The organism is Halomonas sp. GFAJ-1 (assembly GCF_000236625.2).
In the GTDB taxonomy this organism is placed as follows: Bacteria; Pseudomonadota; Gammaproteobacteria; order Pseudomonadales; family Halomonadaceae; genus Vreelandella.
This window is the reverse complement of the sequence record NZ_AHBC01000030.1, coordinates 1-57671: the sequence shown is the minus strand read 5'-3', so window position 1 is coordinate 57671 and position 57671 is coordinate 1. Positions and strand designations below refer to the sequence as shown.

51 protein-coding genes and 2 tRNA genes (1 of these 53 running past the window's edge) are annotated in these 57671 nt (G+C 54.6%); 31 read left to right on the top strand and 22 right to left on the bottom strand.

What is annotated here, in order from left to right:
• The 3 genes from gltX to MOY_RS08950 all read left to right on the top strand — a co-directional run.
• A protein-coding gene (gene gltX, locus MOY_RS08960; protein WP_009098843.1) for a glutamate--tRNA ligase crosses the window boundary here: on the top strand, positions 1-703 show its 3' portion. The gene continues 776 nt to the left of window position 1, outside the view; the window shows 703 of its 1479 coding nt (coding positions 777-1479); its start codon lies beyond the left edge, outside the window; it ends in the stop codon at positions 701-703.
• Positions 704-819: 116 nt separating this feature from the next.
• Positions 820-895, top strand: a tRNA-Ala gene (locus tag MOY_RS08955).
• Positions 896-931: 36 nt separating this feature from the next.
• Positions 932-1007: transfer RNA gene (locus tag MOY_RS08950), tRNA-Glu, on the top strand.
• Positions 1008-1375: 368 nt separating this feature from the next.
• Here MOY_RS08950 and MOY_RS08945 read toward each other — a convergent pair.
• Positions 1376-2257 carry an NAD(P)-dependent oxidoreductase gene (locus MOY_RS08945; RefSeq protein ID WP_009098842.1) on the bottom strand — a complete coding sequence of 294 codons (882 nt, stop codon included), beginning with the start codon at positions 2255-2257 and terminating at the stop codon, positions 1376-1378.
• A gap of 122 nt (positions 2258-2379) precedes the next feature.
• Positions 2380-3666 carry a citrate synthase gene (gltA, locus tag MOY_RS08940; protein WP_009098840.1) on the bottom strand — a complete coding sequence of 429 codons (1287 nt, stop codon included), beginning with the start codon at positions 3664-3666 and terminating at the stop codon, positions 2380-2382.
• A 489-nt stretch (positions 3667-4155) separates the two neighbouring features.
• Here gltA and sdhC point away from each other — a divergent pair, with 489 nt between their 5' ends.
• The 11 genes from sdhC (at position 4156) to MOY_RS08885 (ending at position 17820) form a co-directional block, all read left to right on the top strand.
• A complete protein-coding gene (gene sdhC, locus MOY_RS08935) occupies positions 4156-4533 on the top strand; it encodes a succinate dehydrogenase, cytochrome b556 subunit (RefSeq protein WP_202813486.1) in 378 nt (125 codons plus the stop codon).
• Positions 4527-4874 carry a succinate dehydrogenase, hydrophobic membrane anchor protein gene (gene sdhD / locus MOY_RS08930; RefSeq protein WP_009098836.1) on the top strand — a complete coding sequence of 116 codons (348 nt, stop codon included), beginning with the start codon at positions 4527-4529 and terminating at the stop codon, positions 4872-4874. Before sdhC ends, sdhD begins: the two co-directional genes overlap by 7 nt.
• A gap of 3 nt (positions 4875-4877) precedes the next feature.
• Complete coding sequence (gene sdhA / locus MOY_RS08925) at positions 4878-6650, top strand: succinate dehydrogenase flavoprotein subunit (RefSeq protein ID WP_009098834.1); 1773 nt, start codon at positions 4878-4880, stop codon at positions 6648-6650.
• A 27-nt stretch (positions 6651-6677) separates the two neighbouring features.
• Entirely contained in the window at positions 6678-7388 is a 711-nt protein-coding gene (locus tag MOY_RS08920; protein ID WP_009098832.1) for a succinate dehydrogenase iron-sulfur subunit, read from the top strand.
• A 340-nt stretch (positions 7389-7728) separates the two neighbouring features.
• Complete coding sequence (locus MOY_RS08915) at positions 7729-10563, top strand: 2-oxoglutarate dehydrogenase E1 component (protein WP_009098830.1); 2835 nt, start codon at positions 7729-7731, stop codon at positions 10561-10563.
• A gap of 38 nt (positions 10564-10601) precedes the next feature.
• Positions 10602-12173 (top strand): 2-oxoglutarate dehydrogenase complex dihydrolipoyllysine-residue succinyltransferase, encoded by a 1572-nt coding sequence (gene odhB / locus MOY_RS08910; protein ID WP_009098828.1) that lies wholly within the window; start codon positions 10602-10604, stop codon positions 12171-12173.
• 111 nt (positions 12174-12284) lie between these two features.
• Positions 12285-13724, top strand: a complete 1440-nt coding sequence (lpdA, locus tag MOY_RS08905; RefSeq protein ID WP_009098826.1) for a dihydrolipoyl dehydrogenase — start codon at positions 12285-12287, stop codon at positions 13722-13724.
• A gap of 150 nt (positions 13725-13874) precedes the next feature.
• Complete coding sequence (gene sucC / locus MOY_RS08900; RefSeq protein ID WP_009098824.1) at positions 13875-15041, top strand: ADP-forming succinate--CoA ligase subunit beta; 1167 nt, start codon at positions 13875-13877, stop codon at positions 15039-15041.
• Positions 15041-15913: a succinate--CoA ligase subunit alpha gene (gene sucD / locus MOY_RS08895; RefSeq protein WP_009098820.1), complete on the top strand. Its 873-nt coding sequence runs from the start codon at positions 15041-15043 to the stop codon at positions 15911-15913. Before sucC ends, sucD begins: the two co-directional genes overlap by 1 nt.
• Before the next feature lie 252 nt (positions 15914-16165).
• The gene (locus MOY_RS08890; RefSeq protein ID WP_009098818.1) at positions 16166-16582 is read left to right on the top strand and encodes a CopG family transcriptional regulator; all 417 of its coding nucleotides are present in this window, start codon (positions 16166-16168) and stop codon (positions 16580-16582) included.
• A 38-nt stretch (positions 16583-16620) separates the two neighbouring features.
• The gene (locus MOY_RS08885) at positions 16621-17820 is read left to right on the top strand and encodes an extracellular catalytic domain type 1 short-chain-length polyhydroxyalkanoate depolymerase (RefSeq protein WP_009098816.1); all 1200 of its coding nucleotides are present in this window, start codon (positions 16621-16623) and stop codon (positions 17818-17820) included.
• A gap of 90 nt (positions 17821-17910) precedes the next feature.
• Here the strand turns inward: MOY_RS08885 and MOY_RS08880 are convergent, their stop codons facing one another.
• Entirely contained in the window at positions 17911-19851 is a 1941-nt protein-coding gene (locus MOY_RS08880) for an exoribonuclease II (RefSeq protein WP_035540487.1), read from the bottom strand.
• A 181-nt stretch (positions 19852-20032) separates the two neighbouring features.
• Here MOY_RS08880 and MOY_RS08875 point away from each other — a divergent pair, with 181 nt between their 5' ends.
• From MOY_RS08875 to MOY_RS08845, 7 genes are all read left to right on the top strand, one after another.
• Entirely contained in the window at positions 20033-20830 is a 798-nt protein-coding gene (locus tag MOY_RS08875) for a Cof-type HAD-IIB family hydrolase (protein WP_009098813.1), read from the top strand.
• 120 nt (positions 20831-20950) lie between these two features.
• Positions 20951-21676, top strand: a complete 726-nt coding sequence (locus MOY_RS08870) for a response regulator (RefSeq protein ID WP_035540485.1) — start codon at positions 20951-20953, stop codon at positions 21674-21676.
• Positions 21677-21741: 65 nt separating this feature from the next.
• A complete protein-coding gene (locus tag MOY_RS08865) occupies positions 21742-23145 on the top strand; it encodes an ATP-binding protein (RefSeq protein WP_235803682.1) in 1404 nt (467 codons plus the stop codon).
• A 154-nt stretch (positions 23146-23299) separates the two neighbouring features.
• Positions 23300-24595: an ABC transporter substrate-binding protein gene (locus tag MOY_RS08860; RefSeq protein WP_009098807.1), complete on the top strand. Its 1296-nt coding sequence runs from the start codon at positions 23300-23302 to the stop codon at positions 24593-24595.
• 83 nt (positions 24596-24678) lie between these two features.
• Positions 24679-25593 carry a carbohydrate ABC transporter permease gene (locus MOY_RS08855; RefSeq protein ID WP_009098805.1) on the top strand — a complete coding sequence of 305 codons (915 nt, stop codon included), beginning with the start codon at positions 24679-24681 and terminating at the stop codon, positions 25591-25593.
• Entirely contained in the window at positions 25586-26464 is an 879-nt protein-coding gene (locus MOY_RS08850; protein WP_009098803.1) for a carbohydrate ABC transporter permease, read from the top strand. Before MOY_RS08855 ends, MOY_RS08850 begins: the two co-directional genes overlap by 8 nt.
• A gap of 161 nt (positions 26465-26625) precedes the next feature.
• Complete coding sequence (locus MOY_RS08845; RefSeq protein ID WP_009098801.1) at positions 26626-27747, top strand: ABC transporter ATP-binding protein; 1122 nt, start codon at positions 26626-26628, stop codon at positions 27745-27747.
• Between the two features lie 69 nt (positions 27748-27816).
• Here the strand turns inward: MOY_RS08845 and MOY_RS08840 are convergent, their stop codons facing one another.
• The 4 genes from MOY_RS08840 to MOY_RS08825 all read right to left on the bottom strand — a co-directional run bounded on the left by MOY_RS08840 (position 27817) and on the right by MOY_RS08825 (position 31448).
• Complete coding sequence (locus MOY_RS08840; RefSeq protein WP_009098798.1) at positions 27817-28860, bottom strand: YcjF family protein; 1044 nt, start codon at positions 28858-28860, stop codon at positions 27817-27819.
• Positions 28857-30245: a YcjX family protein gene (locus MOY_RS08835; RefSeq protein WP_009098796.1), complete on the bottom strand. Its 1389-nt coding sequence runs from the start codon at positions 30243-30245 to the stop codon at positions 28857-28859. Before MOY_RS08835 ends, MOY_RS08840 begins: the two co-directional genes overlap by 4 nt.
• A 54-nt stretch (positions 30246-30299) precedes the next feature.
• Entirely contained in the window at positions 30300-30491 is a 192-nt protein-coding gene (locus MOY_RS08830; protein WP_009098794.1) for a hypothetical protein, read from the bottom strand.
• Between the two features lie 87 nt (positions 30492-30578).
• The gene (locus tag MOY_RS08825) at positions 30579-31448 is read right to left on the bottom strand and encodes a D-hexose-6-phosphate mutarotase (RefSeq protein WP_009098791.1); all 870 of its coding nucleotides are present in this window, start codon (positions 31446-31448) and stop codon (positions 30579-30581) included.
• Between the two features lie 158 nt (positions 31449-31606).
• On the opposite strand from MOY_RS08825, the gene MOY_RS08820 reads away from it, so the two are divergent.
• The 4 genes from MOY_RS08820 to MOY_RS08805 all read left to right on the top strand — a co-directional run bounded on the left by MOY_RS08820 (position 31607) and on the right by MOY_RS08805 (position 36479).
• On the top strand, positions 31607-31849 hold the full coding sequence (locus MOY_RS08820) for a GlsB/YeaQ/YmgE family stress response membrane protein (protein WP_009098790.1): 243 nt from the start codon (positions 31607-31609) through the stop codon (positions 31847-31849).
• Between the two features lie 181 nt (positions 31850-32030).
• Entirely contained in the window at positions 32031-34496 is a 2466-nt protein-coding gene (locus MOY_RS08815) for a DUF1266 domain-containing protein (RefSeq protein WP_009098788.1), read from the top strand.
• Between the two features lie 107 nt (positions 34497-34603).
• Positions 34604-35239 carry a C40 family peptidase gene (locus tag MOY_RS08810; protein WP_009098786.1) on the top strand — a complete coding sequence of 212 codons (636 nt, stop codon included), beginning with the start codon at positions 34604-34606 and terminating at the stop codon, positions 35237-35239.
• A gap of 52 nt (positions 35240-35291) precedes the next feature.
• Positions 35292-36479, top strand: a complete 1188-nt coding sequence (locus MOY_RS08805) for an MFS transporter (protein ID WP_009098784.1) — start codon at positions 35292-35294, stop codon at positions 36477-36479.
• Here MOY_RS08805 and MOY_RS08800 read toward each other — a convergent pair.
• From MOY_RS08800 to MOY_RS08780, 5 genes are read right to left on the bottom strand one after another with little or no spacing between them, the layout of a single operon-like run.
• A complete protein-coding gene (locus MOY_RS08800; protein ID WP_009098781.1) occupies positions 36476-37090 on the bottom strand; it encodes an ABC transporter ATP-binding protein in 615 nt (204 codons plus the stop codon). The genes MOY_RS08805 and MOY_RS08800 overlap by 4 nt on opposite strands.
• Complete coding sequence (locus MOY_RS08795; protein WP_009098779.1) at positions 37083-37910, bottom strand: ATP-binding cassette domain-containing protein; 828 nt, start codon at positions 37908-37910, stop codon at positions 37083-37085. The genes MOY_RS08800 and MOY_RS08795 overlap by 8 nt, the downstream gene beginning before the upstream one ends.
• A 46-nt stretch (positions 37911-37956) precedes the next feature.
• Complete coding sequence (locus MOY_RS08790; RefSeq protein ID WP_009098776.1) at positions 37957-38757, bottom strand: ABC transporter permease; 801 nt, start codon at positions 38755-38757, stop codon at positions 37957-37959.
• The gene (locus tag MOY_RS08785) at positions 38754-39728 is read right to left on the bottom strand and encodes an ABC transporter permease (protein WP_009098775.1); all 975 of its coding nucleotides are present in this window, start codon (positions 39726-39728) and stop codon (positions 38754-38756) included. Before MOY_RS08785 ends, MOY_RS08790 begins: the two co-directional genes overlap by 4 nt.
• Positions 39725-41314 carry an ABC transporter substrate-binding protein gene (locus MOY_RS08780; RefSeq protein WP_009098773.1) on the bottom strand — a complete coding sequence of 530 codons (1590 nt, stop codon included), beginning with the start codon at positions 41312-41314 and terminating at the stop codon, positions 39725-39727. Before MOY_RS08780 ends, MOY_RS08785 begins: the two co-directional genes overlap by 4 nt.
• Positions 41315-41432: 118 nt before the next feature.
• On the opposite strand from MOY_RS08780, the gene nikR reads away from it, so the two are divergent.
• Complete coding sequence (nikR, locus tag MOY_RS08775; RefSeq protein ID WP_009098771.1) at positions 41433-41834, top strand: nickel-responsive transcriptional regulator NikR; 402 nt, start codon at positions 41433-41435, stop codon at positions 41832-41834.
• Between the two features lie 115 nt (positions 41835-41949).
• Here the strand turns inward: nikR and MOY_RS08770 are convergent, their stop codons facing one another.
• Entirely contained in the window at positions 41950-42432 is a 483-nt protein-coding gene (locus MOY_RS08770) for an FKBP-type peptidyl-prolyl cis-trans isomerase (RefSeq protein ID WP_009098769.1), read from the bottom strand.
• 183 nt (positions 42433-42615) lie between these two features.
• On the opposite strand from MOY_RS08770, the gene MOY_RS08765 reads away from it, so the two are divergent.
• Positions 42616-42897, top strand: coding sequence for a hypothetical protein (locus MOY_RS08765; RefSeq protein ID WP_009098767.1), 282 nt, complete (start codon positions 42616-42618; stop codon positions 42895-42897).
• Between the two features lie 89 nt (positions 42898-42986).
• Here MOY_RS08765 and MOY_RS08760 read toward each other — a convergent pair whose 3' ends face one another.
• The 9 genes from MOY_RS08760 to MOY_RS08720 all read right to left on the bottom strand — a co-directional run bounded on the left by MOY_RS08760 (position 42987) and on the right by MOY_RS08720 (position 51814).
• A complete protein-coding gene (locus MOY_RS08760; protein WP_009098765.1) occupies positions 42987-43457 on the bottom strand; it encodes a glycine zipper 2TM domain-containing protein in 471 nt (156 codons plus the stop codon).
• A 328-nt stretch (positions 43458-43785) separates the two neighbouring features.
• The gene (locus MOY_RS08755) at positions 43786-45384 is read right to left on the bottom strand and encodes an isocitrate lyase (RefSeq protein ID WP_009098764.1); all 1599 of its coding nucleotides are present in this window, start codon (positions 45382-45384) and stop codon (positions 43786-43788) included.
• Between the two features lie 410 nt (positions 45385-45794).
• Complete coding sequence (locus MOY_RS08750) at positions 45795-46217, bottom strand: GNAT family N-acetyltransferase (protein WP_009098762.1); 423 nt, start codon at positions 46215-46217, stop codon at positions 45795-45797.
• A 2-nt stretch (positions 46218-46219) separates the two neighbouring features.
• The gene (locus tag MOY_RS08745; RefSeq protein ID WP_009098760.1) at positions 46220-47398 is read right to left on the bottom strand and encodes a cupin domain-containing protein; all 1179 of its coding nucleotides are present in this window, start codon (positions 47396-47398) and stop codon (positions 46220-46222) included.
• A 68-nt stretch (positions 47399-47466) separates the two neighbouring features.
• Entirely contained in the window at positions 47467-48852 is a 1386-nt protein-coding gene (gene purB, locus MOY_RS08740; RefSeq protein ID WP_009098758.1) for an adenylosuccinate lyase, read from the bottom strand.
• Positions 48853-48911: 59 nt separating this feature from the next.
• Positions 48912-49550, bottom strand: coding sequence for a high frequency lysogenization protein HflD (gene hflD, locus MOY_RS08735; RefSeq protein WP_009098756.1), 639 nt, complete (start codon positions 49548-49550; stop codon positions 48912-48914).
• Entirely contained in the window at positions 49547-50689 is a 1143-nt protein-coding gene (gene mnmA, locus MOY_RS08730) for a tRNA 2-thiouridine(34) synthase MnmA (protein WP_009098754.1), read from the bottom strand. The genes hflD and mnmA overlap by 4 nt, the downstream gene beginning before the upstream one ends.
• Before the next feature lie 88 nt (positions 50690-50777).
• Positions 50778-51218: an NUDIX hydrolase gene (locus tag MOY_RS08725; RefSeq protein WP_009098751.1), complete on the bottom strand. Its 441-nt coding sequence runs from the start codon at positions 51216-51218 to the stop codon at positions 50778-50780.
• Positions 51215-51814, bottom strand: a complete 600-nt coding sequence (locus MOY_RS08720) for a pseudouridine synthase (RefSeq protein WP_009098749.1) — start codon at positions 51812-51814, stop codon at positions 51215-51217. The genes MOY_RS08725 and MOY_RS08720 overlap by 4 nt, the downstream gene beginning before the upstream one ends.
• Before the next feature lie 254 nt (positions 51815-52068).
• On the opposite strand from MOY_RS08720, the gene MOY_RS08715 reads away from it, so the two are divergent.
• The 4 genes from MOY_RS08715 to MOY_RS17770 all read left to right on the top strand — a co-directional run.
• Complete coding sequence (locus MOY_RS08715) at positions 52069-54303, top strand: NADP-dependent isocitrate dehydrogenase (RefSeq protein WP_009098747.1); 2235 nt, start codon at positions 52069-52071, stop codon at positions 54301-54303.
• Positions 54304-54584: 281 nt separating this feature from the next.
• Positions 54585-54893 carry an ATP-dependent Clp protease adapter ClpS gene (gene clpS, locus MOY_RS08710; RefSeq protein WP_035540483.1) on the top strand — a complete coding sequence of 103 codons (309 nt, stop codon included), beginning with the start codon at positions 54585-54587 and terminating at the stop codon, positions 54891-54893.
• A 138-nt stretch (positions 54894-55031) separates the two neighbouring features.
• On the top strand, positions 55032-57308 hold the full coding sequence (gene clpA / locus MOY_RS08705) for an ATP-dependent Clp protease ATP-binding subunit ClpA (protein ID WP_009098742.1): 2277 nt from the start codon (positions 55032-55034) through the stop codon (positions 57306-57308).
• Positions 57309-57610: 302 nt separating this feature from the next.
• On the top strand, positions 57611-57671 hold a 61-nt coding region (locus MOY_RS17770), incomplete at its 3' end, for a helix-turn-helix domain-containing protein (RefSeq protein ID WP_443134860.1).

Below are 57671 nucleotides of genomic sequence, written 5' to 3'. Positions count from 1 at the left end.
GATTAACTACTACCGACGCATGGGGTTCCTTCCCCAAGCGGTAACCAACTACCTGGGGCGCATGGGCTGGTCGATGCCGGATGAGCGGGAGAAGTTCAGCCTATCCGATATGATGGCGGAGTTTGATATTCAGCGAGTATCGCTGGGTGGGCCGGTGTTCGATTTGGAAAAGTTGACTTGGTTAAACGGCGTCTACATTCGTGAAGACCTGGACGACGATGCGCTGCTCCAAGCACTGCGCGAATGGGCGTTTAATGATGCCTATGTGAAGCAAATTCTACCCCAGGTACGCCCGCGAGTTGAAACGCTCTCGCAGGTGGTGCCGCTGGCAGGTCACTTCTTCTCAGGATTGCCCGCCTTAACAGAAGATGACTTTGACAGCGTTAAACTCGATAAAGAAACGCTGGTGAAGTTGCTGCAGTTCTTGGTATGGCGTTTTGAAACGGTGCCTGGCTGGGATAAAGAGGCATTGTTAGCTGAAGTGAAAGCGTTAGCAGAGCATTTTGAGCTAAAAATGAAGGCTTTCTTAGCGCCGGTCTTTATTGCCATTACGGGCAGCTCGTCAAGTACCTCTGTGATGGATGCTATGGCGATTTTGGGGTCGGATGTCACCCGTGCACGGCTTCGAAATGCGCTTGAAGTATTAGGTGGCGTATCCAAGAAGCAAGCTAAACGCTTCGAAAAGGAGTATCGCGAGCTGTAAGCCTGTTGGGAAGCGCCAAACTCCGCTGGTTGGGCGAGTTTGGCGCTTTCTGGTGAGCAATAGGGTTGACGAAGATCAGCTTAATCAGTATTATACGCTCCGTCTTAACGACATGTGGGGCCTTAGCTCAGCTGGGAGAGCGCAACACTGGCAGTGTTGAGGTCAGCGGTTCGATCCCGCTAGGCTCCACCAATAACGAGCATCGCGCGTCATTTCAAGGTTAGATACGTCCCATTCGTCTAGTGGTCTAGGACACCGCCCTTTCACGGCGGTAACAGGGGTTCGAACCCCCTATGGGACGCCACCTCCTACATTTCTTGCTCTGTTAATCTGCCAACGGGTCCTTACCTGTTAGTTGGCATTTTTTCTTGCCTGTCATTTGTGTTTCTACCCTATATCAGCCTCTTTTTGAGTGATTTTGTGCTTGACTTGTCCACTTTTGCGATTCTAGCGAAGGGGTTGTGCACAACCCCTTGTTGTTAGCCTAAAAAATCAGCGATTTAAATTAAAATCTATAAAATCAATGGCTTACGTTAGGTTAAAAAATGACCAATTTAAGGCTGGGTCACTGTTCATGGCGATTGTGGGACGTTTTCTAGTGGTTGTGAACAGGGTTATCCACAGATAGTGTGGAAAACCCTTTTCAAGACCGAGCCGCTAAAAAGTCAAGCGTTATTCTGGTTTTCGTAGCCGCTTTAAAAGTGACGACGTGTCCCACCGGCCGCCCTCCATGCGCTGCACATCCGCATAGAATTGATCGACCAGGGCGGTGACGGGAAGGGTGGCATCCAGGCGACGCGCTTGCTCTAGGCAAATGCCTAAATCCTTGCGCATCCAGTTCACTGCGAAGCCATGGTTATACTCATCGGCAATCATGGTTTTGTGGCGATTATCCATTTGCCAGGAACCCGCGGCACCTTTTGAGATAACGTCGATGACCTGTTGCTGATCAAGACCTGCCTGTTCAGCAAAATGCAGGCCTTCGGAAAGACCTTGTACTAAACCGGCAATGCAGATCTGGTTAACCATTTTGGTGAGCTGGCCACTGCTAGCAGGCCCCATCAATGTGACGGCCTTGGCATAGTGGTTGAGAACAGGCGCTACGGCATCAAAATGGTGCTGTTCACCGCCGCACATAACCGTCAGCGCGCCATTTTCAGCGCCTTGCTGGCCGCCTGAGACAGGCGCGTCTAGAAAGGCGACGCCTTTCTCGCGGCAAGCATTATCTAGCTCTAACGCCAAATCCGCAGAAGCGGTAGTGTGGTCAACTAGAATGCTGCCGCTGGCCATAGTGCTTAATACGCCGTCAACGCCGGTGGTGACTTGTCTTACGTCGTCGTCGTTACCCACGCATACCAGCACCAGGTCTGCGCCTTCAGCGGCTTCTTTAGGTGTAGCATGGGCAGTCCCGCCGTGTTCCTTGGCCCACGCTTCAGCTTTGCTATAAGTGCGGTTATACGCGCGAGTGGTTAAGCCCTGTTTCGCGAGGTGGCCTGCCATGGGGTAGCCCATAACGCCTAAGCCAATAAAGGCGACGGTTTTGATGGTCTTCATAGAGCACCTTTCTTGTGGATGTCGGTTTTGTCGATATCAATAAGTGGGTGGCGAAATATACGCAAAAGGCCACCCGAAGGTGGCCTTTCATCATCCTATAAATCCGCCTGACGGCTACAGATTTATTTTTTAGGATAGTCACGCTGGTCATGGCCAATATAGAGCTGGCGCGGGCGACCAATTTTGTAGCTTTCGCTGAGCATTTCGTGCCAATGAGAAATCCAGCCAATCGTCCGGGATACCGCAAAAATAACGGTGAACATATTGGTAGGAATGCCCATTGCCTTGAGGATGATGCCCGAATAGAAATCAACGTTCGGGTAAAGCTTGCGCTCAATGAAGTATTCATCTTCCAGGGCGATCTGCTCAAGCCGCTTGGCAATTTTAAGCTGCGGATCGTCAGCCATGCCTAGCTCTTCGAGTACTTCGTCGCAGGTCTCTTTCATTACCTTGGCACGCGGGTCGAAGTTGCGATAAACGCGGTGACCAAAGCCCATCAGCTTGAACGGGTCATCTTTATCTTTCGCTTTATCGACAAAGCGCTGAATGTTCTCTTCAGAGTCGTCGCCGATCTCATCTAGCATATTCAGTACAGCTTCGTTTGCTCCGCCGTGGGCTGGGCCCCACAGTGCGGCGATACCAGCGCTGATACAGGCAAACGGGTTAGCGCCGGTAGAGCCTGCTAAGCGAACGGTAGAAGTAGAGGCGTTTTGCTCGTGGTCCGCATGCAGCATAAAGATGCGGTCCATGGCTTTCGCGTATACCGGGTTGATTTTGTACTCTTCGCACGGGTTGCTGAACATCATGTAGAGGAAGTTCTCTGCATAGCTCAGGTCGTTGCGCGGATAGTTAAAGGGCTGACCAACATTATATTTGTGCGACATTGCAGCCAGAGTAGGCATTTTCGCAATGAGGCGAACGGCGCTAATGACGCGATCTTCTTCTTGGGTAATGTCCATATGGTCGTGGTAGAAAGCAGCTAAGCCACCCACCACGCCACACAAGATCGACATAGGGTGCGCGTCGCGGCGGAATCCCTTGAAGAAGTTGTTGATCTGGTCGTGGACCATGGTGTGATTGCGAATGCGCGATTCGAAATCAGCGTACTGCTCGTCGTCGGGTAGCTCACCGAAAAGTAGGGTGTAGCAAACTTCGACAAAGTTAGATTCTTTAGCCAGCTGGTCAATGGGGTAGCCGCGGTGAAGCAGTACGCCCTTGCCGCCATCAATATAGGTGATTGCGGACTGGCAGGAAGAAGTGGCCATGAAGCCGGGGTCGTAGGTAAACAGGCCTTCAGCACCTAAGCCGCGTACGTCGATGACGTCGGGGCCAAGTGTGCCGGAATACATGGGTAGATCGATCGGTTTTTCTAAACCGTCTACCGTCAATGTCGCTTTCCTGTCAGCCATGCTGGCCTCCTTTCGAATTCGGTTTGGGACGTAAAGTCGTTGTTTCGCTTACCGCGCCGGCGAAAAGGCCTGCCCACTATAGAAGCGTGCAACATTTTGTCAATTAGCCTATTCGCCAGTCATTGGTTGTACAAATGTTGTTGTTATGAATAATTTCTGTATATGATGTTTAGGCAGTTTATACTATAGAAGTGCCAGTGAGTTGACGATAAGTTAGGAGACTTATCAAACCGTCAAACTCCTGTCACTATAGCTATGCTGCAACGCAAAATCGACTCGGTTTGGTGGTAATCATCTTGCACCATGGTCGAGTCTAGCCTGAGTTCAGTTTGTCAGCGGGGGCTAAGGTTCTTATAATCCACGGCGCGCGACCGGCAGGCAGGTGGTCGTGCTCGACTTGGCGACGGCCGAGCCCCTTCCAGCAATCACTGCCCGCTCGGGCCATGCCCGAACAGTCGCAGAGCGGGCCAAGAGAGTGTGTACAACGCCGTGAATAGCAAACGACCCGTAAACTTAGATTTAAATACGATACATTTCCCACTTCCGGCGCTAACGTCGATTACACACCGTATCACGGGTGTCATCCTGTTCGTTGGCCTGATTTTCGCTTTTTGGGCGCTGGGTAAATCCCTATCATCTCCGGCTGGCTTCGATGCCGTCAGCAGTGCGCTGGCCAACAATTTTTTTGCCAAGTTCATCGCTTGGGGGTTGTTGTCCGCTTTAGCATTCCATTTTGTCGCAGGTATCAAACACCTGTTAATGGATGCTGATATTGGCGTAACCCTTGAAGGTGGTGTGAAAAAAGCACAGATCACTGTCGTGGTTAGTGCCGTTCTGATCATTTTGGCAGGAGTCTGGGTATGGTAACTAACATCACTAGCTTTGGCCGCAGCGGGCTTTCTGATTGGCTAATGCAGCGGGTTTCTGCGGTTATCCTGGCCCTTTATACGGTCTTTATAGTCGCTTATTTGTTGTTCAATCCGAACCTGGATTACTACGCCTGGAGCGGACTGTTCAGCCAAACGTGGATGCGTATCTTCTCGCTGCTGGCGTTTATCTCCATTGCAGCACACGCCTGGATCGGTTTGTGGACTGTCACCACCGATTATCTCAAGTCCACTCGCCTGCGCGTAGGTGTCCAGACGCTGATTATTCTGGCCATCTTCGTATACCTGGTGTGGGGCATTCAAATTCTGTGGGGAGCTTGATACATGTCTAACCTTCGTAGCCTGACGTTTGACGCCATCATTGTGGGTGGCGGTGGCTCTGGCCTGCGTGCTGCTTTAGAGCTGGCTAAGTCCGGTAAAAAGACAGCGGTTCTGTCCAAAGTGTTCCCGACGCGCTCTCACACCGTTTCTGCCCAGGGCGGTATTACCTGCGCGATTGCATCAGCTGACCCAAATGATGATTGGCGCTGGCACATGTACGACACCGTTAAAGGCGGCGACTACATCGCTGACCAGGACGCGGCTGAGTACATGTGTTCTGAAGGCCCAAAAGCGGTATTTGAGCTTGAGCACATGGGGCTGCCGTTCTCTCGCTTCGATAACGGCCGTATTTATCAACGCCCGTTTGGTGGTCAGTCAAAGAACTTTGGTGAAGGCGGCCAGGCGGCACGTACTTGTGCGGCAGCTGACCGTACCGGTCACGCGCTACTGCACACGCTTTACCAGAACAACCTTAAGAACAACACTACGTTCTTGAACGAGTGGTACGCGGTTGATCTGGTGAAAAATGCTAACGGTGATGTGGTGGGTTGTATCGCCATGTGCATCGAGACTGGCGAAGTTGTCCACGTTAAATCGAAAGCCACCGTACTGGCGACCGGCGGTGCAGGTCGTATTTATGCCTCTACTACTAACGCTCTGATCAATACAGGCGACGGTATCGGCATGGCGCTACGCGCTGGCTTCCCGATGCAGGATATGGAAATGTGGCAGTTCCACCCGACCGGCATTTACGGTGCGGGCACCTTGGTAACGGAAGGTTGCCGTGGTGAAGGTGGTTACTTAGTCAATAAAGATGGCGAGCGCTTCATGGAGCGTTACGCGCCGAATGCCAAAGATTTGGCAGGCCGTGACGTTGTAGCCCGCTCCATGGTGATGGAGATTTTGGAAGGCCGCGGCTGTGGCGATAAAGGCGATCACGTCTTCTTGAAGCTTGATCACTTGGGCGAAGACGTCCTAGGTAAGCGTTTGCCGGGTATCGTTGAGCTATCTAAAACCTTTGCTCACGTTGACCCTGCTAAAGATCCAATCCCGGTCGTGCCTACTTGCCACTACATGATGGGCGGCATTCCAACCAACGTTCATGGCCAGGCGATTACCCAAGACGAGAATGGCAAAGATCATATCGTTAACGGTCTGTTTGCGTGTGGTGAAGCGGCGTGTGTGTCGGTTCACGGTGCTAACCGTCTGGGCGGTAACTCCCTGCTTGATCTGGTCGTGTTCGGTCGTGCAGCGGGTATGTTTATCGAAGGCGCTCTGAACGAAGGTATTGAGTATCTGGATGCCTCTGAGTCTGACATCGAATCAGCCATGAAACGCATCACGCGCTGGAACGAATCAGAAGGCGGTGAAAGCATCCCCGAGCTCAAAGCTGAGCTACAAGACATCATGCAGAACTCTTTCGGTGTATTCCGTGAAGAGAAAAACATGCAAGACGGTGTCAAAAAGCTGGATGAGCTGCGCGCCCGTATTGCCAACGCGCACCTTCCAGACAAGTCCAATGCCTTTAACACCGCGCGTGTTGAAGCACTGGAGCTTGATAACTTGATGGAAGTGGCGGAAGCAACGGCGATTGCTGCCCTAGAGCGTAAAGAGAGCCGTGGTGCTCACTCGCGCTACGACTATCCTGACCGTGATGATGTCAACTGGCTGAAGCACTCGCTCTACTTCCCAGCAACGAAAGTGCTGAAGCAGCGCGACGTCAACTTTAAGCCGAAAACCGTTGATACCTTCGAGCCTAAGGTTCGTACCTACTAATCTCCGCATTGACGAGAGGGAGTCACCATGTCCAATCTTCAGGTATCCGTATACCGTTACAATCCGGAAACCGACTCCGCGCCTTACATGCAGGAGTTTCAGGTTGATACTAAGGGCCGCGATCTGATGGTGCTAGATGTTCTGCACCTGATGAAAGAGCAGGATAGCGGACTGGCGTTTCGTCGCAGCTGCCGTGAAGGCGTATGTGGTTCCGATGGCATGAATATGAACGGCAAAAACGGCTTGGCATGTATCACGCCGCTGTCAGACGTTGTGAAAAACAACAAGCTGACCCTGCGTCCGCTGCCTGGCCTGCCGGTTATTCGCGATATGGTTGTCGATATGGGGCTGTTCTATAAGCAGTACGAGCGCATTCAGCCGTACCTGCAGAACGATACCCCGGCACCGGCCATTGAGCGTCTGCAATCACCGGAAGAGCGCGATAAGCTAGACGGTCTGTACGAGTGTATTCTGTGTGCTTGCTGTTCGACGTCTTGCCCATCATTCTGGTGGAACCCGGAACGCTTTGTCGGCCCGGCGGGTTTGTTGCAGTCTTACCGCTTCCTGGCCGATACACGGGATACGGCAACACGCGAGCGCTTGACCAGTCTGGAAGACCCGTTCTCCGTTTTCCGCTGCCGCGGTATCATGAATTGCGTTGCGGTTTGTCCAAAAGGGCTGAATCCGACCCGCGCAATTGGTAAGATTCGCGAAATGTTGCTGGCAGACGCTACGTAAATGCCTAAAGTATGAGAAAAAAGCGAGTGCCACTTAAGTTCAGCTACAAAGCTACTTAAATCGTGGCGCTTCGCTTGTTATCATAGGGGCTATCATGTTGTGCGGCGACGCGTCGCACCCCATGATGAGTCAAGCTTAAAAGCCGGTGCTGGAAGTGCCGGCTTTTGAGCATGAACTGATAATAAAATAGCGCGTCATGAAAAACGTACGATGAACAGGGCTTCCGGCCTCCGGTCGGCGCCGCCGGCAAATGTCCCGCCCCGCCGGCAGGGCAATAGCGATGTCGTTGCGCTAGTGCAGCGATGCCGATACCACCCCATCAGTGCAGGGTGACCGAGAGATGCAACAAGGCATAATGGATTTAATGTGGCGTTCTTCTCACGTTAGTGGCGGCAATGTCCACTACGTGGAAGCGCTTTATGAGCAGTACCTCGCCGATCCCGATTCTGTCCCTGACGAGTGGCGCAGCTATTTTGACCAGCTGCCGCGTTCTGAGGGCAGTGCCTCCCACGATGTTCCACTAAGTCCGATTCGTGATCAGTTCTACCAGCTAGGCCGGGAAAGCCGTCCTGGGCAGGTGGTCGCCACTGTTGATAGTGGTGAAAACAAAAAGCAGGTGAAAGTCCTGCAGCTGATTAACGCCTATCGCTTCCGTGGTCATCAGAAGGCTAATATCGACCCGCTAGGGCTGCGTAATCCCACCCCCATTCCCGACCTCGACTTGTCGTTCCATCAGCTCTCAAAAGCTGATCTAGACACCGAGTTCCAGACCGGTTCGTTTTTCTTAGGTATCGATAAAGCGCCGCTGCGTGTAATCGTCGATGCGCTGGAGCAGACGTATTGCCGCTCCATCGGCTGCGAGATCATGCACATCGTTGATACCGAAGAGAAACGCTGGCTGCAGCGGCGTTTTGAGTCGGTTCGCAGTGCCCCCAAATTTAGCGATGACGTGCGCAAGCATATACTTGAGCGCTTAACCGCTGCTGAAGGTTTGGAAAATTACCTGGCGTCTAAATACCCAGGCACCAAACGTTTTGGTTTGGAAGGCGGCGAATCATTTGTTCCGATGATGGACGAACTCATCCAGCGTGCCGGTGGTTATGGCACTAAAGAAGTCGTTATCGGTATGGCTCACCGCGGTCGCCTCAACCTGTTGGTCAATATTCTGGGTAAAAACCCAACTGACTTGATCGACGAGTTCGATGGCAAAAAAGTGATTGAGCGTGGTTCTGGCGACGTTAAATACCACCAGGGCTTTAGTTCTAACGTCATGTCCCCTGGTGGTGAAGTCCACTTGGCCATGTCTTTCAACCCGTCGCACCTGGAAATTGTGGCGCCGGTAGTTGAAGGCTCGGTGCGTGCACGTCAAGACCGCCGCAATGACGAAGAGGGCAGCAAAGTACTGCCAATCAACGTTCATGGTGATGCTGCCTTTGCTGGACAGGGCGTGGTTATGGAGACATTCCAGATGTCTCAAACCCGCGCTTACAAAACCGGCGGCACGGTTCATATCGTGATTAACAACCAGGTGGGTTTCACAACATCGAACCCGCTGGATTCACGTTCTACTGAATACTGTACCGATATCGCCAAAATGGTTCAGGCGCCGATTTTCCACGTTAACGGCGATGACCCCGATGCTGTCATTCACGCGACCCAAGTGGCGCTGGATTACCGCCAGCAGTTCAAGAAAGACGTGGTGATCGACCTGGTGTGCTATCGCCGTCGCGGCCATAATGAAGCCGACGAGCCGTCAGGCACCCAGCCGATGATGTACGCCAAAATCAAAGACCACGCCTCCTCGCGTACTTTGTATGCCAAGCGGTTGGTCGAGCAGGGCGTTATTTCTGAAGAAGACGCTAAAGCGATGGTCGAAACCTATCGCGATGACTTAGTGGCAGGTAATCACGTTGCCAATGCGCTGGTTCAAGAGCCTAACACCACGCTATTCGTGGATTGGGCACCGTACCTGGGGCATGAGTGGAGCGGCGACGCAGACACTACCTTTGATATGAAGCGTCTGCAGCAGCTCGCGGCAAAAATGTGCGAGATTCCTGACGGGGTCGATGTACAGCGCCAAGTGGCTAAGATTTACGAAGATCGCCGTAAGATGCAGGCGGGTGGCATGGGGCTTAACTGGGGCTTCGCTGAAACCCTTGCTTACGCCACGTTGCTTGATCAAGGCCACCCGATTCGTATCACGGGTCAGGACGTTGGTCGCGGTACCTTCTCGCATCGTCATGCGGTGGTACATAACCAGAAAGATGGTTCTACCTACGTACCGCTGCAAAACATGGCCGACAGTCAGCCGCGTTTTACTATCCACGACTCCTTCCTTTCCGAAGAAGCCGTGCTAGCGTTTGAATACGGTTACGCTACTACCGCACCGAATCATCTAGTCATTTGGGAAGCCCAGTTTGGTGACTTCTTCAACGGTGCCCAGGTAGTGGTCGACCAGTTCATCTCCTCGGGTGAAACCAAGTGGGGTCGCCTGTGTGGTTTAACCATGCTGCTGCCGCATGGCTACGAAGGCCAAGGGCCAGAGCACTCCTCTGCGCGTCTGGAGCGCTTCTTGCAACTGTGTGCTGAGCACAATATGCAGGTATGTGTGCCTACCACACCGGCGCAGATTTACCACCTGCTGCGTCGCCAGGTAATTCGCCCACTGCGTAAACCGCTGATCGTAATGTCGCCTAAGTCGCTCTTACGCCATAAAGACGCTGTGTCCAGCCTTGAAGACCTTGCCCATGGCAAGTTCAACATGGTATTGCCGGATCAGGCAGAGCTTGCGGCTGAGCAGGTCACTCGCGTGATCATGTGCGCCGGTAAGGTGTACTACGATTTAGCTAACTGGCGTGCTGAAAACGAGCGTAACGATACGGCGATTATTCGTCTTGAGCAGCTCTATCCCTTCCCGAAAGAAGAGCTTCTGGATGTGCTCCAGGCGTATGCCAATGTGGAAGACATTGTGTGGTGTCAGGAAGAGCCGTTGAACCAAGGCGCCTGGTACTCCAGTCAGCACCACATGCGTGCCGTAGCCGATATACTTAAAGATGGCTTTGGACGTGAGTTGAAATTTGCAGGACGTCCTGCCTCGGCTGCTCCGGCAGCAGGCTATATGTCCGTCCACACTGAACAGCAGCGCCAGCTGGTGGAAGACGCTTTTAACCTATAAGCGCCCATCAGATTTAGAGAACATATAAGGGAAACGACATGGCTATTGATATCAAAGCGCCAACCTTTCCGGAATCCGTTGCCGAGGGCACTGTTGCTGCGTGGCATAAAAAGCCGGGTGACAGCGTCGAACGTGACGAACTGATTGTTGAAATCGAAACCGATAAAGTGGTGCTCGAAGTCGTCGCACCGGAAGCGGGTACCTTGACCGACGTAATGGCTGAAGAGGGCGAAACCGTCGAGTCTGAGCAGGTATTGGGCAAAATTGGCGAAGCCAGTGCATCAAGCAGCAAAGAAGACAAATCTTCTGGCGACAGTGCGAAAACGTCAGAAGAGAAGTCCGAAGAAAAAACCGCTGAAAAGAAAGCCAACGGTGGCAACGGCGGTGGTAAAAAGCATGATGTAAAAGCACCGAGCTTCCCTGAATCTATTCAGGAAGGCACCGTGGCGACTTGGCACAAGAAGGTAGGCGAAGCGGTTAAGCGCGATGAAGTGCTAGCCGATATCGAAACCGATAAAGTTGTGCTTGAAGTGGTTGCCCCCGCTGATGGCGCCTTGGCTGAAATTAAAGCCGAAGAGGGCAGCCAAGTTGAATCTGAAGCGGTTCTGGCTATCTTTGCTGAAGGCGCAGGAGGAGAGGCAAGCACTGCTGCCGATAAGACTCCTGAGGCATCAGCGGATGATGGTGCGGGTGATGAGAAAGTGGGTGATAAAATTCTCGCCCCGGCGGCACGTAAAATGGTTGCCGAGCATGATTTAGACGTTGCCAAGATCGAAGGTACCGGCAAAGGTGGCCGTATCTTGAAAGAAGACGTGCAAAAAGCAGTTAACGATGGCACTGCTAAGAAGGCGGCGAAGTCTGCTGCGCCGGCAAAAGCCGCTACGGCCACAGCCTCGGTAACGGAAGGCGAGCGTGTCGAAAAACGCGTGCCCATGAGCCGTTTGCGTCAAACCATTGCCAAGCGCTTGGTTCAGGCCCAGCAAACCGCTGCCATGCTGACCACGTATAATGAAGTGGACATGACCGAAATCATGGCCTTGCGTGCTCAGTACAAAGATACGTTCTTAAAAGCTCACGATATTAAGCTGGGCTTCATGGGCTTCTTTGTTAAAGCCGCTTCTGAAGCGCTCAAGCGCTTCCCGGATGTCAACGCCTCTATCGACGGTACCGACATTGTATACCACGGCTATCAAGATATCGGCGTTGCTGTATCTACTGATCGCGGTTTGGTGGTTCCGGTACTACGTGATACTGACAGCATGAAAATTGCCGATGTCGAGCGGACCATCATGGACTTCGGTAAGCGTGGTCGTGACGGCAAGCTGGGCATGGACGACATGATCGGCGGCACCTTTACTATCACTAACGGTGGTACCTTCGGCTCGCTGATGTCGACGCCGATCATCAACCCGCCACAAACCGCAATTCTGGGCATGCATAAGATTCAGGATCGCCCGATGGCGGTAAACGGTAAGGTCGAGATTCGCCCAATGATGTACCTGGCGCTCTCGTACGACCACCGTATGATTGATGGTAAAGACGCAGTGCGTTTCCTGGTAACTATCAAAGAGTTACTTGAAGATCCTGCACGCCTGTTGCTGGACGTTTAACAAAGCGCGTCAATGTGCTCTGTTTTTAACTAACGTTCTTATGCAATCGCACACTGCCTCTAGCCCGGTTTAAACCAATCGGGCAGAGGCAACCATGCTAAAGGAGCCAACATGGCTGACAAGTTTGACGTGATCGTTATTGGTGCAGGCCCTGGTGGTTATGTTGCCGCTATTCGCGCTGCGCAACTGGGCCTCAAAACCGCCTGCGTTGAGAAATGGATCGGTAAAGAAGGCAATGTCGTCCACGGCGGTACTTGCTTGAATGTAGGCTGTATCCCGTCTAAAGCATTGCTTGAAGCCTCACACAAGTTCGTCGAAGCCAAGCACGACTTCGACGATATGGGTATCCAGGCAGGCGACGTCACCATGGACGTCGAAAAGATGATGGCTCGCAAGGACAAGATCGTTAAGAACTTGACCGGCGGCATCTCTGGTTTGTTTAAGGCTAACGGCGTTACCGCTATTGAAGGTACCGGTAAAGTGGTTTCCGGTAAGCAAGTCGAAGTAACAGGCTTAGATGGCAACGCTACTACCTATGACGCCGATAATATCGTCATTGCAGCAGGCTCTGTGCCGGTTGAAATTCCGCCGACGCCGCTAACCGAAGGCCTAATTGTTGACTCCACCGGCGCGCTGGAATTCCAAGAAACGCCGAAGCGTCTTGGCGTTATCGGCGCTGGCGTTATTGGCCTGGAGCTTGGCAGCGTTTGGAACCGTTTAGGTTCTGAAGTGACCGTTCTGGAAGCGATGGACGCCTTCCTGCCGATGGTTGATACGGCGATCGCCAAAGAGACCCAAAAACTGCTTAAAAAGCAGGGCATGGACATTAAACTGGGCGCCCGTGTGACCGGTTCGGAAGTTAATGGTGAAGAAGTTATCGTCAAATACACCGACGGCAACGGCGAACAGGAAATGACGTTCGACAAGCTGATCGTTTGCGTTGGCCGCCGCCCATACACCAAAGGCGTGATTGCTGACGGTGTTAGCGTCGAGCTTGACGAGCGCGGCTTCATCTTCGTTGACGACCAGTGCCGCACGAATGTGCCCGGCGTTTACGCCATTGGTGACTGTGTGCGTGGTCCCATGCTGGCACACAAGGCATCTGAAGAAGGCATTATGGTCGCCGACATCATCGCAGGCCACAAAGCCGAGATGAACTACGACACGATCCCGAATGTGATTTACACCTTCCCGGAAGTGGCGTGGGTGGGTATGACTGAGCAAGATGCCAAAGCCAAAGGCATCGAAGTAAAAACGGGCAGCTTCCCCTTTGCGGCAAGCGGTCGTGCAATGGCTAACAATGCCACCGAAGGCAGCGCCAAGATCATCGCTGATGCGGAAACTGACCGTATCCTTGGCATGCACATCGTTGGCCAGCACGCGGGTGAAATGATTGCCCAAGGCGTGATTGCCATGGAATTTGGCTCTAGTGCTGAAGACCTGGCCTTAACCTGCTATGCGCACCCGACTATGTCGGAAGCGGTGCACGAAGCAGCGCTTGCGGTAGAAGGCCATGCGATTCATATGGCTAACCGCAAGAAGCGTAAATAATCCAGTAAGTAATAACGAAGCGCCACCTACTAGGTGGCGCCACACTTTTGGCCTTGTAATGAAACACAAGGATCAAAAGAACGGGGATGACCAGTTCTTTCAAAGCAACTAGTCATCGTTCGAGTCACATGCAACCAATGGCATGAATCGATGAACCTTCACGAGTATCAAGGCAAACAGCTGTTTGCTGATTATGGTCTGCCAGTGTCCAAAGGCTTTGCCGTGGACACCCCCGAAGAAGCGGAAGAAGCGTGTAAAAAAATCGGCGGCGACATGTGGGTTGTTAAAGCCCAAGTTCACGCTGGTGGCCGTGGTAAAGCGGGCGGCGTTAAGCTGATTAAAGATCCAGCTGAAGCGAAAGCGTTTGCCGAGCAGTGGCTGGGTAAAAATCTGGTAACGTTCCAAACTGACGAAAAAGGTCAGCCAGTTGCCAAGATTTTGGTTGAGACCTGCACTGACATCGCCGATGAGCTCTACCTTGGCGCAGTGGTAGACCGTACTACCCGCCGTGTGGTCTTTATGGCCTCTACCGAAGGTGGTGTAGAAATCGAGACGGTTGCTGAAGAGACGCCGGAAAAGATTCTTAAAGCAGAGATTGATCCGCTGGTTGGCGCACAGCCCTACCAGGCGCGCGAGTTAGCGTTTGCGCTGGGCCTAAAAGGCGACCAGATTAAGCAGTTCACTAAGATTTTCCTGGGTCTGTCCAAGCTATTCCATGAAAAAGACTTGGCCCTGCTGGAAATCAACCCGCTGGTTGTGACCGACGAAGGCAATCTGCACTGCCTCGACGCCAAACTGGGCCTCGACAGCAATGCGCTGTACCGCCACCCAGACCTGCAAGCGATGCGCGATCCTTCCCAGGAAGACTCTCGTGAAGCCGATGCAGCGAAGTGGGAGCTTAACTACGTAGCACTTGATGGCAACATCGGCTGCATGGTTAACGGTGCTGGCCTGGCCATGGGTACCATGGACATCGTCAACTTGAGTGGCGGCAAGCCCGCTAACTTCCTGGACGTAGGCGGCGGCGCGACCAAAGAGCGCGTAGCAGAAGCGTTCAAGATCATCCTGTCTGACGACAACGTTAAAGCCGTTCTGGTTAACATCTTCGGCGGTATCGTTCGCTGCGACATGATTGCTGAAGGCATCATCGGTGCCGTTGAACAAGTCGGTGTTAACGTACCGGTTGTGGTACGTCTGGAAGGTAACAACGCCGAGCTGGGCACTGAAAAATTAGCGTCTAGCGGTCTGAACATCATCGCTGCTACCAGTCTGACCGACGCGGCTCAGCAGGTCGTTAAAGCGGCGGAGGGCAAGTAATGAGCATCCTGATCGATAAGAACACCAAGGTCATCTGCCAAGGTTTCACCGGTGGCCAGGGCACGTTCCACTCCGAGCAGGCGATTGCCTACGGCACGCAGATGGTCGGTGGCGTTACGCCGGGCAAAGGTGGTCAAACGCACCTGGGCCTGCCTGTTTTCAACACCGTGAAAGAAGCGGTTGAGAAAACCGGTGCAGAGGCTAGCGTGATTTACGTTCCGGCACCGTTCTGTAAAGACTCGATTCTTGAAGCCGCTAATTCGGGCATCAAGCTAATCGTGTGCATCACCGAAGGTATCGCCACGCTGGATATGCTTGAAGCAAAAGTAAAATGCGACGAGCTGGGCGTACGCCTGATCGGCCCGAACTGCCCCGGTGTTATCACCCCAGGCGAATGTAAAATCGGCATTATGCCGGGTCACATTCACCAGCCGGGCAAAGTCGGTATCGTGTCTCGTTCAGGCACCCTGACCTACGAAGCCGTTAAGCAGACGACTGATCACGGTTTCGGTCAGTCTACCTGTGTGGGCATCGGCGGCGACCCGATTCCGGGTTCTAATTTCATCGACATCCTTGAGATGTTTGAGAAAGACCCGAAAACCGAAGCGATCGTGATGATTGGTGAGATCGGTGGTACCGCTGAAGAAGAAGCAGCTGCCTACATCAAAGCCAACGTTTCCAAGCCTGTGGTTTCCTACATTGCCGGTGTAACTGCACCTCCTGGCAAGCGTATGGGCCACGCGGGCGCGATCATCTCGGGCGGCAAAGGTACAGCCGACGAGAAGTTTGCTGCTCTTGAAGACGCTGGTGTTAAAACCGTGCGTTCTTTGGCACAAATCGGCGACGCGCTGAAAGAAGTGACTGGCTGGTAAGCACTCGCTTTACCAAGCAAGTTAAAAAGAGCACCTTCGGGTGCTCTTTTTTTTGCGCTTCATTCCGCAATGTCTTTCCCATCTCCTGGGCAGCTTCTCCTTTCAAGCACGCTTAGACCCGTTTTCCAGTTGCTCGCACCTTGACTATTACGTGCTTTGATCTAATATAACATCCATATAGATGGTATATGGAATCTATTTGGATGTTTTTTTGGCTATCAAGCCCAATGCTGGGCGCAACGAGGATCACCCATGAGCGTTCATGAACTTCGCCGTAAGACCGGCGACGCCAGCGAGAAGATCACCATTAATTTGGGGGTCGTCGATTTAGGGCAAATCGATCTACTGGTTCAGGAGGGGTTTTACTCCAACCGTACCGATCTAATTCGCACGGCCATTCGTAATCAATTGGCGACTCATGCCGAGGTGGTGAAGGAAACCGTAACCCGCAAGGCGTTCGTATTGGGACTTGAAAACTACAGCCGCTCGGATCTTGAAGCGCTGCAGTCAGCAGGTGAGAAATTGCAGATTCAGGTTTTGGGTATGGCCTGCATTGCTGATGACGTAACGCCGGAGCTTGCTCTTGCTACTATTGAATCCGTGGTGGTACTAGGCGCCCTGCATGCCAGTAAAGCGGTGAAGGCCGCTTTGGCAGATCGAATCCACTGAATCATTAACCACCGCTTAGGTGAATAGGGGCATTGATCATGATTAGCGCCACCATGACGAAGCGAATGGAAGAAGCAACACGACTCACCCGCGCGGGTAAGTTGAACGAAGCCATGACTCTCCTTCAGGGCGCAATGCCTGAAATGAAAGGTGAAGAAACGCCGGATAGCCCTTACCAGGGCGGGAGTATTTTTGACGGAACCTGCCAGGTCATCGACGAAGACGTGACGATATCGAAGCCAGGGCCAGAGCCAGAGTCTGCTGAGCCGATAGCTGGAGTCTTCTCGGCAAGCGATATTAAGATGCCAGCTGAATGGCGGGAAAAGTGGATGACGTTTCGAGGGAACTTAGCACAGCCCGAGCACGCCACCGAGGAGCCAAAGCCGGGCGCGTTCACTGCCGGGCGTTTTTCTAACCCTGTGGGTACGCGTGATTACAAACTGTATATACCCAGTGGCTACCATGGCCAAGCGTTGCCGCTGGTGGTCATGCTTCATGGCTGTACGCAGAACCCTGATGACTTTGCTTCAGGCACCGATATGAACCGGCTGGCTGAAGAGCAGCTGTGTTGCGTGCTCTATCCGGCTCAGCCGATGAGTGCCAATAGCTCTAAATGCTGGAACTGGTTCAAAGCTGAAGATCAGCAGCGCGAAGGCGGTGAGCCAGCGATTCTGGCGGGCATGACGCGGCAAATCATCGATACTCATGGGCTCGATGAAAGCCGCGTGTATGTGGCAGGGCTCTCGGCAGGCGCAGCCATGGCGACAACGTTGGCTATGACGTATCCGGATCTGTTTGCAGCGGTGGGCGTACACTCTGGGCTTCCTCACGGCGCTGCTCAAAGCCTTCCTGATGCTCTTGGCGCTATGCAAGGTGGCACTGGGCCACTTGGTGGCGGTAATAAAGCCAAAGGAGCCCGTTGGTTATCTGACGTACCTGCGATTATTTTTCATGGTGATCGGGATACAACCGTACACCCCAGTAACGCCGACCGTATTGCTGCTCAGTTCAGCGTATCGCGTCAAACAGGGGCGACGGTGGAGCAAGGACAGGAGGCCAAAGGTCATGCCTACACGCGTACTACGTACCACGATGCGGCAGGCAAACCCCGCTTGGAGCAGTGGCGGATAAAAGGGGCGGGACACGCTTGGGCGGGAGGCAGTGCCCAGGGGAGCTATACCGATCCAAAGGGGCCAGATGCCACCAAAGAAATGCTGAGATTCTTCTTTCAACACTAGCAGACTTGATGCTTGATACCGCACAGAACCAACAACGGCACCTTAGGGTGCCGTTGTTGGTTACATCAAGCATGACTTAGAAGGACAGGCTCAAACAGCAGGTTTTGCCACCAGCGAGCGTGTCTCTTCACGGGCCTCAGTGAGCACCACGCGAAGCGGGTCGCCAAGCTTGTAGCGCTCTTCGCCTTCGATCTGGATACGGCCCTCTTTATCGTCAATCACCACTTTGCTGCGGTCGCTGTGCATTAAAGGCGCAGGTACAAACGCTGTTGCGCCATTTTCCAACAGGCGAACGCGCATGCCGCCACGGTTGATGGCCATGATCTCGGCCTCAAAGGTGTCCTGGTTCTGTGCGGCAGGCGTTAGGTAACGCACGTAGAGCCAATCTTTCACGTCGCGCTCGGCCATACGGTTCAGGCGTCGGCGTTCAGTGAGCTGCTCGGTGAGCTGCTGGGTGGCCTCGGCGGGGGCCTGTTCCCCTTTTAGCACGCGCTTGATCAAGCGGTGGTTGACCATATCGCCATACTTACGGATGGGTGATGTCCAAGTAGCGTAGGCAGCCAACCCTAAGCCGAAATGCGGGCCAGGCTGGGCCGACATGCTGGTAAACCCTTGGAAGCGGCGTAGGCGTGCATCTAGCCAAGCGTCATCGCGGCTTTCCAGGGCGCGCTTAAGCTCGGTGTAGCGGGCAAGCTCGGTTAGCGCTTCGCGCTCAACCACAATCTCTTGGCCTGCCAGGAACTCCTGAGCGGCCTCGGCTTTTTCCGGCTCAAACGCGCGATGCACATTGAAGATGCCGTGGCCGATATGTTGTGCCAGGAAGTCCGCACAGCAGGCATTGGCGACAATCATTGACTCTTCGATCATGCGGTTGGCTATGCGGCGCTCTTCGGTGCGCACGGCCAGCACGTTGCCAGCGGGATCGAGATCAAACACGTAGTCGGGGCGGTCTTTAAATACCAGTGCGTGCTCGTTGCGCCAAGCGGTACGCGCTTCGGTTAGCTCACGTAGGGCAGTAAGCTGTTCGGCAACATCATCGGCTGGTGCCCACTCGCCTTGACCTTCAATCCAGTCGGAAACGCTATCATAGGCGAGTTTGGCATGGGATTTTACATTCGCCGCGAAGAAGCGGTAATCGCCCAGGCTGCCGTCGGCGTTAATGTCCAGCGTACAGGCGAGGGCAGGGCGCTCCTGGCCTTCCCATAGTGAGCAAAGATCATCCGCTAACTGCTCCGGCAACATGGTGACGTTTTGGCCGGGCAGGTAAACGGTGAAGGCGCGGGTGCGGGCTTCTAAATCCGCCGCATGGCCCTCTTCCACGTAAGCGGTGGGGTCGGCGATTGCTACGCTTAACCGCCAGCCACCTTCGGCGCGTTGGGAGATGTGCAGCGCATCATCCATATCGCGGGTTTTTTCACCGTCGATAGTGAAGAAGGGCGTTGCGGTTAAGTCTTCACGGGTAAGGCCTTCATCGATCAGCGGCCAGTCGGTGCCAGCATCGGGGCACTCTTGCTCCAGCGCATGGCGGGCCAGGGTAACGCGCCACGGCACGGCGGGGTCATCGCTCTTGGCGACCAGCTCATCAATTTGGGCAAAAAAGGCACGGTCGTCGGTTTTCAGCGGATGACGCACCAGTCGCGCCACAACCCAGTCGCCATCAGCAATGGTGGCTTCATCAAGGCTGTTCTTAATGCGCGATTTGAGAACGTTTTTAATCGAGGGGTGATCGGGTACAACGGCGAGACGGCCTTCGCGCTTCTGCACACGGGCAACAAACCGATCCAGCCCAGCTTCAATCAGCTTTTCCGGCTCAACGGACTTCTTGTCACCGTTTTCGTGGATGACGGCTTCTACGCGATCACCGTGAAGCACTTGCTTCATGGCGGGCGGTGGTACGAAATAGGATTCACCGTCGTCGGTTTCTAGAAATCCAAACCCTTTATCGGTGGCTTTTATCACCCCTTCGGCGCGTGGGGTGGTTTGACGAATCTGTTGCTTGAGCTGGGCAAGCAGGGAGTTGTTTTGAAGCATGTGCTCAATCAGTTGGCGAGAGTAGGCTGACACTATACGGATTCCCACTGGCTGCGCCAATTACCCTCCGTGGGGAAGTTGGATCCTCAACGGCAGGTCAATGACTTACCCGTGCTTCGTTGAATCGGTTAAGCTGAAGTCTACCCAGGGCTGCTGATCCATTGTTTAACGAGGAGCGCTTATGACACCGCGGCTGATTGTTTCCGACCTTGATGGCACGCTGTTAGGCAGTGACCACCGGCTGCACCAGAGCACAATTGACGTGCTGCGCGCGCTAGCGGAACAGGGGCATCATGTCGCGTTGGCGTCTGGCCGCCATTACAACGATATGCGGGTATTTCGTGATCAACTGAACATCCCCGCTCATTTAATCAGCACCAACGGGGCTTATACTCATGACCCTGCTGGCACGCTGTTGAGCGCGACGCATCTTGAACCAGCCCATGCCGAAACACTTATTCAGCTGCCGCGTCCGCCCCAGGTGCGGCTCAGCCTTTACCGTGAAAACGGTTGGCATGTCGATGCCGAGGCACCACATCTATTGTCATTGCATGCGTCGACTGGCTTTACTTACGAGGTCGTACCGCCGGAAGAGATGGATGCCAAGGGCGTTGGTAAAGTGCTCTATTTGGGCGACCCAGATTCATTAGCGCAACTGGAAGCGCAGGCCCATCAAGCATGTGGGCAGAGTTTACATATTACTTACTCCACCACGGATGCTCTGGAAATCATGGCCGGTGGCATCAATAAAGGCGTGGCCTTAACGGCGCTGCTGGAAACGTTAAAGCTGACTCCGGCAGAGTGTTTGGCCTTTGGCGATAACCTGAACGATACCGAAATGCTTAACCTGGCAGGGGAGGCTCAGGTAATGGCCAATGCCCACCCGGCGCTATTTGATCGTATAAAGGGGGCTGAACGTATCGGCCACCATGGCGAAGCCGCCGTTGCCGAGTGGCTGAAACAGCGCTTTGGGCTGTAACAAACGCTTCGCGCTGCCACCTTGGTCGATGACCGCTTGCGATAGGGTGGCCACTCCACCATCATTTAGCCCCGACAACGATAATAACGAGTGATATTAACCCAGGGGCGCTTTGCTACCATGACTACCACGCCAGCTACTTTGATGGTCGTTGATGACGACTTGGAAATTCGCGAACTACTGGCAGACTATTTAGGGCGTCACGGTTATCACATGTTGACCGCCGACGGGGCGGATTCGCTGTATCAGCAACTGGCCAAGCAAACGCCAGACTTGTTGATTGTTGACGTTATGATGCCGGGAGATGATGGTTTTACCATCTGCCGAGAGCTGCGCAAAACCAGCGATATACCGATTGTTATGCTTACCGCCAGTGCCGATGATACTGACCGTGTTTTGGGGCTCGAATTAGGCGCTGACGACTATATCGCTAAGCCCTTTAATCCTCGCGAGCTGCTGGCGCGGATTAAAGCGGTGCTGCGCCGAGCCCGTCCTGCAGCAACTGTCGCGACAGCCCAAGAGGCTCGCTGGGTGCGGTTTGGCGACTGGCAACTTGACCGCATGACCCGCGAACTGATCGACCAAGAAGGCATTCGTACCGCACTTTCCGGCGCAGATTTTCAGCTATTACAGGTGTTTCTGGAGCGGCCTGCCACGGTCATTACCCGCGATGATCTCTACGCATTGACCCGCGGTCGTGAAGCACCACCGCTGGATCGCTCGATTGACGTACATGTGTGCCGCTTGCGCCAGCGGTTGGGGGAAGATGCGCAGCACTCTCAGCTGATTCGTACCGTGCGTGGGGCTGGTTATGTGCTGACCGCCATGGTTGAACCCGCTTCGTGAAAGGCGTAAAGCGAAAACTCGCATGCTGGTTACCCAGCAGTCTACGCGGGCGCTTTGTTATCATCATGATTGCAGGGGTTCTGGCTGCTCAAGCGGCCAGCTATGCGCTATGGACTTCCCAGGTGCGGGCCAGCCAGCTGGAACAGTTAGATGAGCTTTCTAGCAATATGGCTTTCAGTATTGCCTCGACTATGCGGTTTTTCCGTTCGCTGCCGGTAGATTACCGCCACATTGTACTGGATCAGCTGCGTAGCATGGGGGGCACGCGCTTCTTCGTCAGCGTTAACGAACGGCGTATTCCCGTCGAAGATATTGGCAGCGGCCCGGAAAAAGAGGTGGTGGTCGACAATGTACGCGCTATCTTGACCCAACAACTCTCCATTGACGATGTGGTGGTGGAGTTTTCCCGCCCGGAAACCTTGCGTGTCTTCAATAACGAAGTGCTGCTTTATGATTTACCACCCCGTTGGGGGCAGCACAGTTTGTTAATGGAGCCACTGTCTCCACCTATCTTAGTGGTGCAACTGGAGCTGGCGCCTGACACCTGGCTTTACGTGGCCACACTGCTGGGCGTACCGGATATTTTTAGCGGCTATCGCTGGCTGTCTGAAGAGCGTTTATTGGTTGGCGTGTTGGTGCTGCTCAGCGTATTAGCGCTTTCCCTACTGGGCATTACCAGTGTGACTCGCCCGTTGGCGCGGCTTTCAAAAGCGGCACGCCAGCTGGGCGATGATTTGGATAGTCCGCCACTCAAAGAGAGCGGCCCTAAAGAAGTGGCCGCCACTGCGGTGGCCTTTAACCGGATGCAGCGGCGTATTCGTGAACAGATTGATGAGCGCGAGCGTCTGTTTTCGGCGATTTCCCATGATCTTAAAACCCCCATTACACGGTTGCGGCTGCGGGCTGAAATGCTCGATGACCCCGTCCAGCGTGAACGTTTTTGTGCCTCGCTTGATGAGCTAAGTGAGCTGGTCAAAGGCGCACTGGCCTCAGCAAAAGGACTGGACCTGCATGAAGAGCCACAACCCACGGATCTTAACGCGCTGGTGTTGGAGATTGCCGAAGCGCTGCGTTTACATGGTGGAGAAGTATCTCTCTGTGGAAACGTATTACCACTGACTGTTAAGCCACTGGCGCTAAAACGCTGCTTGGCAAACCTGCTGGAAAACGCGGTTTTTTATGGGCAGAAAGCGACCGTCACGCTGGAAGAGCAGGCGGGGATTGTGACGTTGCGCATTCATGATAATGGCCCCGGCATTCCTGATGCGCAGCTTTACCGGGTGTTTTCACCTTTTGTGCGCCTGGAAGTCTCTCGAAGCCGTTACACCGGTGGAAGCGGCCTAGGGCTTGGCATTGCTAGGCATATTGCCCGCGCCCATGGGGGCGATATTGTCTTATCTAACCATTCAGAAGGGGGGCTAGTGGCCACGTTAACGCTACCACGCCAAACAAGTATTACAGGTTTGTAATAAACCACTAACACTAGTAACAAACGGCCAAGACTATGCAGGACTCGGTAACTCCCGTTGTGTGCCTGGGTGGCGTACTCTGCTGTGAGTCGTTCAGTCGATCATCATCAGTAACGACATCTCATAAGCACAATAACAACAGCAGGAGCTATTCATGCCGATCATCAATATGCCCATTTTTAACGTGCCCATGTTTAAAAAATCCGCACTCGCGTTAGCTCTGGCGGCTGGCACCACCATGGCGGCCAGTGCCACCGAGGCCAACGAAGTGGAGGTGCTGCACTGGTGGACATCCGGCGGTGAAGCCCGCGCGGCAAACGTTCTCAAAGAGTTAATGGAAGCTGAAGGCTATGGCTGGCAGGATTTTGCCGTGGCTGGTGGCGGTGGTGAAACCGCCATGACGGTACTTAAGTCTCGTGCAATGTCGGGCAACCCGCCTTCCGCCGCACAAATCAAGGGCCCTGAAATTCAGGAGTGGGGCGAGCTTGGCCTGTTAGGTGATTTAGACGACGTCGCCACCGCCGAAGGCTGGAACGACCTACTGCCCGAGACGGTTGCCGATATCATGCGCCATGACGGCCACTATGTTGCCGTACCGGTCAACGTTCACCGCGTTAACTGGCTGTGGGCCAATCCCGATGTGCTAGAAGCGGCAGGCGTTGAGATGCCTACCACGCTTGAGGAGCTATTTACCGCAGGTGAAGCCATTCGCGAGGCTGGTTTTGTACCGCTAGCCCATGGCGGCCAAGCGTGGCAAGACGCCACGGTGTTTGAAAGTGTCGTACTGGGTAGTCAAGGCACCGAGTTTTATCAGCAAGCGCTGGTGGAACTAGACCCTGAAGCCCTGGGTGGGGAACAGATGATTGCTGCGCTTGAAGACTTTAAGCGTCTGCGCGAGTTGATGGATCAAGGTATGTCAGGCCGCGATTGGAATATTGCCACCGCCATGGTGATTGAAGGCGTTGCAGGTTTTCAGCTAATGGGCGACTGGGCAAAAGGGGAGTTCACTGCCGCAGGTCTTACAGCCGGTGAAGACTATTTGTGCGCCGCAGCCCCCGGCACTGAAAACGCGTTTACGTTTAATATCGACAGCCTGGCAATGTTCCGTGTTACCGACGATGCTGAACGCGATGCCCAGCAAACCCTGGCGCGCTTGGTGTTAGAGCCGACCTTCCAGGAAGCCTTTAACCTCGCTAAAGGTTCCATTCCTGCCCGCCCCGACCTGGATATGAGTGAGTTTGATCGCTGTGCCCAGCAGTCACTGGCTGATTTCCAACGCACCGCTGATGAGGGTGGCCTGGTGCCCAGCATGGCTCACGGGATGGCGGTGCGCGCGGACGTTCAGGGAGCGATTTTTGATGTTGTGACCAACTACTTCAACGATACCACTATGCCTGCTGAGCAGGCCGCCCAACGCATGGTCAATGCGGCCAAAACCGCCTCTTTTTAAGCCACCGTGTGCTTTTGTATAAGTGACGACATTCGCGCCGCTGCAACGGCGGCGCGAGCGGCTGACTGGCGAGGAACTACCTTATGAGTGAATCCACAACGCGCACTGCAGCGAGGCCAACGGCGTCTGGCTGGCTGCAAGCCTGGCTGCCCCGTTTGGTGCTTGCTCCCTCTGTTGCGGTGTCTCTGTTTTTTGTTTACGGCTTTATGCTGTGGACCTTTGTGCTTTCTCTAACCAGCTCACGCATGCTACCAAGCTACGACTTTGTTGGTTTTGGCCAGTATGCGCGGCTGATGGCCAATGACCGCTGGTGGGTAGCCTCTACCAACCTGATGGTGTTTGGCGTGCTGTTTATTGTGATCTGTTTGGTGATTGGCGCGCTACTGGCAATTTTGCTGGATCAAAAAATTCGCCAAGAGGGCGCGCTGCGCACGATTTATCTCTACCCCATGGCGCTGTCGTTTATCGTCACCGGCGTGGTGTGGAAGTGGCTGCTGAATCCCCAGTTGGGCATCCAGGCGATGGTGCAAAGCTGGGGGTTTGAGTCGTTCCGCTTTGACTGGCTCGTGAACCCGGATATGGCCATCTACACCCTGGTAATTGCCGCGGTTTGGCAGGCATCAGGGTTTGTGATGGCGCTCTTTTTGGCGGGGCTGCGCGGTATCGATGACAGTATCGTCAAAGCCGCTCAGTTAGATGGTGCCAGCTTGCCGCGCATCTACTGGCGAGTAGTGATGCCTTGCCTGCGCCCAGTGGTGTTCAGCGCGGTGATGATTCTGGCCCATATTGCGATTAAGAGCTTTGACTTAGTGGTAGCGTTAACCGGAGGCGGGCCTGGCTACGCCACCGACCTACCGGCCACCTTTATGTACACCCACGCTTTTAACCGTGCCCAAATAGGGCTTGGCTCCGCCAGCGCCATGTTAATGCTAGGTGGCGTGCTAGCCATCCTGATTCCTTATCTTTATTCCGAATTAAGGAGCCGCAAACATGGCTAACGTGATTCGTCGGCAAACGCCCGCCGCACGGCTGTTGCGTGTCGTGCTTTATGGCGTACTTATTGTAGCGGGGCTGTTTTATATCCTGCCGCTGGTGGTCATGCTGATGACCTCCATCAAGCCGTTGAGTGAAATCAGCGCGGGGACGCTCCTGTCGCTGCCACAAAACCCAACCTTTGAGCCCTGGGCAAAGGCTTGGGGAGAAGCGTGTACCGGTATGCGCTGTGAAGGGGTAGGTGGCTATTTTTGGAACTCTTTTGCGATTGTGATTCCTGCGGTGTTGATCTCCACCACGGTCGGGGCGCTAAACGGCTATGCGCTGACCAAATGGCGCTTTAAAGGCTCTGAGTTGGTCTTCGCGCTGATGCTGTTTGGCTGCTTTATCCCGTTTCAGGTGGTGCTGCTGCCTATGGCACAAACCTTGGGTTGGTTGGGGCTATCAAGCTCCCGTGCAGGGTTGATTTTGGTTCATGTGGTCTTTGGCATCGCCTTTACCACGCTGTTTTTCCGCAACTTCTATGTTGGTGTTCCTAACGAACTGGTCTCGGCGGCGAAGCTGGATGGCGCGGGGTTCTTCCGCATTTTCTGGCGCATTTTATTGCCGGTTTCCGCGCCGATTATTGTGGTGTCGGTGATTTGGCAGTTCACCCAGATTTGGAACGACTTTTTATTCGGCGTGGCGTTTTCCGCCCATAACACCCAGCCGGTGACGGTGGCGCTTAACAATCTGGTGAATACGTCCACCGGTGTGCGTGAGTATAACGTCGATATGGCCGCCGCAATGATTGCAGCACTGCCAACGCTGGTGGTGTATGTGCTGGCCGGAAAGTATTTCGTGCGCGGGCTGACGGCAGGCTCCGTGAAAGGCTAATAACAACTAAGTGAATGGCAGCAACCATTTCTAGACGGTCAGAAGCAGCCCTCGGCGGGGCGCTGTGAACCCATCCATGGCGAAAGATCCCCGCTACGGGCTGCTTTTGACCGATCCAACTAAGTGGAGTTTGTCAGTCGCTTTACAATGGGATTTTCATTATGGCAGCGTTAGAAATTCACAACGTGCGCAAAGAGTTCGGCAGCGAGCGGGTGCTGAAAGATGTCAGTATTTCGATTGACTCCGGTGAGTTCCTAATTTTGGTGGGGCCATCTGGCTGTGGTAAATCCACGCTGATGAATGCCATCGCCGGGCTGGAGCCGGTGACTAGCGGCAATATCTATATCGACGGCGAAGACGTCACTTGGCGCACACCTGCTGAGCGGGATATTGCCATGGTGTTTCAGTCCTACGCGCTTTATCCCAGCATGACCGTGCGGCAAAACATCAGCTTTGGCCTGGAAATGCGCAAGGTGCCCAAAGCTGAGCGTGTCGCTGCCGTAGAGCGCGTGGCCGACCTGCTGCAAATCTCCCACCTGCTGGAACGTAAGCCAGCCCAGCTTTCCGGTGGCCAGCGCCAGCGGGTGGCCATGGGGCGGGCGTTGGCCCGTGAACCCAAGGTGTATCTATTTGACGAGCCGCTATCAAACCTGGACGCAAAACTACGGGTAGATATGCGCACCGAGATTAAAAAGCTCCACCAGCGCTTAGGCACCACGATTGTTTACGTCACCCATGACCAAGTTGAAGCAATGACCCTGGCTGACTGTATTGCCGTCATGCGCGATGGTCATATCTTACAGCTTGGCAGTCCCGATGAGGTGTATAACAACCCAGTTGATATGTTCGTCGCAGGCTTTATGGGCTCACCGTCGATGAACTTTATTCGCGCAACGTTGGAAGCGACGGGCGATGGCTATGCACTGCGTATTGCGACCCCTGATGAAGACGATGTTCTGCTGCCATGGCCCTCTGAACGCAACGCAGCAGGGCTCGTGGAACAGCTGAATAAGCCGATTATTCTTGGGCTGCGGCCAGAACACTTCAGCGAAGAGGATGTGCGGCTGAGTGAGCAGGCGGAAGGGACGTTAATGGAGGCCAAGGTAAGCGTCGTTGAGCCTACCGGTGCCGATATTCTGCTGCGCCTACCGCTGGGTGAGCAGGAAATCACTGCCAGGGTAGGGCCTAAATGTGCAATTTCGCCAGGCGAACGCTTGCCGCTACGCGTCGATATGGCCCGCGCTGTGCTGTTTGATGCCGAGACTGAACAGCGCTTGGCGTAAATAGGTTGGCCTCCCACAAAGGCATTCAGCGCTACTTTGTGGGGGGCCGTAGCAGTTTATAAAATGCGCTTAATTGTGAGGGCGAGTGGCGGGTGCCGTTTCTTTATCCAGCCGTTTGATTTGTCGCCATAGGTCTTGGCGGAGGTCAGCGAGCTTAGGCTGTTCTTCAGGGGTAAAGGCCACGGGGCGGCATAAGCGTTGGGCGCGTAACCCTAAACGGGCACTGAGCAGCCCGGTGGCTAGCCCCTGGCCCGCCCGTGCGGAGAGCCTGCCTGCCAAATCCAGCGAGAGCATATCCATGCTGGCATCGGTAGCGAGCTCGCTAGCACCAGCAAACGCCATGTTGTGTAGTACGTTGCGAAATAGCCGCAGGCGACTGGCGTAGCCAAGTTCAAGGCCGTACAGGCGGCATAACCGGTCCACCATGGCGAGGCTTCGCCAGGCCACCAGTGCCATATCCACCAGGGTTAGCGGGCTGATGGCGACCATAATGGCGGTTTCACCGGACATACGGGTAATTAGGCGCTGAGCTTCGCGGTCGCGGGGCACCAGCAAGTGGTAACGCAGTAATGTCTGTATCTCTTCACCGCTGTGGTGTGGTTGGCAGGCCCGTTGGAACGCCAGCCAATGCGGGTCGTCATCGCTCAGTTTTAGTTGGCGCTTCAGCTGCTCTGCCATGGATTGGGCTTGTTTGGTAGAGCGTTGTGGCAGTTCGGCAAGGTCAGCTCGTAGCGTGTCGTGGCGCTTCAAGCGGCGCAGGCGACCAAGCTCTTTAAGCAGGGAGACACCGCCTAGGCCAATGAGGCTAATACCAAAGAGCTGCCAGGCCATGCTCATCCACTGAGATTGGGAAAGCGCTGCGGGAATGCCTGTGGCTAACTCTACGGCGCCCAATGTGGCACCGCCCACCAGCGCAAACATTAGCCCCCAGCGTCGCTTGCGGGGCGTGCCTAGGCTTGCCTCGGGCAACGCTTTTAGCTCTGCTTGGGGGGTTAGTGGCTGATGAGGCTCGGTGGCGGCAAAGGTTTCGCGCTGGCGTAGGGGTTCTGAGGAGGGCGCATGCTTCGGTGTCTCATCTAGCGTGAAGTGCCGACGTGGCTGCGGGGTACTCATTTCAGTTTATCTCCAATCAGCCAGTCGATGGCGGCGTCCATACGAATGTGCGAAAGCGCCTCTGCATCGGTCGCCATGGGGCGGAAACTAGGGAAATCAAATCCTTGCTGCTGCCAGAAGTCGGCTTTCGGCAGGCGACTCGGGACATCGCCTGGGTAGACCAGCACCTCTTCACCTTCAAGCGTCGTGCCTTTTAGCGCGGGCGTGCGCTTGCCTTCGTGGAGTACTTCCCTGGCATCGGTGGCGCGTATGGCGGCTAGTGACAATGCCTTCACCGGAATGTCGGCAAAGCGTAGGTCTTTGAGGGGCTCGGCTAGCAGTGCTTCTAGTAGTAGTACCACATTGCCGTGCTGGTCGGGGGTGACGTGGTCGGCTTTGGTGGCGGCAATGGCGAGCCGGTCAATTTTGGGCGCAAACAGACGCGTCAGCAGACTGCGCTTGCCGTAATCAAAGCTCTGCATCAGCTGGCGCAGCGCCCTAGAAAGGTCTTCAAAACGCTCTGGGCCGGCATTAAGCGCGCCAAGTACATCGACCAGCACAATTTGGCGGTCAAAGCGACGGAAATGGTCGCGGTAAAAAGGCCGTACCACCTGCTGCTGGTAGTAGCGAAAACGCGTTGCTAAAGTGGCGTAAACGCTGGTGTTAGGCAGTGCTTCCAGGGTCTCTTTGGGGGTGCGAAGCGCGGGTAGCGGGAAAAACTGCAGCACCGGCGCGCCATCTAGCTCTCCTGGTAGTAAAAAACGCCCGGGCTGCAGGTCTGAAAACCCCGCTTGCTTGGCGCGCCGCAGGCCTTGGGCGTAGGCTTCTGCAAGCGTGGCGAGTTGGGCTTCATCGGCTTCAGCGGTGGGGTCAAGGTGTTCTATCTCGGTTAACCATTCGCTAAATAGCGCTTTCCTATGTGGCCCTTCAAGCTGCGCCTGGGCGTGGCACCAACTATAAAAGTCGTGCTGTAGCAGGGGGAGATCCAGCAGCCACTCGCCGGGGTAGTCAAATAGGTCAAGGGTTAAGTGGGCGATGTCTGGCGTCAGCCAGCCCTGCTGGGCGGGCCGGTAGCGTAGCTGTAAGCGTAGCTCGCTAATGCCGCGGGTCGGCTCAGGCCAGCGGGGTGGGGTATCACGAAGTGCGGCCATGCCAGGGTCGTAGGGAAAGCGTGGCACACCGAGGTCTGGTTGGTTCAGCCGCTGCGCACCCAGTAAACGGCCTTCGCGAGCGACCGGTAATAAATCAAGTTGCGCTTCCACTCCTGCGTGGCGTAACTGATTCACTAACGAGGTTAAGAACGCAGTTTTTCCTGCTTGAGATAGTCCCGTGACCGCCAGCCGCAACTGCCGATCGCGTCCCCGCTCTAATAAATTGCTCAATTCGCGGCTTAACGGCTGGCGCATAAAACAGGCCTCGTAGGCATCACAAAGTTAGGGGGAGTGCTCCCAGCATAGCGGCTAGTGCCGCAGCATGAGCACTAACTGATAGAACATCGGCATCGTTGCAATTTGGAAGCCTATCACTGCGATCACATAGCCTGGCCATTTGCGTGACATCTTTTGGGCTAGCGTTAGGCCAACCAAGCACACCACCATGCCCACTAGGTTAAACACAAGCGTGGCTGCCTCAAGCAGGTCTTGAGGATTCATGGAAGCTCCTTGTCTGAGTTGTATGGCATCTATCGGTATCGCTACATTACCAAGTTATTGATGTGCAAGTGATTGCTAAAACACGAATTAGCCGCGGCTTAATGTCGTACCTAGCAGGTGCTGTGCGCCAGGCACCAGCCAAACCGGATCTAGGCGGGTATTCGCCGCTTCTACACAGAGAAAGTGGCGAGCTGACTCGGCGGGGGTGTCGCTAGGTAGCTCGCTGTCGGGGTGCCATACGACGGTAGAGTCGCTGGACTGTTTGGCAATGCGTAGGCTTCGCCTGCCATCGTTAAGCAGTACGGCTTCATTGGTATGATAAATGCGGTCAACTTCGCCACGAACGGCCAGTGTTCCTTGTTGCTCATCTTCAGCAAAATCGCGCAGCTTATCTAAGTAGCGCGCGCCCGCTAGCCCTTCCAGATGGCACTGGTGGGTATCGGCAACGGCTACGTAGGTATGCAGCGCGCCGCTAGTTTTAATCGGCGTGTCGCCAACGTTTTCGCTAATCAGCTCGACATTCAGCCGTTGGGCGTTGGCTTGAATAACCACCCGAGCCGTCAATACGCTATGCAGACGCTTTGCGGGTGAGAGGTGAACTTCGATGCCTTCGGCGTGCTCATCCACGGCTTCTAGACGCCACTGGGCATGGCGGGCAAGGCCGTGAAAGGGGCCATCACGTTCAGGGCTTTCATCGGCATAACGCTCGTCTCCAAACCACGGCCAACAAAGTGGGATGCCGCCACGGATGGCACCAGGCAGCGCTTGTGGAGTGGGCGTGACCCATAGCCAGTTGTCATCGCCTGTGGGTTGAAAATGCAGGACCTGCGCACCCTGAAGGCTGATCACCATTTCCCCCCAGGCCATCTTGAACAGCACTACCTCACGCCCTTGCCAGCTGGCCTGTTGCTGGCCGTCTACGTTGTTAAGGAGCTGTTTGAGAGAATCGGGGATCATGGGGTTTCCTTTATAGAGAGCAAGCATCCGGTGCGCCGAACAGTAGCGCTGTGTGCTATGTTAGGACAAGCGCGATGCGTAGGTAAAACAGCTGGCGAGATGAAGCAGCTAGAATAGATGGGTAAAACCCCAAGTAAAGTGAATATCAAGGAGGCACTATGGGCTTTATTGCATGGCTGATTATTGGTGGTTTAGCTGGCTGGATTGCTGGCAATATCATGCGCGGCGGCGGTTTCGGTGTGCTGGGTAATATAGGTGTCGGTATTATTGGTGCGTTGGTTGGCGGCTTCCTGTTCAGCCTCTTAGGGCTTCAAGCCGGTGGTTTTATCGGCTCGCTGGTGACGGCGACCGTTGGTGCAGTCGTTTTGCTATGGGTCATCAGTAAAGTCAAAAGCGCTTAGCGCCACACAGCCTGTCCTATATGCGCTGCCCGGCCTTTGTGTCGGGCAGTGTTGTTTTGTGGCGTTGCTATCGGTCTTGGCACAAGTTTCCGTTACACTATGCAACTTTTAGCAGCCTGATTAGGGCTGCTTCATTTTGTTTGGCTTTCATTGATCGCTTTCTGCTTCTTCGAGGTGTCTTTTGGTCGACGCGCTGAATGCCTGGTGGGCCCAACAGCTGGTGCTGTGTGATTGGGCGTTTACTCCACACCCGCTGGCGGTGGATGCAGTGGCGGCTGAACAGCGCCTGCTGCAGTTAGGTATTGCCCACCGGGGCGATCTGGCCGACCAGCTTTTCCACGGCTTGGGTGCGCCCCCAGGTGAGGCCGACCGGCTTTTAGGCACACTTGAGTGGGCAGCGCTGGCGGGCGCAGCGGGGTGGCTAACTCAGGCAGAAGCCACCAACTGGGCCCACCACGTAACCCGGCGAATTACCTCTGAGTACAGTGACCTGCGGGCTTGGCTTGGTGATTTACGCCGAGCACTAGGCGCAAAGGGCTGGGAAACCGGTGCCGACGACCGTTTTATTGATGCCTGCCAAGCGTTAGCTGACCTGGAGAGTGAAGGCGAAGGCATTACCTGGGAGACGCTTGAACAAGCGTTGTTAACTTTGCCTGAGCTTAAGTCGCTATGGCCGCAAATGCCTGCTGCTCAGCCGTGGCGGCTATGTGCGCTGTTCAGGCCGGTGATGAGCTACCCAGCCAATGCCATCGACTGGCCCGATGCACCAGAGTGGTTAGAGCGTATTTGGCAGGTTCACGACCGCGAACAGCTGCTAGAGGTCATCCTGTGGTTAAGCGCCCAGGGCGAGCGCCAACGCTGGGATATTGAAGCTCGTGAACTACTGACCATGGATAATGCTCAGCGGTTAGAGTGGCAGCGTAATGTGCTTGAAGACTCCCCCTATGCGCCGGTGCTGAATAAGTTTGTCAGCGAAGGTGAGCCGCTAGAGTGGGCAGCCTGGGACTGGCTACGAGTGGTGGAATTAGCCTGGGCGGGAGCCTGCTGTGAGTGGTTAAGCCAGGATGAGGCCGATGCGCTGGCTGCCCATGCCGCCGACTTGATCGGCCGTCGCTACCACGACTGGTATGCCGTTTTAAAAGCGTACATGCGTGGCCAAAGCCTGTTTGAAGGGGTCGACCGCCGTGGCATGACGCCTAATGTTCGCCACAAGCTGCTGATGCACGCGTCCCACAGCCCTTGGAAGCATCCATTGGGAACGTTGCTGGACGATATAACGCGAAGCGCGTCTCGAGCGCGTATTAAGCAGTGGCGCAATTCGCCGCATCATTGGCTATTAGCGTTAGCGAGCGTGCGGGAACCCGATGTGATGCTACGCCAACTTAATCCTTCGGCACCTGTTGCTGAACAGCGCCGCGCCGATGCGGCGGTGTACCTTCAAGACTCGTTGGGCTTACATGCAGATGAGGGCCATCAGGCGTTGGCACGTTACTGGTTGCCGGCCCAGGCGCACCACCTTAACCAATTGGCAGCGGATGCGGTACACGGCGTGATGCCGCCTTCACAAACCTTGTTTGGGCAACCTACGCCCGATGAGTTGCAGCAGCGCAACGCTGTGAAAGGCGTGAGCCGCCATGCGGCCACTATTCACATGGCGGAGAAGTTCGCATTTTATCTGCATATGGCGATGGATAGCGGGCTGTTTGAGCAGGCACCGTTACTGGCCTACGCCAGCGCCCTGCGTAGCTGCCTGTGCCGTTTTTATGCCACGCCTAAGCGCTTGTTAGATGCATGGTTTGCCTGGGAGAGTTGCCTGCCCGAGCCTGAGCATGACTCGCTGATTAACGAGATTGCATGGCATCTTGATGACCCTGGCAGCCTGTTTCATTGGCTTGATTGGCGCCACGATGCCTGGTGCGAACCCGGCGAGCGGCCTACGCTAAGTCACTTCACCGCTATGTCGTTGGTAGGGCCGCTAAATAGCGCCGTCTGGAGCGAGCCTCAGGTAGAAAGCCCCCGGGAGTGCGCCGATATCCGCGAGTGGGTGGAAAGCCATTATCACCTGAGCAGCGCGAGTGACATGCAGGAGTTTTTAACCTTTATGTTGGAGTCCGGCGACCGCCAGGAGTACCAGATCAACTATGCGCCTTATACGCTCAACAACGAACGGTTAAATGCTGAAATCGCTATTTTGGAGTCGGGTGATTGCGGTGAAGAGGAGCGGCATCATCTACTCCGGTTGCGCCGTGTACGTAGCAACGAAGATGGTTGTAATGATGTGGACATGGCTGCCTGGGATATCGCTCAACTGGTAGACCTCGCCATTGCGGCTCGCCAGCTTGGCTGGCTAGAGCGTAAAGCGTTTGCAGATATATTGGATCGGGCATACAAGCTGGCCGCTGACCATTACGCCGGTTGGCAAGAGTACGCGGTGGGCATGTACGCAGGTTTTTCGTTTTTTATGGGAGAAACCCCTGAGCGGGAAAGTTTTTTAGCAGGATTTCGCCAGGCGATGGTGGCCTGGGTGTGCGGTGCGCCGGTATTAGCAGGCCCCTGGTCGAGCCTCGATTTTCCTGGCAATAAGCCGCGCCATTTCGCGCCGCTGCATATTGATACCCTGCCCGAAGATCAGCGTACGTTACATTGATGCTCGCCAAACCTAAGATGATTAGCTTATAGTCCTCAGGCCGAAAAAAATGAGTTTTGTCATATTTCACTCTCTTTCACCGTCCACACTGTTATGAGGTTAATCGCATGGTTGCGTTGCCACACCCCGCTGTGACCGCTGTCCGTGTTGTAAGTGCTTGTGTCGTTGTTGCTTTTTTAGCTGGCTGCGCTGGCTCAGCTACACGCCAAGGCATGGAAGCCCCTGAAGATTATTTCTCGATGTCGCTTCCGGGGATGAAGGGAGCCACTCCCCAAATGTCACCCGTTGACCCTATCGATGCACATCTGCGTAGCCTCCAGACGCCTCCACCAACAGCTATTCGCCAAGCGCTGTTAGAGCAGCATCAGCAATGGGCAGGTACGCCTTATCGGATTGGAGGGACGACGGAGCGAGGGATCGACTGCTCCGCCCTGGTAAGAAATGTTTTCCGCGACACGTTTAATTTACAGCTACCTCGTTCTACCCAGGATCAAGTGCATGAGGGACGCCCGATCGACCGCCAAGAGCTGCAGGCGGGCGATCTGGTCTTCTTCCGTCCTCCAGGAGCTTATAATCATGTGGGCATTTACGTGGGGGATGGCCACTTTCTTCACGCCTCCACCTCCCAAGGGGTGATTATTTCCAGCCTGGATAACAACTACTGGCAGCGTTACTACTGGCAATCACGCCGTACTTTAGAGCCGACTAACCTTGCCCATCTGGGTAGTCGTTTTACCCAGTAAGTGCCTGCCACCATCACCGCTTTGATACTCGGCGTTTAATAGTGGGAATGGCATGATCGAAGCCAAAACGCGCGCCTGGTGGCGCGCGACGGCGGCCCTATGCTTAGGGTCGTTTCTTGTGTTTATCAATTTGTATGTGCCTCAACCGCTGCTGCCAGGGCTGAAAGACGCCTATGGGGTCTCCACCCTGGGTGTCAGTCTGCTGATGTCGGTATCCACGCTCTCACTTGCCTTAGTACTGCTGGTTTTTGGGCCGCTTTCTGATGCTATCGGTCGAGAGGCCATCATGCGCATTACGCTGCTGCTTGCGGGCGCTCTTTCGCTGGCGCTAGCGTTTGCACCGACCTTTGAAAGTCTTCTATTTCTGCGTTTACTGCAGGGGTTTGTGCTGGGGGGGCTTCCCGCCGTCGCCATTGCCTGGATGGCGGATGAGTTCGACAAGCCGGCGTTACTGAGCGCTGTAGGGCTTTACATCGGTGCCAACTCCCTAGGTGGCATTAGCGGGCGGATTGTTGGCGGCGTTGCCGCTGATGTAGGTGGGCCTACTGCGGCCTTTTTAGCGGTTGGGGTAATGACGGTCGTCGGGTGTGTAGTGTTCTGGCGGCTACTGCCCAATAGCCGCGCCTTTACCGCCAAGCGTTTTAAGTTGCGCCAAGCAGTGGGGGATTTGCTGGGCCACCTGCGCACCCCTGTGCTGTTGGCAGCCTACTGTTTAGGTGGCATCAACTTTCTTATCTTTATCAATCAATACAGCTATATCACTTTTCGTCTAGCGGTTGAGCCCTACCACTTAGCCGCCAGCGGCCTAGGGTTAATCTTCCTAACCTATCTAGGCGGCACCTTTGGCTCTACCGTTTCAGGTAGGTTAGCAGGACGATTCTCTCCCGCCAGCTGTATCAGCGTTGGAGTGGTTATTTTGATGCTTGGTACGGCGGTCACGTTAGCCAACTCGTTAACGTTAATTATTGTCGGTTTAACCATCAACGCGTTTGGCTTTTTCCTGGCCCATTCGCTAGCGTCTAGTTGGGTAGGCCGTTATGCCCAGGGCGCGCGGGGCAGCGCCTCGGCACTCTACTTGGTGTTCTACTATTTGGGGGCCAGCGTGGGTGGGTTTTGGCTGGAGCCGTTCTGGCGCTGGGGGCAGTGGCAAGGGGTGGCCGTTGGTTCATGGTTATTGCTGGGGGTTGCCCTGGTTATTGGAGTGGGTATGTGGCGCTTTGAACGTCGCGCTAACCGCTAGCAGCTCATACAATAGCCCTGGGTAAGGTGGTAGCGCCGCTGGCAGAGACGTTTCAACAGGGCCGTGTCATGACTGATGACCAGCACGCCGAGCCGGTGTTTTTCAGCGTATGTTTTGAGTGCCTGCCATAGCGCAACCTGGGTAATGGGGTCGAGCATGGTGGAGATTTCATCGGCAATTAAGTACCGCACCCCAGGTGCTAAGGCTCTTAGCACGCAAATCCGCTGTAATTCCCCACCGGATAGTGCATGGGGGAAGCGCGACAGCCAAGCGGGCTGAATGCCAAAGGCGTGAAGAAGCGCGGCTGGCGGCTGCCACGCCTCATGAAGAATTTTAGCGACTCGCCAGCGGGGATTAACAGCAAGCTCGGGCGACTGCGGCAGCCACTGTACCGGGCTTAGCCCGCTAGCTGGGAGCGGTCCACCATCAATATAAATACGCCCACCTTTAGGGCTAAGCTGGCCCGCCAAGAGTTTACCCAGGGTCGATTTTCCTGCGCCTGAATCACCACTCAGCCCGAGCCACTCTCCCTCACTAAGTGCGAGCGAGATATCATTTAAAACCAGTTGTTCAGGGCGAAAGCCAAACTGCAGACTCTGGGCTTCAAGCAATGTTTGGCTCCTTGCTATGCGCCATCTGCGCCACAGGGAGGCTGAAAGCGTTATCGGGTAGTGCTTGCCAAAGCGACTTGGCGTATCCGCTGCTTAGCGTGTCACCGTTGCCCTGAAAGGCGCAGGCGGTGGTAGTTTCTACGCACTGCCCCTGGCGCATAATCGTCACTTGTTCAGCAATGGGCAGGGCGTGGCGTAAATCGTGGGTAATTAACATCACGGCCTTGCCTTGATCGGCAAGTGCTTTAAGCGCTGCCATCACGCGCTCACGCTGTAGCGGGTCTAGCCCAACGCTGGGCTCATCGGCAATAATCAGCTGCGCGTGGCTAACGTGGGCCATGGCGGTGAGCACTCGTCGTGCCATGCCTCCCGAAAGCTCATGGGGATAAGCACGCTGTGCAGCGTCATCGAGCTGATAATGAGCGAGCGCTTTCCCTGCAGTTTGCCAGGCACTAGATTTCGCGTGCCCCGCCCGGCGGGCTGCCCAACTTACCTGGCGCTGGCTACGTACTAACGGGTCGAGCGCGCTGAGTGACTGGGGGATTAGCGCAAGCTGGCGCCCGCGAAGTTGGCATTGGCGGGCAGGCGTTAACGCCTCTGAGTGAAAAACAAGCTGACCGCTGGTTTTGGCACCTTCAGGCAGCAGGCCCATAATCGCGTAGGCTAGCAAGCTCTTTCCTGCACCGGAGGCGCCGACAATGGCGTGTACTTCTCCTGGCATAAGACTTAACGTTATCTGCTCAAAACAGGTAGCCCATTTCCGCTTCCACCAGGGCTGGTAGTAGGGCAGCTGTAGCGTGAGACGATCAATATGCAGCACAACAGGCTCCTTGAGTGAGTGACAACAGGCAGTGGACGCCAGCGAGCTATAACGCCCGCCGTAACGTAAACGCTAGCCGATCAATGCACAGCACCAGCAGCAGTAGTCCTAACCCTGGAAATACCCCAAGCCACCAGTAGCCTGCGGTGATGTAGCGCATGGCGTCTGCCAGTAATACCCCGATGGCCGGTTGGTTGGGGTCTAGGCCAACCCCTAAAAAGGTGAGGGCGGCTTCATGCAAAATGGCGTGGGGAAACAGTAGCAGGGCACCAACAAGGCAGTGAGGCAGTACGTGGGGTAATAAATGATGCAGCAGGATAAAGCCACGGGATTTGCCCAGCGAGCGTGAAATACGCACGTAAGGGGCATGACGCAGGGTGAGTAGCTCAGCCCTCAGTACCCTCGCTAGGCTTGGCCAGTGGGTAACGGCGACAGCAATAATGACGGCCTGGGTGCCGCCGCCCAATGCAAAGGCAATTAACAGCAGTAAAATCAAATGCGGCACGCTGAGCAGTGTATCGATCAGTAGGCTGACCAGCGCATCAAGTTTACTGGACAGTGTAGCGATAGCGGCCAAGGTTAACGCAATGGCGGTGCCCAGCAGTGCCGCGCTGATACCGACCCAAAAGCTTAGCCTAAGCCCGGCCAGGGTGCGTGCCCATAGCTCACGGCCCAGTGCATCGGTGCCTAGCCAGTGGCTGGCGCTGGGCGGTGCAAGGCGCGCATCAAACTGCATCTGTAGTGGTGCTGCCCCGAGCCATAAGGGGCTGGCGATAAGTGCGCTTAATAGCACCACTGCAAATGCGATATACGCCACAGCATAAAGGCGCGGCTGGGAGGCGCTCATAGCGGCCCCTGCTCGATACGTGGGTCAATCAGGTGATAAAGACTGTCGGCGATTAGATTACCTACGCTGACGAACAGCGCGGTAAAGAGCGCAATGCCCAGTAACAGGGGGACATCGCTACGCAGTCCTGCCTCAACGGTGGCTTGCCCAAGCCCTGGGTAGGCAAAAATCTGTTCGATTAAAATGGCGCCGCCAAATAGCTCGCCCAATGAGGCAAACGCTAAGGTAAGTGCGGGGAGGCTTGCGTGGCGAATGCCGTGTCGCCAGGCAATATCAATACGACTGGCCCCCTGGGCAAAGGCATGGGTGGCAATCTCAGAGCGCATCAGCGCAATCATGCGCGTACGAGTGTGTAGTGTAATAGAGGCAATACCCAGGAGCGTCAATGTCGCAACGGGAAGCGCTAAATGATGTAGCCGGGTGAGTAGGCTGACCTCCTGACTCAGCATTCCTGGTGGGCCGGCACAGCAGATAGGCGTCCAGCCCAGGTACACCGAAAACAACAGCAGGCCTACTATGCCGAGCCAAAAAGTGGGCGTTGAGGCGGTGATATACGCATAGCCGCTAATCACTCTATCAAGCGTTGACCCCTCTTTAGCGCCTGCAATAACGCCTAGCGCAAAGCCCACCACTACCGAGAGAAGCCACGCGCTGCCTAGTAGCATAATAGAGCGGTAAAAGCGCTGGCTGATGACCTCGCTGACCGGCTGGTTATAGATATGGCTCCAGCCTAGTTCGCCGCTGAGTAGTTGACGTAGCCAGTGGCCAAACTGGACGGCAGGTGGGGACTCAAAGCCCCAGCGCTCTGTGATGAGGGCGCGCTGCTCAGGGCTCACTTGGGCCATTTGTGGCCCCAGGTAGGCGTCTACCGGATCGATAGGCGATAGCATCACAAGCCCAAATGCCAGCGCGGCGACGCAAAACAGTACCAGTGTTAAGCGCAGGCAGCGGTAGGCTAGCCAGCGGGTCAATCGCACGTCCAGCGCCACGTCTGGAGGTTGGCGGTAATGGGCCAGCCGTGGCCATGGGGAGCAATACCCAGTTCGCCAACATCTAGGCAGCGATGGGCAGCATAGACGTGAGCAAGGTTAACCATCCATGCCCAGCTGGTATCACCACGAACACCATAACCGGTTTCGCCATCCCACTGGGCGGCTTGCCAGTGTTGGTTGGCGGTTTCCTGATCAGCCGCTGTTTGAGCTGCGTCTAAATGGCGATCTACCGTAGGGTTGGCGTAGTAGCCGCTGTTGTAGAACCCAAAGCCTGCGTGCTGACTATGAAATAAGTAGTACACTTCCTGGGGGCTGTGGCTGCCAAAGCCAAAGACAATGGCATCCTGGTGGAGCGCCTCGCGCTGTATCTCGTCCCAGTGGCGCCCTGTGGGCTGCATCTCAATCCCTAAGGGGCGCACCATGTCAGCACTCACTTGGGCTAATAATTGGCGCGTGGTGTCGCTCGCCGGGTAGGTTAAGCGAAAGCGCGCCGGTTGGCCGTCCTTGTAGCGCAGCCCGTCTGCACGAAGCTCCCAGCCTGCGTCATCTAAGAGGGTATGTGCGCGTGTAAGGTCAGGCGCTTCAAAAGCTTCATCTGTATCGCTCCATGCCAAACCGTCGGCAGGGCCAAATGCCGGGCGGCCATAGCCATGTAGGGCAACGTCTACCAGCGTTTCTCGATCAAGGGCCAGGTTAATCGCCCGACGGATGGCGATATCGGCGGTGACATCATTACCAATAGGGGCGCCTGAAGGCGCGTGTTCACCGCTCGCTGGCTGCATTGGGAACAGGATACCGCGGTTATCAACGCTCTCCATCACCACGCGCTGCATATGGGTAGGAAGGTTGGCTGCCAGCGCCGGTGGCAGCGCGGCGAGGTCAACTTGCCCGGCGTGTGCGGCACTTAAGGTGGTGTCTTCCCCGGTGAATAGAAATACTAACCGCTCAAAGGCAGGCGGTTCGCCGTAATAGTAGGGGTTACGCTCAACGATAAGCTGTTCGCCTTCCTGCCACTCCACCAGTTGGTAAGGGCCAGCGCCCAGGGGTTGCCTGCCATAATGATCGCCATAGCCATTTTCCCGCTCTGCGGCAGGCACAATCCCTAGGGTCATTAACTGGTCGATAAAGGTGATACGGGGTGCTTTGAGGGTCAGTTCAACGGTATATCGGTCAATAGCGTGAGCTGCTTGTAACGCGCTAAGGTCGGCGCGCCCCCCCGCACTAGACGCCGCATTAAAGGTATAGGCAACATCCGTTGCGGTTAGTGGCGTGCCATCGGCAAAGTAGGCATCGTCGCGCAGGGTGAGCGTCCAAGTGAGCCGGTCTTCTGAAAGTGACCACGCCGTGGCGAGCTCAGGCGTTGGGGCTAGGTCATGGCCACGGGATAACAGCGTTGCTTGAAACAGCGGGCTGCCATACTGGCCCCAACCTAGCAGGGGGTCGAACCCTTGTTCGGGTTCACCGCCAATGGCGAGCACAAGCTGCTCTTTCGCTTGAAGTGGGCTATTAAACGCTAAGCAAAAAGCGGTCAGGCCCAGTAAGATGGAACGCTGGTAACGAAACATGGCTTAGCCTTTTAACTCAAAAGTATGATGATTTAACAATAACATCATACTCTACGGTCAGGAAGATGCCCTTTGCCGCATTTGATAGGTTAAGTAGACGTAGACAATAGGAGGCGGGATGCAACGTGTCACGGTGACGTTGGATGAAGAGTTGCTTAGCGAGGTGGACGCGCTAATGCGTATACGCGGGTATCAGAATCGTTCAGAGGCAATTCGCGATCTAACACGCAGTGGTTTGAAGCAGGCAAGGGAAGAGGTGGCCCCAGAGGCACCTTGTATGGGGGCGCTGGTCTACGTGTATGATCATGCCGCGCGAGATCTATCTAAGCGCTTAACTCGCCACTCCCACGACCACCACGACTTGACCCTTTCAACTCTGCACGTGCATATCAACCACGATAGTTGCCTGGAAGTGGCGCTTCTAAAAGGGCAGGGTAGCGCCTTGAAACAGTTTGCCGACGAAGTGACCTCATCGCGCAGCGTGCGCTATGGTCAGCTCGTGTTAATTCCAGAAGAGTAGTGGTTAAAAAAGGTGGGTAAAAAGTCGAGGTTAGACGTTAGCTGGCTGAAGGGTATCCAATAAAAAGGGCGGCCCATGGCCACCCTCTTATGCGAACGTTCAGCAACTAAGAAAGTTAGTGCTCAACGCCGCCTTCGCCGTGCACATGACCGTGCTCAACTTCTTCCTGGCTTGCTTCACGCACTGTAGCAATCTCAACATCGAAGTTGAGCTGCTGGCCTGCCAGCGGGTGGTTGCCATCAACCACAACCGTATCGCCTTCAACCTTCTTGACGGTGACCATCAGAGGGCCGCCCTGGGTTTGTGCCTGGAACTGCATGCCTGGCTCAATGCTTTCAACGCCCTGGAAGGCATCGCGGGGTACTTCTTGCATCAGCTGTTCTTGAACTTCACCGTAGCCTTCAGAAGGCGAAACGGAAACGTTCAGTTTGTCACCAGCGGCACGGCCTTCGAGCTCTTTTTCCAGACCTGGGATAATGTTGCCAGCGCCGTGGAGGTAGGTCAGCGGCTCGCGGCCTTCGGAACTGTCAAGCACCTCACCTGCATCATTGGTCAGGGTATAGTGGAACGCGACAACCGAGTTTTGCGCAATTTGCATTGATTAACCTTTCGGTGAGTGCATGTCCCAACATGGTAACGCGTGTGAGCTAGCTTGTCAGGGGGTAAGCCAGGGTTTTTCCCGCTACTGGCCTTTGGCGGTATTGCGCCATGCTGTGCGCAGGGATACTCTACAGCCACAACTTCTTCTCCCTCTTCCAGACAGCTTTATATGGAGTTTTCTATGACGGTCTTCGTTCTTTGGGTAATCGCCTTTGTTTTGATTGCCTATTTTGCTAATAAGCGTTGGGATAACGGCGTAAGCCAAGGCCTAGATAAAATGCTACCGGATGTTTTAAAGACCCACGGTGATAATCGCCACTTATGGATTGGTGCGCTGGCGATCCTAGGCGCCACCACGCTGGTGCGTCCGGTAGATATCCTGTTAGTGGTGGTGCTACTAGCCATCATAGGGCTTATTGTTATGAAACTGGCGAGCTGGGCAAGTAGCAAAACCACTCACTAACGCCCTCAGCACCATAAAAAAGCGCCCGATCAGCTTGGCTGATCGGGCGCTTTTAATTTACTTGAACTTTAAAACTGTATAGCGAGCGCTTAGTAGGGCGCAACACTCATGTTGGCACCACTGCCAATCAAGCGAACCCGCTGGCCAGCTTGGAATTGACGGTCGGCGCGCTGAACCACAATAACGTCCGTGCCGTCATCGCGGCGGATTTCCATTTCGAGTGCGCTAACACGGTTAGCACGGTCTTCAGCTGCTGTACCGGCAACGGCACCACCGAGTGCACCTGCTACGGTTGCAAGCTGTCGGCCAGTACCGCCGCCTACTTGGTTACCTAAAATACCGCCGATCGCTGCGCCGCCGCCGCCGCCCAGCAAGTTACCAGTGCGGCTGTCCGCCTGAATTTGTACCGGACGTACGGCAACAATGGTGCCATACGCAACGCTTTGGCCGGTTTGGGCTTGGCTGCCACGGTATACATCGCCTGAGTAAGGGGCGGTATTGGCACAACCCGCCAATGTAAGAATGCTTAACGCAGCAACGGGTAGTAGTAGACGTTTCATTAAAACCTCCAGTATCTCAGCTCATAAAGCTGCAACGAATAGCATGATAATAGAACAGCGTTCTTTAAAAGATAACGGAAGCATCCTGATTTGACCAGCCATCAATGAAAAAGGTCATAAATTGCTGAGGAGGCGCGCATTGCGCAAGCAGTGTGCAAATACTTTGCACATGCGTGATGTACGCCTACGGGTGGCAATAAGCGACTATGAAGTGGGCCAACTGTTCAATACGAAAAATTATCCAACACAAAAAACTATCCAACACAAAAAAGGGGGCTTTCGCCCCCTTTGGTTGACTGCTAAAGCTTTATTGCTTATCCGGTATGAATTAACCGAATTGGTTCATTGTGTTGTCTTTACCACCGGCTTTCAGTGCGGCATCACCGTGGAAGAACTCTTTATGGTCGTCGCCAATGTTCGAGCCTGCCATATCCTGGTGCTTAACAGTCGCGATGCCTTGGCGAATTTCTTCGCGCTGCACGCCTTTAACGTAGGCCAGCATTCCCTCGTCACCAAAGTAGCCTTTCGCTAAGTTGTCGGTAGAGAGTGCCGCAGTGTGGTAAGTCGGCAGTGTGATCAGGTGGTGGAAGATGCCGGCTTCACGGGCGCCATCGCGCTGGAAGTTACGCGTCCACTCATCTGCCAATTGGCCAAGTTCGGTGTTGTCGTACTCAACGCTCATCAGCTTATCGCGCTGGTAAGCGGAAACGTCTTTACCTTCTTTCTCCCACGCATCAAACACTTGCTGGCGGAAGTTCAGCGTCCAGTTGAAGGACGGTGAGTTGTTGTAAACCAGCTTGGCGTCCGGGCACACTTCGCGAATGCGGTTAACCATGCTGGCAATTTGGCCAACGTGGGGTTTTTCGGTTTCAATCCACAGCAGGTCAGCACCGTTTTGAAGGCTGGTGATACAGTCCAAAATAACGCGGTCTTCGCCGGTGCCAGCTTTGAACTGGTAAAGGCCTGAGGCCAAACGCTTGGGTTTAACCAGTTTGCCGTTCTGCTTGATGACAACATCGCCGTTGTTAATGTCGTCAGCATTCTCGATAACATCGCCATCCAAGAAGCTGTTGTACTGGTCGCCCAGGTCGCCTGGTGCGTTGGTAACAGCGATCTTCTGGGTCAGGCCTGCACCTAGCGAGTCAGTACGTGCCACGATGACGCCATCATCTACGCCTAGTTCTAGGAAGGCATAACGTACGGCGTTGATTTTTGCCAGGAAGTCTTCATGAGGAACGGTCACTTTACCGTCCTGGTGACCACACTGCTTTTCGTCAGATACCTGGTTTTCCAGCTGGATGCAGCACGCGCCTGCCTGGATAAATTTCTTAGCCAGCAGGTAGGTCGCTTCGGCGTTACCAAAGCCCGCGTCGATGTCAGCGATAATCGGCACGACATGTGTTTCGTGGTTATCGATTTTGCTGATCAATTCTTGCTCTTTAGCGCTATCGCCAGCTTCTTTGGCGTCATCTAGCGCGCGGAAGAGGTGGTTAAGTTCCCACGCATCTGCCTGCTTCAAGAAGGTGTATAGCTCTTCAATCAGGTTGGCAACGGAGGTTTTTTCGTGCATGGACTGGTCAGGCAGCGGACCAAACTCAGAGCGTAGTGCGGCAACCATCCAGCCAGAGAGGTAGAGGTAGCTGCGCTTGGTGGTGCCAAAATGCTTTTTAATCGAGATCAACTTTTGCTGGCCGATAAAACCGTGCCAGCAGCCCAGGGACTGGGTGTACTTAGATGTATCAGCGTCGTAGGCCGCCATGTCTTCACGCATAATTTTAGCGGTGTAGCGGGCAATATCTAGGCCGGTGTGAAAGCGGTTCTGGGCACGCATACGGGCGGCGTATTCTGGCTTGATCGCTTCCCATTTACCACCTTGTGCTTCGCGTAATTGGGCGATGGCTTTAATATCGTCGAGAAGTCCTGACATGAGCTGATACCTCCGGGGTCGTGATAGCGATATCGCAAGTACGTTAGTTAATGCTTATGTTGCACTTGCGAAGTTGTTTCAGGGTTACTTATTTAAGTTGCTGTGTCGCTTAGATAATCGTCTCTAATAGAAACGTCTCTAAGAGGAACGTCGTACTCTCTTGAAAGCTATAAGCAAACTGAGCGAGTGCGCCGTACTGCAATGCAACAACTATCAACTAGTACGACGCATTCAACAATTGTCACTTGGGGGCAGAAGGGGTTGTAACTCGACTACAGGGCCTAGTCATAACGCCGTGTTTGTGTAGTCGTTTTTCGTCAGTTCACTATCAACAGGCCAAAAAAAGCGCCACCTAGCGGTGGCGCAGTCGTCAGTTATGAGACGGTTAAGTGGGCGATAAGAGGTGTTCTCTAAAGTGTTAACGCCATGTCGCGATGGGGAATGCCTGCATCCATAAATATCTCGCCGTAGGCGACAAAACCTAGGCGCTCATAAAAAGCCAGGGCATGTAGTTGAGCGCTAAGCTCGGCTTTTGCATGGCCAGCTTCGCGGGCAGCTTGAATGGCTGCTTCCATCAGCTGATAACCAATCCCCGTACCTCTGGCGCTGGGAAGAACCGCCACGCGACCAATATGGCCATCTGGCAGTAGGCGGGCGGTGCCCACCGGCTGGCCATTGAGAGTGGCTAAAAAATGGCGGCACTCGGCATCCCGGCCATCCCACTCTTCCTCTTGGGGCACGCGCTGCTCTTCAATAAAGACAGTGCAGCGAATAGCAGAGGCTGCCTCCCCTAGCGTGGGCCAATCGCCACTAACAATGTCCACAGGTGACATGGCTAATCCTCGTCCTCTTCGCCCATAAAGCCTAGGCTGCCCGTATTGGTGAGCTGCGTGATGAGTTCAGTGGCACCGCTGAGTTCCAGCACGTCAGCGTGGATGGGTGCAGGGTCGGCAAGGCGTTTGGCCAATGCTTCTGTGCAGGGGTGGCCATCGCCATCAACAAACAGAGTGGTGCCGCTGGCATCACTACGCCAAGCGATTCGGGAACCCGGCATTTGGAACAGAGGCTCGCCAGCGTGTAGTTGCGCAACAAGGTCTTCTTCGCTCATGGGCTGCTCTAAGGGAACAACCTGATCGATATATTTTGGCTGCGTCATAACGCGGCCAAACCATTGTGCCATTTGTTCCGGCTGATCCAGGGTTTCAAGGATAAATTGGCGCATCCGTTCTACGGCGGCATCGTCCACCTCACCTAGCTGGCTGGCGGGTGCCATGCCTGCATCACTGTAGCGCTGGGAAGCCGATAGCTGTTCACCAAGGTAATCAGCATAGGAAGTGATGGCTTCATCTGCTGAGGGCGCGCGAAAGCCGACCGATATCGTCATGCAGTCATCGGTTTGGCTAACCCCATGATGCGCCCAGCCGGGTGGCAGGTAGAGCATGTCGCCGGGTGCTAGCGTCCAGTCGGAGTTTGCTTCTACCTCAAAGGTTTCAAGAATGCGCAGGTCGATCCCTTGAATGATCGGCGCATCGTCAGACTGCTTGCCGCCCAATTGCCAGCGACGATGGCCGCTGGCCTGGAGCAGGAAGACATCATACTGATCAATATGCGGTCCAACGCTGCCACCAGGGGGGGCGTAGCTGATCATGATGTCGTCTAGCCGCCAACGGGGCAAAAAATCAAACTCATCCATTAACGCCGCAATAGAGGGCACGTAATGATCTACAGCCTGCACCAGCAGACTCCAGTTGCCTTCTGGAAGCCGCTCAAAGGTGGCGTCGTCAAACGGCCCGTGGGATACCTGCCAGGGGCCGTCGGGGCCATCTTCCTCGACTAGCCGAGCCTCAACGCCAGGTTCGCAGGCCAGGCCTGCTAGCTCATCGGGCTCAATGGGGCTTAAAAACTCGGGAATAGCGCCACGAATCAGTAGCGGTTTCTGTTGCCAGTAGTTGGCCAAAAAGTCTTCTGGGGTCAAATCGCCCAGCAACGTTAATGGCGTATTGGGTTGGCTCATGGCGGTATCCTAAATAGGTGAACGCGGCGCTATTACAGTTAGTGACAACTGTTGATGACAACAACGAATTACAGTAAATCTAGCCGCTGGGTAATCGCTTCGGCTTGTGCCGTAGCATTACCAATGTAGCTAGCCGGTGAGAGCGCTTTCAGCTCATCTTTTACCGTCGCGGGTAATTCGAGCGTATCAATAAAGGCGGCAAAGCCAGCTTGGTCGATGCGCTTTCCACGGGTTAGCTCTTTCAGTTTTTCGTAAGGCTTTTCAATGCCGTAGCGGCGCATGACCGTTTGGATCGGCTCGGCGAGGACTTCCCAGCTATTGTTTAAATCTTCTGCCAGCCGCTCTGGGTTGGCTTCTAGTTTGCTAATGCCTTTTAAGCTGGCGTGGTAGCCGATCAACCCATAGGCCAAGCCTACACCGAGGTTACGCAGCACCGTGGAGTCCGTCAGGTCGCGTTGCCAGCGGGAAATCGGCAGTTTTTGCGCCAAGTGGCTAAGTACTGCGTTGGCAAGGCCCAGGTTGCCTTCCGAGTTTTCAAAGTCGATTGGGTTAACTTTATGCGGCATGGTGGATGAGCCAATTTCGCCTTCCACGGTGCGTTGTTTGAAGTAGCCCAGGGAGATGTAGCCCCATACATCGCGGTCAAAATCGATCAGGATGGTGTTGAAGCGGCAAATGGCATCGAACAGCTCAGCAATGTAATCGTGGGGTTCGATTTGCGTGGTATAGGGGTTAAAGCTCAAGCCTAAACCTTCCACAAAAGTGCGCGCATTGGCTTCCCAGTCGATATCGGGGTAGGTGGTTAAGTGTGCGTTGTAGTTACCCACGGCACCGTTGATTTTGCCTAGTATCTCAACACTTTCGATCTGCTTGAGCTGACGCTTAAGGCGGTAAGCCACGTTGGCCATCTCTTTGCCCAGCGTGGTCGGGCTGGCCGTTTGGCCGTGGGTGCGGGACAGCATCGGCTGACCTGCGTGGGCAATTGCCAGCTTGGCAATATCGTCGGCAACCTCATGCATAGTGGGCAGCAAGGCTTTTAGGCCGTCGGCCAACATCACGCCGTAAGAGAGGTTGTTGATGTCTTCACTGGTACAGGCAAAGTGAATAAATTCGGTGACGGCATTGAGTTCGGTTTGGCCTGCAATCTTCTCTTTCAAGAAGTACTCAACCGCTTTGACATCATGGTTAGTCGTGCGCTCAATTTCCTTGATACGCTCAGCGTCTTCTACCGAGAAGTCGCGAATCAGCTGCTCTAAAAACGCAGTCGCTTCAGCGGAAAGGGGAGGGACTTCGACAATTTGGCTGTGGTCTGCCAGGCGCTGCAGCCAGCGTACTTCCACAATCACGCGCGCACGGATCAGGCCGAATTCGCTGAAGTGTTCACGTAACACAGCGGCTTTAGCGCCGTAGCGGCCGTCAACGGGGGAAAGGGCGGTTAAAGCTGAGAGTTGCATGGCGTAAGCTTCCAATGGGTCGGTAGGAGGATGAAGAGAGCAGGATTGTATAAAAAGGGTTAGCTAAGGCTATCCAGCGCGCGCCGTAGAGCTTTACGCTGGAAAACAAGCTTCCAGCGGCGACCGCCCAATTGGTGCCAAAGCAGTGCAAAGCGAATGCCTGCCATTAAACACGCGCGAACCCGCTCCGGCATCATGCGGGTTTGCAGCAGTGAAGGGTCGCCTTGCACCACAATACGCGTTTTAAACGTCGAAATTGTTTCCTGATAGGTCTCGCCTAGGCTGGCAATGACGTTCTCATGAGTAGTGCCGAAGTGCTCCGCCTGCCCCTGGACATGGGCTAGCTTTTGGCCGAGTACATCCATCATGTGGTGATCGGTGCGCAGTTTGTTCATTAACAGCAGCAGTGAAAAGCCATAGCGCAGCACCACGGGGTTGGCCTGTTTGCGGCCTACCAAAGCTTCCAGTGTATCCAGCCCGCGGCGAAGGTTGTTGGGGTGGCCGCCATAAATGGCTTCAAAACTTTCCGGATTGGTGTCTACCGTGGCGTTAATCAGCGTTTCCCAGGCGCGGGAATCGACTTGCCCCGTGCGTGCTAGCTCATCGACGAGGCTTGCGGCTTGAAAAACGCCAGCAAGTGCGAGCGCCTGGCGGGCAGCCGGCGTATCCGGTGCGCGATGAATAGGTGTGGCACTCATGCAGCAGTCTCCGAAGCTTTCCAAGTGGCGCGGATCACGCCACCGCCTAAACAGATATCACCATCATAAAGTACCAGCGACTGCCCTGGCGTTACCGCCCATTGTGGGTCATCGAAGACCACTTCCACGCTGCCATCCGCTAGAGCGCGTATTTCGCAGGGGCAGTCGCTTTGGCGATAGCGGGTTTTCGCGGTAAAGCGGCCCTGCTGTGTGGGCGGTTCGCCCGCGACCCAATCCATTTTTTCCGTGGCTAGGGTATCGGTATAGAGCAGCGGATGATGCTTGCCCTGTACGGCAATCAGTACGTTGCGTGCTAAATCTTTGGCAGCCACGTACCAGGGGTCTTCTGAGTAGTTGGCAAGGCCGCCGATACCCAGGCCCTGGCGCTGGCCAAGGGTGTAGTACATGAGCCCCATGTGCTTACCGATGACATCGCCTTCCGGGGTTTCAATCATACCGGGCTGTGCAGGTAGGTATTGCTGCAGAAAATCGCGGAAACGGCGCTCACCAATAAAGCAAATGCCCGTGGAGTCTTTCTTCTTGGCGGTTACTAGGTCGTGGTGCTCTGCCAAGGCTCGGACGGCGGGTTTCTCCAGCTCGCCGACAGGGAATAGCGTGCGTGCAATGGCCGCTTCGGGCACTGCATGCAGGAAGTAGCTCTGGTCTTTGTTACCATCCAAGCCTTTTAGCAGGCGCGGGCGCCCTTCACGAACCCCTTGACGCACATAGTGTCCGGTCGCAATTTTATCTGCGCCTAGCATTTCGGCGTATTCCAAAAAGACCTTAAATTTGATCTCCCGGTTACACAGAATGTCAGGGTTAGGCGTTCGGCCTGCCTTATACTCGGCAAGGAAGTGTTCAAACACGTTATCCCAATATTCAGCGGCGAAATTAGCCGTATGCAGCTTAATCCCCAGCTTGGCGCACACCGCTTCGGCATCGGCGAGGTCTTCCTTCGCTGTGCAGTACTCTGTGCCGTCGTCTTCGTCCCAATTCTTCATGAACAGGCCCTCAACCTCGTACCCCTGTTGGAGTAGAAGCAGGGCAGAAACAGACGAATCGACGCCACCCGACATGCCGACAATAACTTTGCCGTTAGCGGTTGGCTCGGTAGTGGACGACCCAGTGGTGGCCGACATAGGCATCCCCAGTAGAAGTAGTGTGCATAAGAGCAGTAAGCAAGTGGCCGAAGATTATACACGATGGGGGCTTAACGCTTCGAGTGCTTCACTCCCGAATCACGGTAAGGGGGTAGCAGTGTCCGCTGCTGGCATCAATAATGCGTTTAAGCACCAAGGGGCTGCGTAGCCGCTGAGCGGCATTAAGTGCTTCTATTTCTTGACGCGTGAGCCAATGGGTAGCCGTTATATCGCTATCTATAGGGGTGTTCAGTTGGGTATCTGGGGTGGCGACAAAGCCGTGGCTATGAAACGTCACTCCCTCCGGTGTGTGAAATACATAAAGCCCTAAATAGCCCGTTAACGTTACCTGCCAAGCGGTCTCTTCTTTTACCTCGCGCACTATCGCCGCAAGCGGCCCTTCGCCAGGCTCCACATGTCCTGCAGGCTGATTAAAAACGGTTGCTTTGCCACCGCGTGCTTCTTCCACCATCAAGTAGCGCCCATTTTGCTGGATCACACAGGCAGCTGTGCTACGTATATGGCTCATGAGGTGCGCCTACGCCGTGGCGAGCTGCCACGTTTAGGTTTAGTTGACTGTGGGGCATGTAGCGTCTCTTTGCGCCACTCGCCGGGCGCTAGGTCTCCCAGCTGCCATGGGCCAATCGCTGCGCGAATCAGACGCAGGGTGGGAAAACCTACATGGGCGGTCATGCGCCGGACCTGACGGTTACGGCCTTCGCTGATGGTTAGCTCCAACCAGCTAGTGGAGGGGTGGCGCTTGGGGTCAACGGCGGGGTCGCGCGGCGCCATGGCAGGCGCTTCAATGCGCCGTGCTTTGGCGGGCTGAGTAGGGCCATCTTTCAGGGTGAGGCCTTGTTTAAGCAAGCTGATCGCCTCATCGCTTATATGCCCCTCAAGCTGCACCCAGTAGGTTTTTGGCTGCTTATGCCGTGGGTGGGCAATGCGATGAATGAGGCCACCGTCATCGCTGAGAAGTAGCAGCCCCTCTGAGTCGTAGTCCAGCCTTCCAGCGGCATAAACGCCGGGCGCGTTAATTACATCGGCTAGGGTGGCACGGCCTTGGTTATCGGTAAACTGGGAGAGCATTCGATAGGGTTTATGCAGTAAGTAAAGCGTACTCATGTTGCCTCGTAGGTCGTGCTTTTAATTTGTCGACAATCGTTCATGCGGTTAAAGTTCAGCGCTGGTATACTTCGGCGTAGCCGTATGAGACGTGCTTGAGTCGTCGTAATCACCACCGCAGTAAACCACCGAGTGATGCCGGGGCAGCCAAGAAATGCTCCCCCTACTTCGCGGCCTGGTCTTTTGTTGAATGCGCCGCGTAGCTTGAGATTTTTTATAATCACAGCGACAGAAAAAAAGAGGTTAACGCAAAAATGTCCACAACGCCGAAGATCATTTATACGCTCACCGACGAAGCCCCTGCGCTAGCAACCTACTCTTTGTTACCGATCATTGATGCCTTCACCGACTCTGCCGGTGTCGAAGTTGAAACGCGGGATATCTCTTTGGCCGCGCGGGTATTGGCGCAGTTCCCCGATGTGCTCAGCGACGAGCAGCGCGTTAGCGATGACCTGGCCGAGCTTGGCCAGCTGGCTACCACGCCTGAAGCCAATATTATCAAGCTGCCGAACATCAGTGCCTCCGGCCCGCAGTTAAAAGCCACCATTAAAGAGCTACAAAGCCAAGGCTACTCGCTGCCGGACTATCCGGAAGAGCCGCAGAACGACGAAGAAGCTTCCATTAAAGCGCGCTATGACAAAGCCAAAGGCAGTGCGGTAAACCCCGTGCTGCGTGAAGGTAACTCTGATCGCCGTGCGCCAAAATCAGTAAAAAATTACGCTCGTAAATACCCGCACCGCATGGGTGAGTGGAGCGCGGACTCCAAGTCCCACGTGTCTCACATGAGCGAAGGTGACTTCTACGGTAGTGAGCAGTCTGCCGTTATGGAGAAGGCCACTAAGCTTAAAATTGAGCTGCAGCAAAAAGATGGCACCAACGTTGTACTGAAAGAAAGCCTCTCCGTGCTTGAAGGCGAAGTGATCGATGCTGCCAGCATGAGCAGCCGCCGCCTGCGCAGCTTTATCGAAGATCAGATCAATGATGCCAAAGAGCTTGGTGTGCTGTTTTCGCTGCACCTGAAAGCCACCATGATGAAAGTGTCGGACCCGATCATGTTCGGCATCGTGGTTGAAGAGTTCTACAAAGACGTACTCGAAAAGCATGCGGATGCGTTAAAAGAGGTTGGCTTCAACCCCAACAGCGGTATCGGCGATCTGTACAGCGCGATTGGAAAGCTGCCTAGCGCTCAGCAAGAAACGATCAAAAGCGATATCGAGGCGCTTTACCAGGAGCGTCCTGCCATGGCGATGGTGAACTCCCACAAGGGGATTACCAACCTACACGTGCCTAGCGATGTCATCATCGACGCCTCTATGCCTGCTATGATCCGCGATTCTGGCAAAATGTGGAACGTCAACGACGAGCTGCAAGACGCGAAAGCGGTTATTCCAGACCGCTGTTATGCGACCATTTACCAAGCAGTGATTGACGATTGCAAAAAACATGGCGCCTTTGATCCTACCACCATGGGCAGCGTGCCTAATGTGGGCTTGATGGCGCAAAAGGCGGAAGAGTACGGCTCCCACGATAAAACCTTCCAAATTCCTGCCGATGGCACTGTCGTGGTGACTGACGACGCTGGCCACACGCTGTTTAGCCATGCAGTAGAAGCGGGCGACATTTGGCGTATGTGCCAGACCAAAGACGCCCCGATTCAGGATTGGGTGAAGCTTGCCGTCACCCGCGCCCGTGATAGCGGTGCGCCGGCTATTTTCTGGCTCGACGCTAACCGCGCCCACGATGCTCAGCTGATCAAGAAGGTAGAAACGTACCTAAAGGCGCACGATACCGCTGGCCTGGATATTCGTATTCTGGCACCGGTAGATGCTATGCAGCTCTCCCTTGAGCGTATTCGTAAAGGTGAAGACACTATCTCCGTGACGGGTAATGTACTGCGTGACTACCTCACCGACTTGTTCCCGATTATGGAGCTAGGCACCAGCGCCAAGATGCTCTCTATTGTGCCGCTGATGAACGGTGGCGGCCTGTTTGAAACCGGCGCGGGCGGTTCAGCACCTAAGCACGTTCAGCAGTTCTTAGAAGAGAACCACCTGCGTTGGGATTCGCTGGGCGAATTCTTGGCGCTAGCGGCGTCTCTAGAGCACTTGGGCAGCACCTTTGGTAACGAGCGCGCGACGCTGTTAGCCAAAGCGCTGGATGAGGCTAACGGCCAATTCCTCGACAGCAACAAGTCTCCATCGCGTAAAGTAGGTGAGCTTGATAACCGTGGCAGCCACTTCTACTTAGCGATGTACTGGGCCGATGCACTGGCTGCGCAGGATCAGGATGCAGAGATGAAAACCCTCTTTGCTCGCTTGGCTGAAACCCTGAAAGCCAATGAAGCCACTATCGTTGATGAGCTAAACAGTGTTCAAGGCCAAGCCATGGACATTCAAGGCTACTTCCACCCTAATGGTGAACTGGCCAGCCAAGCAATGCGCCCGAGCAAAACGCTCAATGACGCCCTTGCAATGGTTGCTAAAGGCTAATAACCACACCCAGCAGCCGTTCGTGCTGCCGCTGGGCATAGCGCATTAAAAATGTTGCTATCACCCCTCGCCCGCTAGCCGGGCGAGGGTTTTTTGTCTCGCTCAGTGTGATAATTTGTTTTTTTCCATGAACCCTTGCTGGCGTCGCGCGTCTTATAGAAGTAACGACTCAAACTAGATGCCGCGTGATAGCTAAGAGACGATATCCCTTGCTGCTTATGCCCAATATTCACAGTTCATACCTGGCGACTATCCTGCAAGCAGGCATGTCACTCCCTGATATGCCTGACCATGATGATGGCCTGGCGGTAGAAACAGCCAAGCCTGAGTTAGCTCAGCCTCCGCTTTATAAAGTGGTGCTACATAACGACGATTACACTCCTATGGAGTTTGTCGTAGAAATTTTGCAAGGCTTTTTCGGTATGGATAGTGAAAAAGCGGTGCAAGTAATGCTCGCGGTGCACACCCAGGGTAAAGCTACCTGCGGTATCTTTACCCGCGACATTGCCGAAACTAAAAGTTATCAAGTCAATGAATACGCCCGTGAATGCGAGCACCCACTAATGTGTGATATCGAATCTGCTAACTGAAAGCGTTGAAAAAAATTAGCGGAGGGGCTTGCAACCGCGCCATTTGTACCCGATGTTGAAAGTGCCGGTCGATTAAACTGATCCGATGCAACCCCTAGGTGGCAATATGCCCTAGGTAGTAGCGAAAAGGGGACTGCCATGCTGAGCAAAGAACTTGAACTGACCCTGAACACGGCCTTCACCGTGGCACGCTCTAAGCGCCACGAATTTATGACCGTTGAGCATCTGCTCTTAGCATTGCTGGACAATGCCTCTGCGGTGGATGTACTGAAGGCGTGTGGGGCAAACCTCGACAAGCTGCGGTCCGATCTGCAGGATTTTATTAACTCGACCACGCCCCTGATCCCTGAAGGCCAGGGCGATCGTGAAACGCAGCCAACGCTTGGTTTTCAGCGTGTGCTGCAGCGTGCTGTGTTCCATGTACAGTCATCCGGTAAAAGTGAAGTCACCGGTGCGAATGTGCTGGTTGCTATTTTTTCTGAGCAAGAGAGCCAAGCGGTTTACTTCCTGAAGCAACAGAGTGTCGCCCGTGTTGATGCGGTGAATTACATCGCCCATGGAATTTCTAAAGTAGCAGGCCATGGCCCTGCGCAGTCGCCCTCTTCTCCAGAGAGCGAAGATGCCGAAGAGGGCAGCGCAGAAGGTGCCGCACACCCGTTAACCGGTTATGCCACCAATTTAAACGAGCAAGCGCGCCAGGGTAAAATTGACCCGTTGATTGGCCGAGACCACGAGCTTGAGCGCGTGGTGCAGATTCTTGCTCGTCGGCGTAAGAACAACCCGCTACTGGTCGGTGAGGCCGGGGTCGGTAAAACGGCGGTTGCCGAAGGCTTGGCGAAGCGCATCGTTGAAGAAGACGTGCCTGACGTTATTGCTGATGCAGTTGTGTACTCACTGGATATGGGTGCGCTGCTGGCGGGAACGAAGTACCGCGGCGATTTTGAAAAACGCCTCAAAAGCCTGCTTAGTGAATTGCGTAAGCAGCCAAACGCAGTGTTGTTTATTGATGAAATTCACACCGTCATTGGTGCAGGAGCGGCTTCTGGCGGCGTGATGGATGCGTCTAACCTGTTAAAGCCCTTGCTCTCTTCTGGCGAGCTACGCTGCATCGGTTCAACGACTTTCCAAGAGTTTCGCGGTATTTTTGAGAAAGATCGTGCACTGGCGCGTCGCTTCCAAAAAGTGGATGTGCTGGCGCCCTCAGTGGAAGACACCATCAAAATTCTTAAAGGGTTGCGCTCACGTTTTGAGGAGCACCACGAACTCAAGTACACCGATGGTGCTTTGGAGAGCGCTGCGCGCTTAGCGGATCGCTACATTAACGATCGTTACTTGCCCGATAAAGCCATTGATGTGATTGACGAAGCGGGCGCGCATCAGCGCATGCTGCCGCCTGAAGTGCGCACGCCAACCATTGATGTGGAGCAGGTCGAAGCCGTTGTTGCCTCCATTGCGCGTATTCCGCCGAAAAGCGTTTCAAGCTCGGATCGGAAGCTGCTTGAAAAGCTCGACCGCGATCTGAAAATGCTTGTGTTTGGCCAGGATGAAGCGATTGACTCGCTATCTGCCGCGATAAAACTGTCTCGTGCCGGGCTGAAGTCACCGGATAAACCCGTGGGCAGCTTCCTGTTCGCAGGGCCTACCGGTGTCGGTAAGACCGAAGTGGCTAAACAGCTTGCGCATATTATGGGCATCGAGCTGGTGCGCTTTGATATGTCGGAGTATATGGAGCGCCACACCGTATCACGCTTGATTGGCGCGCCTCCTGGCTACGTAGGTTACGACCAGGGTGGTTTGCTTACCGAAGCGGTAACCAAGCAGCCTCACTGTGTTCTACTACTTGATGAGATCGAAAAGGCCCACCCTGAAGTCTTTAACTTGCTGCTGCAGGTCATGGATCATGGCCGCCTGACGGACAACAACGGTCGCGAAGCAGACTTCCGGCACGTTATCCTGATCATGACCTCAAACGCAGGGGCTGAGCAGGCATCGCGTCGCTCAATTGGTTTCCAGCATCAGGATCACTCTACCGATGCCATGGAGGTGATTCGTCGGACGTTCTCACCAGAGTTCCGCAACCGTTTGGACGGAATTATTCAATTCCATGCGCTGCATACCTCTGTGGTGCGAAACGTGGTTGATAAGTTCTTGATTGAGCTTCAGGCGCAGCTGGATGAGAAACGTGTTCAACTGGAAGTGGATGATACCGCCAGAGATTGGCTGGCAGAGAAGGGTTACGACCCAGACATGGGGGCGCGTCCTATGGCTCGCCTCATCCAAGAGAAGCTTAAAAAGCCGTTGGCTGAGATGATTTTGTTTGGCGAGTTGGCAGACCAAGGGGGGATTGTGCATGTCAGCCTAGAAGAGGGTGAACTGCATCTTTCTACCGAATCGGAAATGGCGGATGCGCCCTGATAAGGGCGCTAAGTCGCTGTTAAGCATCATGCCTGGCTCTTTTGTGCTTGAAGTTCATAGCTGAAAGAGTCAGCGTGGTTGTCAGCCTAAGTTAGTAAAGCAGTAACGCACAGCGCCCTGTCATCGACGGGGCGTTGTCGTTTCCAGGGAGCGGCGCCGTATTTAACTTAGCAAAAATCCGCGTAAACCCTCGCCCGATTGAGGGCGGAGATACAAGCGGGCAGCGCGCTAGCGCTGCAGGGGTTGTAGTTTCGTATTTATCTGGCACTATACATTCATACAGTCAACGAGTTGAAGCCGTTGTGTTAACAGCCACCAAAGTACGCATCTACCCCACCCCCGAACAGGCTGATTTCTTGAATC

What these genes read in the sequence shown, in the direction of transcription:
- MOY_RS08945 (WP_009098842.1), bottom strand. Translation starts at nt 2,257, where the DNA reads ATGAAGACCATCAAAACCGTCGCCTTTATTGGCTTAGGCGTTATGGGC.
- gltA (WP_009098840.1), bottom strand. Translation starts at nt 3,666, where the DNA reads ATGGCTGACAGGAAAGCGACATTGACGGTAGACGGTTTAGAAAAACCG.
- sdhD (WP_009098836.1), top strand. Translation starts at nt 4,527, where the DNA reads ATGGTAACTAACATCACTAGCTTTGGCCGCAGCGGGCTTTCTGATTGG.
- sdhA (WP_009098834.1), top strand. Translation starts at nt 4,878, where the DNA reads ATGTCTAACCTTCGTAGCCTGACGTTTGACGCCATCATTGTGGGTGGC.
- MOY_RS08920 (WP_009098832.1), top strand. Translation starts at nt 6,678, where the DNA reads ATGTCCAATCTTCAGGTATCCGTATACCGTTACAATCCGGAAACCGAC.
- MOY_RS08915 (WP_009098830.1), top strand. Translation starts at nt 7,729, where the DNA reads ATGCAACAAGGCATAATGGATTTAATGTGGCGTTCTTCTCACGTTAGT.
- odhB (WP_009098828.1), top strand. Translation starts at nt 10,602, where the DNA reads ATGGCTATTGATATCAAAGCGCCAACCTTTCCGGAATCCGTTGCCGAG.
- lpdA (WP_009098826.1), top strand. Translation starts at nt 12,285, where the DNA reads ATGGCTGACAAGTTTGACGTGATCGTTATTGGTGCAGGCCCTGGTGGT.
- sucC (WP_009098824.1), top strand. Translation starts at nt 13,875, where the DNA reads ATGAACCTTCACGAGTATCAAGGCAAACAGCTGTTTGCTGATTATGGT.
- sucD (WP_009098820.1), top strand. Translation starts at nt 15,041, where the DNA reads ATGAGCATCCTGATCGATAAGAACACCAAGGTCATCTGCCAAGGTTTC.
- MOY_RS08890 (WP_009098818.1), top strand. Translation starts at nt 16,166, where the DNA reads ATGAGCGTTCATGAACTTCGCCGTAAGACCGGCGACGCCAGCGAGAAG.
- MOY_RS08885 (WP_009098816.1), top strand. Translation starts at nt 16,621, where the DNA reads ATGATTAGCGCCACCATGACGAAGCGAATGGAAGAAGCAACACGACTC.
- MOY_RS08880 (WP_035540487.1), bottom strand. Translation starts at nt 19,851, where the DNA reads ATGCTTCAAAACAACTCCCTGCTTGCCCAGCTCAAGCAACAGATTCGT.
- MOY_RS08875 (WP_009098813.1), top strand. Translation starts at nt 20,033, where the DNA reads ATGACACCGCGGCTGATTGTTTCCGACCTTGATGGCACGCTGTTAGGC.
- MOY_RS08870 (WP_035540485.1), top strand. Translation starts at nt 20,951, where the DNA reads ATGACTACCACGCCAGCTACTTTGATGGTCGTTGATGACGACTTGGAA.
- MOY_RS08865 (WP_235803682.1), top strand. Translation starts at nt 21,742, where the DNA reads ATGATTGCAGGGGTTCTGGCTGCTCAAGCGGCCAGCTATGCGCTATGG.
- MOY_RS08860 (WP_009098807.1), top strand. Translation starts at nt 23,300, where the DNA reads ATGCCGATCATCAATATGCCCATTTTTAACGTGCCCATGTTTAAAAAA.
- MOY_RS08855 (WP_009098805.1), top strand. Translation starts at nt 24,679, where the DNA reads ATGAGTGAATCCACAACGCGCACTGCAGCGAGGCCAACGGCGTCTGGC.
- MOY_RS08850 (WP_009098803.1), top strand. Translation starts at nt 25,586, where the DNA reads ATGGCTAACGTGATTCGTCGGCAAACGCCCGCCGCACGGCTGTTGCGT.
- MOY_RS08845 (WP_009098801.1), top strand. Translation starts at nt 26,626, where the DNA reads ATGGCAGCGTTAGAAATTCACAACGTGCGCAAAGAGTTCGGCAGCGAG.
- MOY_RS08840 (WP_009098798.1), bottom strand. Translation starts at nt 28,860, where the DNA reads ATGAGTACCCCGCAGCCACGTCGGCACTTCACGCTAGATGAGACACCG.
- MOY_RS08835 (WP_009098796.1), bottom strand. Translation starts at nt 30,245, where the DNA reads ATGCGCCAGCCGTTAAGCCGCGAATTGAGCAATTTATTAGAGCGGGGA.
- MOY_RS08830 (WP_009098794.1), bottom strand. Translation starts at nt 30,491, where the DNA reads ATGAATCCTCAAGACCTGCTTGAGGCAGCCACGCTTGTGTTTAACCTA.
- MOY_RS08825 (WP_009098791.1), bottom strand. Translation starts at nt 31,448, where the DNA reads ATGATCCCCGATTCTCTCAAACAGCTCCTTAACAACGTAGACGGCCAG.
- MOY_RS08820 (WP_009098790.1), top strand. Translation starts at nt 31,607, where the DNA reads ATGGGCTTTATTGCATGGCTGATTATTGGTGGTTTAGCTGGCTGGATT.
- MOY_RS08810 (WP_009098786.1), top strand. Translation starts at nt 34,604, where the DNA reads ATGGTTGCGTTGCCACACCCCGCTGTGACCGCTGTCCGTGTTGTAAGT.
- MOY_RS08805 (WP_009098784.1), top strand. Translation starts at nt 35,292, where the DNA reads ATGATCGAAGCCAAAACGCGCGCCTGGTGGCGCGCGACGGCGGCCCTA.
- MOY_RS08790 (WP_009098776.1), bottom strand. Translation starts at nt 38,757, where the DNA reads ATGAGCGCCTCCCAGCCGCGCCTTTATGCTGTGGCGTATATCGCATTT.
- MOY_RS08780 (WP_009098773.1), bottom strand. Translation starts at nt 41,314, where the DNA reads ATGTTTCGTTACCAGCGTTCCATCTTACTGGGCCTGACCGCTTTTTGC.
- nikR (WP_009098771.1), top strand. Translation starts at nt 41,433, where the DNA reads ATGCAACGTGTCACGGTGACGTTGGATGAAGAGTTGCTTAGCGAGGTG.
- MOY_RS08770 (WP_009098769.1), bottom strand. Translation starts at nt 42,432, where the DNA reads ATGCAAATTGCGCAAAACTCGGTTGTCGCGTTCCACTATACCCTGACC.
- MOY_RS08765 (WP_009098767.1), top strand. Translation starts at nt 42,616, where the DNA reads ATGACGGTCTTCGTTCTTTGGGTAATCGCCTTTGTTTTGATTGCCTAT.
- MOY_RS08760 (WP_009098765.1), bottom strand. Translation starts at nt 43,457, where the DNA reads ATGAAACGTCTACTACTACCCGTTGCTGCGTTAAGCATTCTTACATTG.
- MOY_RS08755 (WP_009098764.1), bottom strand. Translation starts at nt 45,384, where the DNA reads ATGTCAGGACTTCTCGACGATATTAAAGCCATCGCCCAATTACGCGAA.
- MOY_RS08750 (WP_009098762.1), bottom strand. Translation starts at nt 46,217, where the DNA reads ATGTCACCTGTGGACATTGTTAGTGGCGATTGGCCCACGCTAGGGGAG.
- MOY_RS08745 (WP_009098760.1), bottom strand. Translation starts at nt 47,398, where the DNA reads ATGAGCCAACCCAATACGCCATTAACGTTGCTGGGCGATTTGACCCCA.
- purB (WP_009098758.1), bottom strand. Translation starts at nt 48,852, where the DNA reads ATGCAACTCTCAGCTTTAACCGCCCTTTCCCCCGTTGACGGCCGCTAC.
- hflD (WP_009098756.1), bottom strand. Translation starts at nt 49,550, where the DNA reads ATGAGTGCCACACCTATTCATCGCGCACCGGATACGCCGGCTGCCCGC.
- mnmA (WP_009098754.1), bottom strand. Translation starts at nt 50,689, where the DNA reads ATGTCGGCCACCACTGGGTCGTCCACTACCGAGCCAACCGCTAACGGC.
- MOY_RS08725 (WP_009098751.1), bottom strand. Translation starts at nt 51,218, where the DNA reads ATGAGCCATATACGTAGCACAGCTGCCTGTGTGATCCAGCAAAATGGG.
- MOY_RS08720 (WP_009098749.1), bottom strand. Translation starts at nt 51,814, where the DNA reads ATGAGTACGCTTTACTTACTGCATAAACCCTATCGAATGCTCTCCCAG.
- MOY_RS08715 (WP_009098747.1), top strand. Translation starts at nt 52,069, where the DNA reads ATGTCCACAACGCCGAAGATCATTTATACGCTCACCGACGAAGCCCCT.
- clpS (WP_035540483.1), top strand. Translation starts at nt 54,585, where the DNA reads ATGCCTGACCATGATGATGGCCTGGCGGTAGAAACAGCCAAGCCTGAG.
- clpA (WP_009098742.1), top strand. Translation starts at nt 55,032, where the DNA reads ATGCTGAGCAAAGAACTTGAACTGACCCTGAACACGGCCTTCACCGTG.